At 64.8% G+C, this 55,329-nt stretch carries 54 protein-coding genes (2 of these 54 cut by a window edge); 35 read left to right on the top strand and 19 right to left on the bottom strand.

The window, feature by feature from the left end; genetic code table 11:
- The 3 genes from ACVIHF_RS18585 to ACVIHF_RS18575 all read right to left on the bottom strand — a co-directional run.
- Positions 1-546 carry the start of a hypothetical protein gene (locus ACVIHF_RS18585; RefSeq protein ID WP_253608219.1) on the bottom strand. Its footprint begins 582 nt before the window's first position, so the window shows 546 of its 1,128 coding nt (coding positions 1-546); the start codon lies at positions 544-546; the stop codon falls past the left edge of the window.
- Between the two features lie 17 nt (positions 547-563).
- Positions 564-1,643 carry an ecdysteroid 22-kinase family protein gene (locus ACVIHF_RS18580; RefSeq protein ID WP_253608220.1) on the bottom strand — a complete coding sequence of 360 codons (1,080 nt, stop codon included), beginning with the start codon at positions 1,641-1,643 and terminating at the stop codon, positions 564-566.
- 188 nt (positions 1,644-1,831) lie between these two features.
- On the bottom strand, positions 1,832-2,845 hold the full coding sequence (locus ACVIHF_RS18575; protein WP_253608221.1) for a zinc-binding alcohol dehydrogenase family protein: 1,014 nt from the start codon (positions 2,843-2,845) through the stop codon (positions 1,832-1,834).
- 118 nt (positions 2,846-2,963) lie between these two features.
- Here ACVIHF_RS18575 and ACVIHF_RS18570 point away from each other — a divergent pair, with 118 nt between their 5' ends.
- Entirely contained in the window at positions 2,964-3,344 is a 381-nt protein-coding gene (locus tag ACVIHF_RS18570) for a winged helix-turn-helix transcriptional regulator (protein ID WP_166205903.1), read from the top strand.
- A gap of 351 nt (positions 3,345-3,695) precedes the next feature.
- On the opposite strand, the gene ACVIHF_RS18565 is transcribed toward ACVIHF_RS18570, so the two are convergent.
- Entirely contained in the window at positions 3,696-5,294 is a 1,599-nt protein-coding gene (locus ACVIHF_RS18565; protein WP_057015490.1) for an OprO/OprP family phosphate-selective porin, read from the bottom strand.
- Between the two features lie 345 nt (positions 5,295-5,639).
- On the opposite strand from ACVIHF_RS18565, the gene ACVIHF_RS18560 reads away from it, so the two are divergent.
- Together ACVIHF_RS18560 and ACVIHF_RS18555 are read left to right on the top strand one after the other, a co-directional pair.
- Positions 5,640-6,998: a DegQ family serine endoprotease gene (locus tag ACVIHF_RS18560; RefSeq protein WP_092090135.1), complete on the top strand. Its 1,359-nt coding sequence runs from the start codon at positions 5,640-5,642 to the stop codon at positions 6,996-6,998.
- Positions 6,995-8,329 carry a replication-associated recombination protein A gene (locus ACVIHF_RS18555; RefSeq protein ID WP_141343263.1) on the top strand — a complete coding sequence of 445 codons (1,335 nt, stop codon included), beginning with the start codon at positions 6,995-6,997 and terminating at the stop codon, positions 8,327-8,329. Before ACVIHF_RS18560 ends, ACVIHF_RS18555 begins: the two co-directional genes overlap by 4 nt.
- Before the next feature lie 282 nt (positions 8,330-8,611).
- Here ACVIHF_RS18555 and ACVIHF_RS18550 read toward each other — a convergent pair whose 3' ends face one another.
- Positions 8,612-9,529 carry an alpha/beta hydrolase gene (locus ACVIHF_RS18550; protein WP_253608222.1) on the bottom strand — a complete coding sequence of 306 codons (918 nt, stop codon included), beginning with the start codon at positions 9,527-9,529 and terminating at the stop codon, positions 8,612-8,614.
- 167 nt (positions 9,530-9,696) lie between these two features.
- Here ACVIHF_RS18550 and ACVIHF_RS18545 point away from each other — a divergent pair, with 167 nt between their 5' ends.
- The 3 genes from ACVIHF_RS18545 to ACVIHF_RS18535 all read left to right on the top strand — a co-directional run bounded on the left by ACVIHF_RS18545 (position 9,697) and on the right by ACVIHF_RS18535 (position 12,691).
- Entirely contained in the window at positions 9,697-10,977 is a 1,281-nt protein-coding gene (locus ACVIHF_RS18545) for an RluA family pseudouridine synthase (RefSeq protein ID WP_456792414.1), read from the top strand.
- 108 nt (positions 10,978-11,085) lie between these two features.
- Positions 11,086-12,300: an amidohydrolase family protein gene (locus ACVIHF_RS18540; RefSeq protein ID WP_253608224.1), complete on the top strand. Its 1,215-nt coding sequence runs from the start codon at positions 11,086-11,088 to the stop codon at positions 12,298-12,300.
- A gap of 88 nt (positions 12,301-12,388) precedes the next feature.
- Positions 12,389-12,691 carry a hypothetical protein gene (locus tag ACVIHF_RS18535; protein WP_225160323.1) on the top strand — a complete coding sequence of 101 codons (303 nt, stop codon included), beginning with the start codon at positions 12,389-12,391 and terminating at the stop codon, positions 12,689-12,691.
- A gap of 142 nt (positions 12,692-12,833) precedes the next feature.
- Here ACVIHF_RS18535 and ACVIHF_RS18530 read toward each other — a convergent pair whose 3' ends face one another.
- The 3 genes from ACVIHF_RS18530 to ACVIHF_RS18520 form a co-directional block, all read right to left on the bottom strand.
- Positions 12,834-15,008 carry an alkaline phosphatase family protein gene (locus ACVIHF_RS18530; protein WP_456792413.1) on the bottom strand — a complete coding sequence of 725 codons (2,175 nt, stop codon included), beginning with the start codon at positions 15,006-15,008 and terminating at the stop codon, positions 12,834-12,836.
- On the bottom strand, positions 15,008-16,816 hold the full coding sequence (locus tag ACVIHF_RS18525) for a multicopper oxidase family protein (RefSeq protein ID WP_456792411.1): 1,809 nt from the start codon (positions 16,814-16,816) through the stop codon (positions 15,008-15,010). Before ACVIHF_RS18525 ends, ACVIHF_RS18530 begins: the two co-directional genes overlap by 1 nt.
- Positions 16,817-17,430: 614 nt before the next feature.
- On the bottom strand, positions 17,431-17,640 hold the full coding sequence (locus tag ACVIHF_RS18520; RefSeq protein ID WP_038375549.1) for a hypothetical protein: 210 nt from the start codon (positions 17,638-17,640) through the stop codon (positions 17,431-17,433).
- Positions 17,641-18,067: 427 nt separating this feature from the next.
- Between ACVIHF_RS18520 and glsA the strand changes: the two genes are divergently transcribed.
- The 4 genes from glsA (at position 18,068) to ACVIHF_RS18500 (ending at position 23,248) form a co-directional block, all read left to right on the top strand.
- On the top strand, positions 18,068-19,066 hold the full coding sequence (glsA, locus tag ACVIHF_RS18515; protein WP_168857031.1) for a glutaminase A: 999 nt from the start codon (positions 18,068-18,070) through the stop codon (positions 19,064-19,066).
- Positions 19,067-19,136: 70 nt separating this feature from the next.
- On the top strand, positions 19,137-20,789 hold the full coding sequence (locus tag ACVIHF_RS18510; RefSeq protein ID WP_229161319.1) for an MFS transporter: 1,653 nt from the start codon (positions 19,137-19,139) through the stop codon (positions 20,787-20,789).
- A gap of 421 nt (positions 20,790-21,210) precedes the next feature.
- The gene (locus ACVIHF_RS18505) at positions 21,211-21,774 is read left to right on the top strand and encodes an HdeD family acid-resistance protein (protein WP_253608227.1); all 564 of its coding nucleotides are present in this window, start codon (positions 21,211-21,213) and stop codon (positions 21,772-21,774) included.
- Positions 21,775-21,940: 166 nt separating this feature from the next.
- Positions 21,941-23,248, top strand: coding sequence for a metal-dependent hydrolase family protein (locus ACVIHF_RS18500; protein ID WP_309145050.1), 1,308 nt, complete (start codon positions 21,941-21,943; stop codon positions 23,246-23,248).
- Between the two features lie 117 nt (positions 23,249-23,365).
- Here ACVIHF_RS18500 and ACVIHF_RS18495 read toward each other — a convergent pair whose 3' ends face one another.
- Positions 23,366-23,821, bottom strand: a complete 456-nt coding sequence (locus tag ACVIHF_RS18495; protein ID WP_092090144.1) for a hypothetical protein — start codon at positions 23,819-23,821, stop codon at positions 23,366-23,368.
- A 70-nt stretch (positions 23,822-23,891) separates the two neighbouring features.
- On the opposite strand from ACVIHF_RS18495, the gene ACVIHF_RS18490 reads away from it, so the two are divergent.
- The 5 genes from ACVIHF_RS18490 (at position 23,892) to ACVIHF_RS18470 (ending at position 28,274) form a co-directional block, all read left to right on the top strand.
- Complete coding sequence (locus tag ACVIHF_RS18490; protein WP_253608229.1) at positions 23,892-24,677, top strand: ATP12 family chaperone protein; 786 nt, start codon at positions 23,892-23,894, stop codon at positions 24,675-24,677.
- Positions 24,678-24,741: 64 nt separating this feature from the next.
- The gene (gene fliK / locus ACVIHF_RS18485; RefSeq protein ID WP_253608230.1) at positions 24,742-26,325 is read left to right on the top strand and encodes a flagellar hook-length control protein FliK; all 1,584 of its coding nucleotides are present in this window, start codon (positions 24,742-24,744) and stop codon (positions 26,323-26,325) included.
- Positions 26,322-26,585: an EscU/YscU/HrcU family type III secretion system export apparatus switch protein gene (locus ACVIHF_RS18480; RefSeq protein ID WP_253608231.1), complete on the top strand. Its 264-nt coding sequence runs from the start codon at positions 26,322-26,324 to the stop codon at positions 26,583-26,585. The genes fliK and ACVIHF_RS18480 overlap by 4 nt, the downstream gene beginning before the upstream one ends.
- 133 nt (positions 26,586-26,718) lie before the next feature.
- On the top strand, positions 26,719-27,531 hold the full coding sequence (gene blaOXA / locus ACVIHF_RS18475) for a class D beta-lactamase (protein WP_253608232.1): 813 nt from the start codon (positions 26,719-26,721) through the stop codon (positions 27,529-27,531).
- A gap of 86 nt (positions 27,532-27,617) precedes the next feature.
- Entirely contained in the window at positions 27,618-28,274 is a 657-nt protein-coding gene (locus ACVIHF_RS18470; protein WP_225646182.1) for a carboxymuconolactone decarboxylase family protein, read from the top strand.
- 57 nt (positions 28,275-28,331) lie between these two features.
- Here ACVIHF_RS18470 and ACVIHF_RS18465 read toward each other — a convergent pair whose 3' ends face one another.
- Positions 28,332-29,495, bottom strand: coding sequence for an IS4 family transposase (locus ACVIHF_RS18465; RefSeq protein WP_253605569.1), 1,164 nt, complete (start codon positions 29,493-29,495; stop codon positions 28,332-28,334).
- A gap of 247 nt (positions 29,496-29,742) precedes the next feature.
- Positions 29,743-31,101 (bottom strand): aminotransferase-like domain-containing protein, encoded by a 1,359-nt coding sequence (locus ACVIHF_RS18460; protein ID WP_253609990.1) that lies wholly within the window; start codon positions 31,099-31,101, stop codon positions 29,743-29,745.
- Between the two features lie 352 nt (positions 31,102-31,453).
- On the opposite strand from ACVIHF_RS18460, the gene ACVIHF_RS18455 reads away from it, so the two are divergent.
- Complete coding sequence (locus ACVIHF_RS18455; RefSeq protein ID WP_253608233.1) at positions 31,454-32,317, top strand: DMT family transporter; 864 nt, start codon at positions 31,454-31,456, stop codon at positions 32,315-32,317.
- A 144-nt stretch (positions 32,318-32,461) separates the two neighbouring features.
- On the opposite strand, the gene ACVIHF_RS18450 is transcribed toward ACVIHF_RS18455, so the two are convergent.
- Positions 32,462-32,878, bottom strand: a complete 417-nt coding sequence (locus tag ACVIHF_RS18450) for a DUF4260 domain-containing protein (RefSeq protein WP_028335494.1) — start codon at positions 32,876-32,878, stop codon at positions 32,462-32,464.
- 160 nt (positions 32,879-33,038) lie between these two features.
- On the opposite strand from ACVIHF_RS18450, the gene ACVIHF_RS18445 reads away from it, so the two are divergent.
- The 3 genes from ACVIHF_RS18445 (at position 33,039) to ACVIHF_RS18435 (ending at position 36,006) form a co-directional block, all read left to right on the top strand.
- Positions 33,039-34,571 carry an acyl-CoA carboxylase subunit beta gene (locus ACVIHF_RS18445; RefSeq protein ID WP_253608234.1) on the top strand — a complete coding sequence of 511 codons (1,533 nt, stop codon included), beginning with the start codon at positions 33,039-33,041 and terminating at the stop codon, positions 34,569-34,571.
- A 94-nt stretch (positions 34,572-34,665) separates the two neighbouring features.
- Entirely contained in the window at positions 34,666-35,013 is a 348-nt protein-coding gene (locus tag ACVIHF_RS18440) for a hypothetical protein (protein ID WP_092090159.1), read from the top strand.
- A 213-nt stretch (positions 35,014-35,226) separates the two neighbouring features.
- Positions 35,227-36,006: a hypothetical protein gene (locus ACVIHF_RS18435; RefSeq protein ID WP_253608235.1), complete on the top strand. Its 780-nt coding sequence runs from the start codon at positions 35,227-35,229 to the stop codon at positions 36,004-36,006.
- A 387-nt stretch (positions 36,007-36,393) separates the two neighbouring features.
- Here ACVIHF_RS18435 and ACVIHF_RS18430 read toward each other — a convergent pair whose 3' ends face one another.
- Positions 36,394-36,744, bottom strand: a complete 351-nt coding sequence (locus tag ACVIHF_RS18430) for a cupin domain-containing protein (protein WP_253608236.1) — start codon at positions 36,742-36,744, stop codon at positions 36,394-36,396.
- 146 nt (positions 36,745-36,890) lie between these two features.
- Positions 36,891-38,138: a glycerophosphodiester phosphodiesterase family protein gene (locus ACVIHF_RS18425; protein ID WP_253608237.1), complete on the bottom strand. Its 1,248-nt coding sequence runs from the start codon at positions 38,136-38,138 to the stop codon at positions 36,891-36,893.
- A 96-nt stretch (positions 38,139-38,234) separates the two neighbouring features.
- Between ACVIHF_RS18425 and ACVIHF_RS18420 the strand changes: the two genes are divergently transcribed.
- Positions 38,235-38,492: a hypothetical protein gene (locus ACVIHF_RS18420; protein WP_456792410.1), complete on the top strand. Its 258-nt coding sequence runs from the start codon at positions 38,235-38,237 to the stop codon at positions 38,490-38,492.
- Positions 38,493-38,686: 194 nt separating this feature from the next.
- Positions 38,687-38,983 carry a twin-arginine translocation signal domain-containing protein gene (locus tag ACVIHF_RS18415; RefSeq protein WP_253608239.1) on the top strand — a complete coding sequence of 99 codons (297 nt, stop codon included), beginning with the start codon at positions 38,687-38,689 and terminating at the stop codon, positions 38,981-38,983.
- A gap of 69 nt (positions 38,984-39,052) precedes the next feature.
- On the opposite strand, the gene ACVIHF_RS18410 is transcribed toward ACVIHF_RS18415, so the two are convergent.
- A complete protein-coding gene (locus ACVIHF_RS18410; RefSeq protein ID WP_028338226.1) occupies positions 39,053-39,316 on the bottom strand; it encodes a GCG_CRPN prefix-to-repeats domain-containing protein in 264 nt (87 codons plus the stop codon).
- On the opposite strand from ACVIHF_RS18410, the gene ACVIHF_RS18405 reads away from it, so the two are divergent.
- The gene (locus ACVIHF_RS18405; protein ID WP_256520351.1) at positions 39,315-39,440 is read left to right on the top strand and encodes a hypothetical protein; all 126 of its coding nucleotides are present in this window, start codon (positions 39,315-39,317) and stop codon (positions 39,438-39,440) included. The genes ACVIHF_RS18410 and ACVIHF_RS18405 overlap by 2 nt on opposite strands.
- Before the next feature lie 179 nt (positions 39,441-39,619).
- On the opposite strand, the gene ACVIHF_RS18400 is transcribed toward ACVIHF_RS18405, so the two are convergent.
- The gene (locus ACVIHF_RS18400) at positions 39,620-40,315 is read right to left on the bottom strand and encodes an ArsR/SmtB family transcription factor (protein ID WP_253608240.1); all 696 of its coding nucleotides are present in this window, start codon (positions 40,313-40,315) and stop codon (positions 39,620-39,622) included.
- 117 nt (positions 40,316-40,432) lie between these two features.
- Between ACVIHF_RS18400 and ACVIHF_RS18395 the strand changes: the two genes are divergently transcribed.
- Genes ACVIHF_RS18395 through ACVIHF_RS18385 form a run of 3 tightly spaced genes read left to right on the top strand, consistent with a single transcriptional unit; the run spans position 40,433 to position 42,000 of the window.
- Positions 40,433-40,741, top strand: coding sequence for an NIPSNAP family protein (locus ACVIHF_RS18395; RefSeq protein WP_050384507.1), 309 nt, complete (start codon positions 40,433-40,435; stop codon positions 40,739-40,741).
- Between the two features lie 33 nt (positions 40,742-40,774).
- On the top strand, positions 40,775-41,125 hold the full coding sequence (locus tag ACVIHF_RS18390) for an antibiotic biosynthesis monooxygenase family protein (RefSeq protein ID WP_253608241.1): 351 nt from the start codon (positions 40,775-40,777) through the stop codon (positions 41,123-41,125).
- Between the two features lie 56 nt (positions 41,126-41,181).
- Complete coding sequence (locus ACVIHF_RS18385) at positions 41,182-42,000, top strand: isocitrate lyase/PEP mutase family protein (RefSeq protein ID WP_253608242.1); 819 nt, start codon at positions 41,182-41,184, stop codon at positions 41,998-42,000.
- A 66-nt stretch (positions 42,001-42,066) separates the two neighbouring features.
- On the opposite strand, the gene ACVIHF_RS18380 is transcribed toward ACVIHF_RS18385, so the two are convergent.
- The gene (locus ACVIHF_RS18380) at positions 42,067-42,507 is read right to left on the bottom strand and encodes a hypothetical protein (RefSeq protein WP_229158975.1); all 441 of its coding nucleotides are present in this window, start codon (positions 42,505-42,507) and stop codon (positions 42,067-42,069) included.
- Positions 42,508-42,651: 144 nt separating this feature from the next.
- On the opposite strand from ACVIHF_RS18380, the gene ACVIHF_RS18375 reads away from it, so the two are divergent.
- Entirely contained in the window at positions 42,652-43,293 is a 642-nt protein-coding gene (locus ACVIHF_RS18375; protein ID WP_225646193.1) for a trimeric intracellular cation channel family protein, read from the top strand.
- Between the two features lie 4 nt (positions 43,294-43,297).
- On the opposite strand, the gene ACVIHF_RS18370 is transcribed toward ACVIHF_RS18375, so the two are convergent.
- A complete protein-coding gene (locus tag ACVIHF_RS18370) occupies positions 43,298-44,524 on the bottom strand; it encodes a cytochrome c (protein ID WP_229158977.1) in 1,227 nt (408 codons plus the stop codon).
- Between the two features lie 233 nt (positions 44,525-44,757).
- Between ACVIHF_RS18370 and ACVIHF_RS18365 the strand changes: the two genes are divergently transcribed.
- From ACVIHF_RS18365 to ACVIHF_RS18345, 5 genes are all read left to right on the top strand, one after another.
- On the top strand, positions 44,758-48,252 hold the full coding sequence (locus tag ACVIHF_RS18365) for an indolepyruvate ferredoxin oxidoreductase family protein (protein WP_253608243.1): 3,495 nt from the start codon (positions 44,758-44,760) through the stop codon (positions 48,250-48,252).
- Between the two features lie 3 nt (positions 48,253-48,255).
- Positions 48,256-48,759 (top strand): DUF4262 domain-containing protein, encoded by a 504-nt coding sequence (locus tag ACVIHF_RS18360; RefSeq protein WP_253608244.1) that lies wholly within the window; start codon positions 48,256-48,258, stop codon positions 48,757-48,759.
- Between the two features lie 268 nt (positions 48,760-49,027).
- A complete protein-coding gene (locus tag ACVIHF_RS18355; RefSeq protein ID WP_225646197.1) occupies positions 49,028-50,185 on the top strand; it encodes a thiolase domain-containing protein in 1,158 nt (385 codons plus the stop codon).
- Positions 50,185-50,574 (top strand): Zn-ribbon domain-containing OB-fold protein, encoded by a 390-nt coding sequence (locus tag ACVIHF_RS18350; RefSeq protein WP_076831312.1) that lies wholly within the window; start codon positions 50,185-50,187, stop codon positions 50,572-50,574. Before ACVIHF_RS18355 ends, ACVIHF_RS18350 begins: the two co-directional genes overlap by 1 nt.
- Positions 50,575-50,782: 208 nt before the next feature.
- Entirely contained in the window at positions 50,783-51,643 is an 861-nt protein-coding gene (locus tag ACVIHF_RS18345; protein ID WP_229158984.1) for a MaoC family dehydratase, read from the top strand.
- Between the two features lie 7 nt (positions 51,644-51,650).
- Here ACVIHF_RS18345 and ACVIHF_RS18340 read toward each other — a convergent pair whose 3' ends face one another.
- Positions 51,651-51,773: a hypothetical protein gene (locus ACVIHF_RS18340; RefSeq protein ID WP_256558704.1), complete on the bottom strand. Its 123-nt coding sequence runs from the start codon at positions 51,771-51,773 to the stop codon at positions 51,651-51,653.
- On the opposite strand from ACVIHF_RS18340, the gene ACVIHF_RS18335 reads away from it, so the two are divergent.
- From ACVIHF_RS18335 to ACVIHF_RS18320, 4 genes are all read left to right on the top strand, one after another.
- Positions 51,772-52,653, top strand: coding sequence for an SDR family oxidoreductase (locus tag ACVIHF_RS18335; protein WP_076831307.1), 882 nt, complete (start codon positions 51,772-51,774; stop codon positions 52,651-52,653). The genes ACVIHF_RS18340 and ACVIHF_RS18335 overlap by 2 nt on opposite strands.
- A 95-nt stretch (positions 52,654-52,748) precedes the next feature.
- The gene (locus tag ACVIHF_RS18330) at positions 52,749-53,705 is read left to right on the top strand and encodes a dihydrodipicolinate synthase family protein (RefSeq protein ID WP_018272087.1); all 957 of its coding nucleotides are present in this window, start codon (positions 52,749-52,751) and stop codon (positions 53,703-53,705) included.
- A gap of 2 nt (positions 53,706-53,707) precedes the next feature.
- Positions 53,708-54,508, top strand: coding sequence for an NUDIX hydrolase (locus tag ACVIHF_RS18325; RefSeq protein ID WP_253608245.1), 801 nt, complete (start codon positions 53,708-53,710; stop codon positions 54,506-54,508).
- A 273-nt stretch (positions 54,509-54,781) separates the two neighbouring features.
- Positions 54,782-55,329, top strand: the 5' portion of a protein-coding gene (locus ACVIHF_RS18320) for a DMT family transporter (RefSeq protein ID WP_229158986.1). It continues 361 nt past the right edge of the window; 548 of the gene's 909 nt are visible here — the first part of the coding sequence; its start codon is at positions 54,782-54,784; its stop codon lies beyond the right edge, outside the window.

Below are 55,329 nucleotides of genomic sequence, written 5' to 3'. Positions count from 1 at the left end.
ATTGCGCACGCCCCAGGAGCGATCCTTGGTGCCGTAGCAGGTGCGATCGTCGACCTTGATCCCGCCGTCGGGGTGGCTGATGACACCGCTCCAGCGGCCGAACTGGTCGAACCGGGTCGAATCCATCGCGCGGCGGCCGCCCGACCAAAGCGTCTGGCGCGCTTCCTGGATCGCGGCGGTGCGCGCGGAGAAGGTCAGGTCGCAGGCGAGGCCCGTCGCATTGTCGTCGAGCACGACCCGGGTCCGCAGCATCGGCTCGAGCACTTCGAGCCTGAACGGACCGACCTGCATCTCGGTGCGCTCGAGCGGGGCGCGCCGCGAGCCGTAAAAGCAGTGCTGCCGTCCGCCGCGTTCCACGACGCTGAAGGCGCAATCGAGGATCTTGCGGTGCGGGTAGATCGCAATGCCGATCCCGAAATAATACGCGCCGTCGGCGGTGTAGCCGTTGAACCAGGTCCGGTCATAGACATTGCGGTCGCTGGTCGAGGGAACCGCGATCGGCTCCGGCGTCTGGTGGATGGGGAAATCGTCCAGTTTGTTGAGCACGCCGATCCCTTTCGCTGTCAGTCCTTCCAGTATGAAAAGCTGTCGTGGTCCAGGGCTTGCGCGCAGGCGCCGCGGGTCATTTTCAGGAACAGCGCGTCGCCGCGCTCGGAGCGCTGGACGCTGAGCGCGGAGACCACGCCCATCATGATGCCGTGCAGCGTGTAGCGCCGGTAATCCTGCCAGCAACGATCCCAGTCGTAGTCCCGCACGCCGCGCCGGATCAGTTCCGAATGATAGAACCGCACCAGGTCGGCTTCATGAAGCCGCCGTTCGATCGGGTCGATGCCGGCCGAGAGGAAATAGGCGACGTCGACGATTCCTGGGCCCACTGTCAGCGTCTGCCAGTCCAGCGTCGCCATCGGATGGGTATTGCCGCGGACGTCGAACAGCATGTTGTCGAGCCGGAAATCCGCATGCTGGAGGGTTCGCGGCGCCGATCGATCGGACTGGTAGCGCAATAGCGCGTCCGGAAGCCGGTCGATCAGATCAAGGAATTCAGGCTCGATCACGCCGCGATATCGCTCCTTGTAGTGACCGATGATGCCGGGCAGCACCGAGCGAAGGTCTCTGCGCCGGCTTGCGGCCATCACGAAGCATTGCACCGCATCGAGGCTCGGGTCATTCCATCGCGGCGCATGCAACGCCGCGGCCTCGGTCATGGCGATCTGGCAGTCGGCGATCGAGCATCCGGCGAGCTGATCGCCCGGACGTGCGGGCGCGAGGTCCTCCAGGATCAGGGTGAAGTCGTCGGTCGCCGGATCAATCTCGGCAAGAATCGGCCGGGGGGTGTGAATGGCGACGGTGGCGGCCAGCTCGCGATAGAATGCGACCTCGCGGACGTAAAGCGTGTGCGCGGAACCGGAGCGGCGGCTGTCGGGATCTGCGGCCGGGAATTTGCCGACGACGCTCAAAGGAGCGTTCGGCTCGTCACCGTCATAGGTCACACGAAATCGATAGCTGTCGCCGACGAGGCCATTGCCGACCGGCTTGCAGGCGAGATCGACGACCCTGACCTGGTCGATCACACCGGCTTCGCGCAGCGCCCGCGTCATCCACTCCGGATCGATCCGCGACGGATCGGCCGTGAGCAAACTCATCGGTTTCCTCCCATCCCCGTGGGCGTCACCACCGCTCCGGCCGCGTCCTGCGCGGCCGGATTGAGGACGGGGTGATCGTTGCGCAAATCATACAGGCGCTGGCGGCTTTGGCAAAAGCCACCCGCCGGCCTGTGGGGATATCATGCCCGGGATGTTGCCTGGGCATGAGGAAGCGGACGTTAGGAGCCTTACCAGCCCTCGAGCACGATCTTGCCGCGTGACTTGCCGCTTTCCAGCAGAGCGTGGGCGCGCTTGAGGTTGGCGGCGTTGATGGTACCGAAGGTCTGGTCGAGCGTGGTGCGCAGCACGCCCTTGTCGATCAGGTCGGCGACATCGTTGAGCAGATGATGCTGCGCGATCATGTCGGGTGTCTGGAACGAGGAGCGCGTGAACATCGATTCCCAGTGCACCGAGACCGCCTTGCCCTTGAACGCGGCGACGTTGAATTCCGGCGGATCGTCGATCAGGCCGAACTTGCCCTGCGGCGCGATGAAGTCGGCGATCGACTTGTAGTGCTGGTCGGTGAAGGTGAGGCTGGCGACGAGGCCGACCGGCGGCAGCCTCAAGCTCTCGATCTGCTCCTTCATCGGCTGCGAGTGGTCGATCACCGCATGGGCGCCGAGATCGCGGCACCACTTTTGCGACTCCGGCCGCGTTGCTGTCGCAACCACGGTCAGTCCGGTCAGGCGGCGCGCAAGCTGGATCAGGATCGAGCCGACACCGCCGGCGCCGCCGATGATCAGAAGCGTGCGCGGATCGAGGCTCTTGCCCGGCACCGCGCCGAGCCGGTCGAACAGCAGCTCCCACGCGGTGATCGAGGTCAGGGGCAGGGCGGCGGCCTGCGCGAATGACAGCGACGCCGGCTTGTTGCCGACGATGCGTTCATCGACCAGATGAAATTCCGAATTGGTGCCCTGGCGCAGGATCGAGCCCGCGTAAAACACCTCGTCGCCGGGCTTGAAGAGCGAGACGTCGGGCCCGACCGCGTCGACCACGCCGGCCGCATCGAAGCCGAGGATCTTGTATCCGCCGTCGGTCGGCGCCGCGCGCTTGCGCACCTTGTAGTCGACCGGATTGGCCGAGATGGCCTTTACCGCGACGCGGATGTCGCGCCCCTTCGGCTCGGGCTTGGCGATCTCGAAATCGACGAGCGAATCCGCCGCCTCGATCGGCAGCGATTTTTGGTATCCGACGGCCTTCATGCCTGGTCTCCGTGGTGGGCGATTGCCTGCCGATTAACTGTCGCGCTGGCTTCCATTTGGCAAGTACTGTAAAAACAGGGAACTAGTCCCTGTTTGTATACTATTGGGAAAATACTGGATGAAACGGAAGAATTTCGCGCGCCGGCCGGGCTGCGCGGTCGAGGCGGCGCTCGACCTGATCGACGGCAAGTGGAAGGGCGTGATCCTGTACCACTTGCAGGCCGGCACCCAGCGCTTCGGCGAGTTGCGGCGGCGGATGCCCGGCATCACCCAGCGCATGCTGACCAAGCAGCTGCGCGCGCTCGAGGACGACGGCCTCGTGATCCGCAAGGTCTATGCCGAGGTGCCGCCACGGGTCGAGTACACGCTTTCCGAACTCGGCGAGAGCCTGCGCCCGGTGATCGATATTCTGAAAGCCTGGGGCGAGGGCCATCAGGAGCGGCTGTCCTGCGCGCCGGCGCCGGAGGTTGTTGTGAAGAAGTCGAAGCGCGCGGCCTGAAAGCATGTTCGCGCGACGCGCTCCGCTTCACCTCGCCCCGCGTGCGGGGAGAGGCATAGGCCGCCTACGGCGGCCGTTCTCAAGAACGCCGAAGCGGTGCTTCGGCTATGACGCATCGTCAGATGCGTTCCGGGTGAGGGGGAGCCTCAGCAAGCGCAGCTGCTGCCGAATACGCGGAGAGGGCCCCTCACCCCAACCCTCTCCCCGTAAGAACGGGGAGAGGGAGCGCGGCGCCGTCCTGTCAATATTCGACCGATCTCATTCAGCTAGAAACGCGTGAACCAAACGCTCGATGAAAACGGCCGGAGCGATGCCCCGGCCGTCTATGAGTTGGTCTCAGCTCCGATCAGCTCAGAACGCAACCTGCGTACGCAGCGCGACCGCGTCGAACTTCGAGCCGACGTCCGCAGCCGAGGTCGCCGAGGCCTGCTTGGCGATATCGCCGTGCAGGTAGTTCAGCATGAAGCGGACGTTGTTGTTGACGTACCAGTTCAGCGCGGCGGTGTAGACGGTCTGCCGTCCGCCCGCGATGCCGACCGCCTGCGCGATCTGATCGTTGAGGTCCATCGTGCTGACGCGGCCGGCGATTTCCCAGGCGCCCCAGCCGCCGCCGGCGAGCGAGAATGGATCGTGCGGCTTGATCCCGCTATAGGAGGCCGTCGCCGGATTGTAGGCGTGATTCTCGCCGGTCAGCACGTAGCCGACCTGCGCGTAACCGCCGTCGAACTTCAGGCTCGGCGCGCCGAACGGCGGCAGTCCGGTGTTCGCGGAGCGATCGACATTGAACCAGTAATATTCGCCCTGCGCGATGAACGGGCCATAGGTCGCTGCCGCCTCGACGCCGTACACCTGCGCGCCGGAGACGTTGGCGATCGCACCGGTCGAGATCAGTGTTGTCGGATCGATGCGCAGCTCGGGCCGGTCGCTGAGCGTGAGCGTCTGCGCCTGCGTGAGCTGGTTGCGCGGCGGCTGCACCAGCCATTCCGCATCGGCGCCGATGTGCACCGAATAGTTCTTGCCGCTGATCGGATTGCCGGCGACGCGGATGACGCCGCCATACTGCTCGGACGTGCCGGCCGGCGAGGCGGAGGACGCGGAGTGGATGGCGCCCGACGTCGGTCCGGTGACATAGCCGCCGATCCAGAACTGGTCGTTCCACCAGCGGGTGCCGGCGGCCGAACGGAAGTCACCGGCGGCGATGTTCTGGGCGATGATGCCGACCGAGGCGCGCTCCATGAACAGGATGTCGTTGGAGCTGGTCGCTTCGTCGAGCGTCCACGGCACGTCCATGATGCCGCCTTCGATCGCCATCTTGCCGCCGAACGGCTTGAAGCCGGTGTAGCTCAGATACGCATTCTCGATGCCCGAGGTGCCGCCGCCGGGCAGTGATCCCGGAGCCGCGCCGCCGAAGCCGTCGGACGAGCCGCCGAAATCGTAGATCAGCGAGTAATTCCAGTCGCCGAAGAATTTGCCGACGATGCCGATGCGTGCGCGGCGGACGTTCTCGCCGCTGTCGAGCTTTTGCGGCGAGGTGCCTGCGGTGTTCGGACGATAGTCATAGCCGCCGACATCCCAGTGCACGCGACTCGTGATCGCAACGCAGTTCTGTTCGTCCGCGGTGCAGATCGTCGGCCGGTTGTTCGGCATCGTCACCACGACGCCGGACGGCGCGACCGGGCCCTTCACCGGGATCGCGGCGTTGGCGGTCGCCACCCGCGCGGCCTTGGCATCCGCCGCCTTCGCATTGGCGTTTGCGCTGGCTGCGCTTGCGGTATTGGCGTTGGTCTGCTTCTGCAGTTTGTCGAGCTTCTGCTCGAGCATCTTCAGCTGCTGCTTCAGCAGCGCGATCTCCGCATCGCTGCCGCCTCCGGCCGATTGCGAATAGGCCGGCGAGGCGGCAAGCGCCCCTGCCAGGCCTATGGCGATTGCACTGACTTTTGTTGCACCCATTGTGCACCCCTGTTGTGTTTGAATTCCCCACTCACTCACTGAACGGTCCTAGGAGCGTATCGTGACTGACGCACGACAGTGCTTCCGGGCATCGCAGTTCCGCTTGTGGTCCGCAGGCAACAAGCGGAGCGGCGCAGTGAGATGACAGCCATCATAGAAGCTTGGCGGCGCGCTTCAACGCGGCCGCTGCGGGTTGTGCACCGGTACGGCGGGGGGCCAGTTATCCGGCCGGGCGCCCTTCAATTGCCCGGCGAACACGCCTATATTCCGGCGTTTCCACGAGAGGTGAGAATGCTCCGACCTGTCCGCTTTGCTGCCGTATCCGCTCTGTGCACGTTGGCCTTCATGGGGAATCTTTCCGCAGCCGCGGCCCAGGACCGCCGCGTGCCGTCCTCGCAGGCCGAGCTGCAATTGTCCTATGCGCCGATCGTGCAGCGGGTGCAGCCGGCGGTGGTCAATGTTTACGCCGCCAAGACCGTGCAAAACCGCAATCCATTTCTGGATGACCCGATTTTTCGCCGCTTCTTCGGCGTGCCGGGACAGCAGCCCGAGCAGATGCAGCGCTCGCTCGGCTCCGGCGTGATGGTCGACGGCTCCGGCCTCGTAGTCACAAACAATCACGTGATCGAGGGCGCCGATCAGGTGAAGGTCTCGCTCGCCGACAAGCGCGAATACGAGGCCGAGATCGTGCTGAAGGACAGCCGTACCGACCTCGCGGTGCTGCGCCTGAAGGACACCAACAAGGAGAAGTTCGCGACCCTCGACTTCGCCAATTCCGACCAACTGCAGGTCGGTGACGTCGTGCTCGCGATCGGCAATCCGTTCGGCGTCGGCCAGACCGTGACGCACGGCATCATCTCGGCCCTGGCGCGCACTCAAGTCGGGATCACGGATTATCAATTCTTCATTCAGACCGACGCCGCGATCAATCCCGGCAATTCCGGCGGCGCGCTGGTCGACATGACGGGCCGGCTCGCCGGCATCAACACTGCGATCTTCTCGCGCTCCGGCGGCTCGCAGGGCATCGGCTTTGCGATCCCCGCCAACATGGTGCGCGTCGTGGTGGCCTCCGCCAAGAGCGGCGGCAAGAATGTGAAGCGGCCATGGCTCGGCGCGCGGCTGCAGGCGGTGACGCCGGAGATTGCCGAGACGCTCGGGCTGAAGCTGCCGTCTGGCGCGCTGGTCGCCAACGTCGCGCCGAACAGCCCGGCGGCGAAGGCGGGCCTGAAGCTCTCCGACCTGATCGTCGGGATCGACGGCACGCCGATCGACGATCCCAACGCGTTCGACTACCGCTTCGCGACCCGTCCGCTCGGCGGCAACGCGGAGATCGAGGTGCAGCGCGCCGGCAAGCCGGTGAAGCTCACCATACCGCTGGAGACCGCGCCCGACACCAACCGCGACGAGATCGTGCTGACCGCGCGCTCGCCGTTCCAGGGCGCGAGGGTCGCCAACATCTCGCCGGCGCTGGCCGACGAACTGCATCTCGACGCCGGTGCCGAGGGCGTGGTGGTGACTGATCTCGCCGGTGACGGCACCGCGGCCAATGTCGGCTTCCAGAAGGGCGACATCATCCTCGCGGTCAACAACGAGAAGATCGTGCGGACCAGCGACCTCGAGAAGGCATCGAAGACGGGGACGCGGGTCTGGCGCATCACGCTGGTGCGCGGCGGCCAGCAGATCAACGTGACGCTCGGCGGATGAGCCCCAAGCAACCGCGAGAGGCCGGCAACCTCTTTGCTGCGGCGGGGATGGAGCAGGACGCGCCGCACCCGCTGCCGGACCGGCTGCGTCCGCGCACGCTGGCCGATGTCGTCGGCCAGGATCACATCCTCGGCCCTGACGGCGCGCTGACGCGGATGCTGGAGACGCGCACGCTGGGCTCGCTGGTGTTCTGGGGACCGCCCGGCACCGGCAAGACCACGGTGGCGCGGCTTCTGGCCGACGCCACCGAGCTGCATTTCGAGCAGATCTCCGCGGTGTTCTCCGGCGTCGCCGATCTCAAGAAGGCGTTCGATGCCGCGCGTGCCCGCCGCGAGACCGGCAAGGGCACGCTGCTGTTCGTCGACGAGGTGCATCGTTTCAATCGCGCGCAGCAGGATTCCTTCCTGCCCGTGATGGAGGACGGCACGGTGGTGCTGGTCGGCGCCACCACGGAGAACCCGTCCTTCGAGCTCAACGCGGCGCTTCTGTCGCGCGCCCGCGTGCTGGTGTTTCACTCGCTCGATACGGCGGCGATCGAGAAACTGTTCGCCAATGCCGAGAAGATCGAGGGCAAGCCGCTGCCGCTCGATGCCGAAGCCCGCGCCGTGCTGGTGCGGATGGCCGATGGCGATGGCCGCGCCTCGCTGACATTGGCCGAAGAGGTCTGGCGCGCCGCCCGCAAGGGCGAGGTGTTCAACGCCGAGCAGTTGCAGGCCATCCTGCAACGCCGGGCGCCGATCTACGACAAATCGGCCGACGGCCATTACAATCTGATCTCGGCGCTGCACAAGTCAGTGCGCGGCTCCGATCCGGATGCGGCGCTGTATTATCTCGCGCGCATGTTCGATGCCGGCGAGGATCCGCTGTTCCTGGCGCGGCGCGTGGTGCGCATGGCGGTCGAAGATATCGGCCTTGCCGATCCGCAGGCACTGGCGGTGTGCAACGCCGCCAAGGATGCTTACGATTTCCTCGGCTCGCCGGAGGGTGAACTCGCGATCGCGCAGGCCGTGGTCTATCTCGCCACCGCGCCGAAATCGAACGCGGTCTACACCGCGTTTGGTGCTGCGATGCAGACCGCAAAGCAGGGCGGCTCGCTGCTGCCGCCGAAGCACATTTTGAATTCGCCGACCAAGCTGATGAAGTCGGAGGGCTACGGCTCCGGCTATCAATATGATCACGACATGCCGGACGCATTCTCCGGCCAGGACTATTTCCCGGAAGCGCTGGGCCGCCAGACCTTCTACGATCCGCCCGACCGCGGCTTCGAACGCGAGATCCGCAAGCGGCTGGATTACTGGCAGCGGCTGCGCAAGGAACGGGGCGGGAGCTAGGGCAAGACGAGATTGGGCCGTGGCCGCGAATAACGCACGTTCCCGTTTCCACCTGCGGCGTGAAAGCGTCAGTTGCGGAGGCTCGCCAATGCCATATGCAACACCTTCAGGCGAGGAATACTTACGTAAGTTCGGAATATTAGAAATATATTCCTGATTTGCCCGACGTGTCAAGTTGCTTGGTGCCACGCCGATCGCCGCCGGCTCCTTTGCATGGGGTTGTTCTCGATATTTTGCCAGCGCCCGCTGCAACGGCCCATAACCTCATATTGCGCTGGCGCGTCACTTGACGCTCTTCACGAACTCCAAAATCTCGTCCGTCAGCCGCGTGTCCGGCGTGTTGATCGCATAGACCTCCGACATGTGGCTGTGCTGCGGCAGCATGAAGCTGCGGGCGCAGCCGCTCGGCCGCTTGCAGCTGGCCTGCTTCATGAGCTCGAACTGCTCGACGAAGCGCGGCGGATCGAGCTCGGCCGCGGTGATTAGGAACGGGATCGGGCTCGCGACCAGCCCTTGCAGCGAGGAGCGTTCGGCATAGCGCGAGGGATCGGAGCCGTAATAGGCGAGCTCTGCGTCACCGGCCGGCGAGGCCGTCAGATCATAGATGCCCGACACCATGATCGCGCCGGCAAGCCCGCCGCCCTTCACCTTGTGGAATTCGCCATGGGAGACATAGCTCGCGACATGGATCGCGCCGGCCGATTGGCCCATCAGGAAGATGCGCCTGGGCTCGCCGCCGCGGGAGGCGATGTTTTCCGCAACCCACTGCACGATCGCACCGATGTCCTCCGGGCCTGCCGGCCACGGAAAGGCCGGCGCCAGGCGATAGGTGGCATTGACGCCGACGAAGCCGTTCTTCACCGCCCACAGCATGATGTTGTCGTAGAACGGGCTGCCGGGCGCGCGCTTGTTGCCGGCAATGAGTCCGCCGCCATGGATGTAGATCAGCACGGGCCGTGCCGGCGCCGCCGTCTCCGGCGTGAACACGTCGAGCAGATGGCGGTCGGCGGAGCCGTATTTGAGGTCGCGCTCGACCTTGACGCCCTGATAGGGCTCCTTCTGTTGCAGCGGCGCGTAGAGTGCAGCGGTCTTGGGTGGGTCGATGACGCGGCCGAGTTCCAGGAGCTTCCAGGCCAGATCTTCCGGCATCGCGGCTTCGGGCATCGGGCTTTGCTGGGCGAGCGCAGGGTCCGTGAGCATCAGGGCCGCCGCCAAAGCCGATATCGCCAGTCTCATTCCAGGGCCCCCGTCGATTGCCGTATGCGGCCGAACATGGCCGATGTTGCACCGGATTCACACCGATTTCGCCGTGACGATTCGCGGCATTTGCGCTAGGCACAATGCAGGTCTGGAGCCGAAAAATCACCATGAGCCGCCGCATCAAGAGAACTACATCGCCGGGCGACCGCGCCAAAGGGCGCGACAAGGGCCGCGACCGGGACCGCGCCGGCGATCGTGGTAAGGATCGTGGCAAGAGCGGATCGGCGGAGCGCACCCGCAAGCCGGACGATCGCAAGTTCGGTGAGCGCAAGTCTGGAGAGCGTCCGTTCGCGCATCGTGCGGCCGGAAAGCCGCCGCGCTTTGCCGAGTCGCGTCGCGACCGGCAGGAGCGGGCTGAGCCCGCCGCTACGAAGCCCGCGGCCGAGCAGCCGCTGCCGACCAAGGTGCAGACCGTCGTCGTCACCGCCGACGAGAACGGCATGCGCGTCGACCGTTTCCTCGAGGCACGCTTTCCCGGCCTGTCGTTCTCCCACATCCAGCGCATCGTCCGGAAGGGCGAACTCAGGGTCAACGGCAAGCGCGCCGATTCCAAGGACCGGCTGGAGGAGGGCCAGAGCGTGCGCATCCCGCCGCTGCGGCTCGATACGCCGAAGACATCAGGCACGCTCTCCGAGGCCGAGGCGAAGACGCTGCAGGCGCTGAAGGACATGACGCTGTACGAGGACGACGACGTGCTGGTGCTGAACAAGCCGGCCGGTCTCGCCGTGCAGGGCGGCTCCGGCATGACGCGCCATGTCGACCAGATGCTCGAGGTGATGCGCGACGCCAAGGGGCAGAAGCCGCGGCTGGTGCATCGGCTCGACCGGGAGACCTCGGGCTGCCTTCTGGTCGCCAAGACGCGTTTCGCCGCCACGCATCTCACCGGCGCATTCCGCCATCGCTCCGCGCGCAAGATCTACTGGGCGCTGGTCGCCGGCGTGCCGAAGCCGAAGCAGGGCCGCATCTCGACCTATCTCGCCAAGGAGGAGAGCGAGGAGGACAGCATCATGCGGATCGCGGAGCATGGTGACGAGGGCGCGAGCCACGCCGTGACCTATTATGCCGTGGTCGAGACCTCGGCGACCAAGCTCGCCTGGGTCTCGCTCAAGCCGGTGACCGGCCGCACCCATCAATTGCGCGCCCACATGGCGCATATCGATCACGCGATCGTCGGTGATCCCAAATATTTCAACAAGGAGAACTGGCAGCTGCCCGGTGGCCTGCAGAACCGGTTGCATCTGCTTGCCCGCCGCATCGTGATTCCGCACCCGAGGGGCGGCGTGATCGATGCCACCGCGCCGCTGCCGCCGCACATGCTGCAATCCTGGAATCTGCTCGGGCTCGAGGCCGACCGCTTCGACCCGATCGAGAACGCGCCCGAGGAGTGACGGACGGGCGCCGATATCCGGCGCGGACAGCAACAACGATCAAACGGCTCCGCGCTTTGCGGCTATCTTCGCGCGCCGGCCTTTGCCGGCCTGCAACGGAGACTCTCCATGATCGGCACCTGGCTGCGCGTCACGCTTTTCCTGATCGGCTCGGCTGTCGCCTCGATGACGGCGCAGGCCGAGACCATCGTGCTCCGCGGCGGCACGCTCTACGCATCGGCCGATGCGCAGGCGCTGCCGGATGCGGTGATCGTGATGAGCGACGGCGTCATCAGCGCGGTCGGCAAGTCCGGCGACATCCAGGCGCCGCCGGATGCCCGCGTGATCGATTGCAGCGGCAAGACCATCGTCGCCGGCTTCTGGAACAGCCATGTCCATTTCACGCAAAAAGTCTGGCGCAATTCCGGCGCAGCGCCGGCCGCGGCGCTGACGCAGCACATGCAGGAGATGCTGACGCGCTGGGGTTTTACCACGGTCTGGGATCTCGGCTCCGATCCGAGCGACACGTTGCCGCTGCGCAAGCGCATCGTCGCGGGCGAAGTCGCCGGCCCCAACATCCTGCTCGCCGGCAACATCTTCCCGAAGGGCGGGCACCCCGTCTACATCCCGCGCGAAGTGCAGCTTCCCGAAGTTGCAACGCCGGAGGAGGCAACGAAATGGGCGCGCGACTGGCTCGGCATGGGTGAGGACGGTATCAAACTGTTCACCGGCGCGTTCATGGGGGACAAGCCCGTCGTCAACATGGACCCTGCAATCGCCAAGGCGGCTGTCGACGTCGCGCATGCGCAGGGCAGGCCGGTGTTCGCACATCCGCAGAACAAGGTCGGCGTCGAGACGGTGATCGAGTCCGGCGTCGACGTGCTCGCGCACACCACGCCCGGCGAACCCAGCTACACCGCGGATCAGCTGGCGCGGTTCAAGGCACAGGGGACTGCGCTCGTTCCCACACTGTCGCTGTTCACCACGGTGGTGCTCGATCAGAATGTCACCAACCGTCTGGTGGCTTCGACCGTCAACCAGCTCAAGCAATTTTCGGAGAATGGCGGCACGGTGCTGTTCGGCACCGATGTCGGTTTCACCACGCTGTACGACACCACGCAGGAATTTCAGCTGATGCACCGCGTGTTGTCGGAGCGGCAGGTGCTGGCCTCGCTGACGACCAATCCGGCGCGGTTCTTCAAGGCCGCGAAGAAGGGACGGGTCGAGCAGGGCTTCGACGCCGATCTCGTGGTGCTCGACGGCGATCCGCTCGGCGACGTCGGCAATCTTGCGAAAGTGAGCAGCACGATCCGTGCCGGTCACGTGATCTACCAGAAGCCGTAACGATGGCGGGGAACTCGCATTTCGGGGGCAGCATTGACGCTTGGTGCGTTCACTTGAACCGTTGCTGCCGCGTCACGACATATAGGCTATGAAGCGATCCCTGATTGTTGCCGGCATTCTGCTCTGGGCCATCGGCGCGGCAAGCGCGCAAATTCTTGCGCCCGGCCGCTCGACGTGGGATCCGCCGGTCCCTCAGCCTCCGCCTCCGCCGCGGATCGAGGTGCCGGCGATCCCCAGGATGGACGCGCCGACGCAGCCGAGCCTGCGTTCGCGGCCGCGCAGCTCGTTCGGCGACCGCGTCAGCCGGTGCCTCGACGAGGCCGCCGCCGCCGGCCTGAACCAGGCCGAGCGTGCAGCCTATTCGCGATCCTGCGCCAACCACCGCGATTAGAACCTCGACAGCGGAATAGGGCGGCACCCGATGCCGCTTGGACCGATATCGGTCCTGATCCGAACATCTGACATCCTGCTTGGCGCAAAATGAAATCCGCCGGCCTTTGGGCCGGCGGATTGTTGTGTGGCGAGGTACGTCTTCAGTGGTTCCAGTTGCCGCCCTGATCGTTGCCGTCACCATGATGATGGCCGCCACCGTCGAAGTCGAAGAAGTCGAACAGGTCGCTGATCGCCGGGCTGTTGACCGGAACATAGGGATTGCCGGGTGTCGCAACCGGGTTCGGGAAGTTGTCGCGGCTGCGATGCGTGATCGGCTGCAGGTCCCAGTTCCGCTCGATGAATTTGATGATCGAGACGTGATCGGAATATTCATGCGAGATATGGCCCTGCCGCGCGAACGGCGACACCACGATCAGCGGAATACGCGTGCCGTCGCCGAAGTAATCGAGCGGCTGCACATAGCCTGAGTCGAAGTAGCCGCCGCCTTCGTCGAAGGTGATGAAGATCGCGGTGTCCTTGGCGTAGTCGGAGCCCTCGACCTGGTCGACGATCTTCTTCACGAAGCCCTCAAACAGGTTGAGCTTGGACGACGCCGGGTGGCCGTCGGTGAAGCCGCTCGGCTTGACGATGGAGACCGCCGGCAGCGCGTGCTTGGAGAGGTCGGAGTACAGATCAACCGAGTCCTTGATATGGGCTGCGACCTGCTCCGGGTGCGTCATGATCGAGGTGTCGTACTGGAACGGATTGCAGATGTTGCAGTACTCGTCGGCGTTCGGTCCGGCTACGCCCCAGTTGAGCTGGTAGGGGTCGTTGACGTAGTTGTTCCACTGGTCGCCGTAATACTTCCAGGAGATGTTGCGCTCGTTCAGGCTGTCGCCGATGCTCTTGCGGGTCGACGGCGGGATCGTGAACGGCGTGTTGGAGGGATTGGTGTCGGTGTAGGCGTTCTTGCCGTTGCCGAAATAGCCCGGGTTGTAGTTGTTCAAGAGATAATAGTGGCCAGGTTCGCAATTCGGATTGATCCGGAGTCCCTTCAGATAGTCGAGGATCGGCTTGACGCCGGGCTGGCCCGGATCCGAGCAGTCGCTGTAGGAGCCGCCGCCGGACACCGGATTGGTCTGGTAGGGCGGCGCGAAGCCGCCATTGCCGCCAGCGCCGTAACCGTCCTCGGTGTACCAGTTGTTGGTACCCATGGCCGGATTCGGGTTCTCGATCTGATGCACGATGCCGGCGTCGGGCGTGCCGCCGAACACCTGCACGCCGTTCGGCGGCACGGCGGCGTTGCCGTAGGTGTCGCCGAAGTAAAGCATGTCGGCATGGCCGAACATGATGTGATTGGCACCGGTGCCGCCGTTGACGGACTGGTGGAAGTTGTCGCTCATCGCATATTTCTGCGCGAGCGAGGTGAAGTAGGGCGCGTCACCCTTCTGCACATTGTAGAAGCCGAGCGCGGTCGAACCCTCGCCCGTGGTCGTTGCCGTCGGCGAATAGTCGGTGGAGAAGTTGGAGGGCTGTGCCGCGCCGTTGGCGCCGGCGCCGACGGTGACTTCAACCCAGGCGAACAGATTGTTGCCGCAGCCCGACGGATTGTCGCGGCTGGCCGCCGAGTGGTTGCAGTTCAGCTGCTGCCACATCTGGTAGAAGCGATGCACCGGGCTCGCCGCATAGGCGTCGTAGGGCATGGCATCGTTGTTGGTGAGCTGGAACGGACCGGCCGGCAGCGCGCTGACATTGGTGATGCGCTGGTCGGGGGTCTGCGAGGTTTGGCCGGTGCCGCCGGTCAGCAGATACTGGTAGTATTCGGACGGCAGGCCGGATTCCGACTGCTGCGCCAGCGCCAGCGATGCCTCGCACGTGGTGATCGGCGAGCTGCCGCATTGGTTCGGGATGTAGGAGACCTTGGGGCCGCCGACCAGCGGAGCCGGCAATTGATCCCTGGGGAAGTCCTGCTTCGGCGGGCTCAGCAGGAACGCATCGTTCAGGCCGGTATCGGTCGCGGCCTGCTGATGCGCCTTTTCGAAGTTGGGCCCGGGGATCGCGTTCTTGTTGGCATCGAGCTTGACGATGCCCTGCGACAGCAGGTTGAACACGCTTTCGCCGCGCCGTTCAGGCACGTAGGTCGCGAACACGTGGTCGAAGCTGCGGTTCTCGCCGATGATGACGATCACGTGCTTGATCGGCGACCGCGCCTCGTGTCCACCGTGATGATTCCAATCCTCCGCAAGCACCGGGCCGGCGGTGAACTGGCCTAGCGCAAGCGCGCTGAGGGTAAGGCGGCAACCTTGCAGCCAACGTGACTTGTGCCTGTCGCGCATTAGAGCTCTCCTTTTTGCTGATTGGGCGGCTTGATGGAACTTGCGGCGTCTCGCGGCACGACCTTGATCCGTCCCATCATGCCGCCGTCCTCATGCTCGAGGACGTGGCAGTGGTAGACGAAGGTGCCGACGATGTTGGGATCGCGGAAATCCATGCGCAGGCGCACGCTCGGATATTTCAGCATCCGGCTGTTGTAGTAGGGCACATTGACGGTATCGCGCAGGAACGGCTCGTTGACGGCGACGCCGGACCAGTCGAGCAGCTGGAAGTGAAGCTGATGGATATGGAAATCGTGCAGCTCCATCGAGCGGTTCTCGATGATCCAATCCTCGACGTCGCCCTGCTGCACGGTGATGTCGGGCACGTCAGAATGCGGATCGAACGGCTTCGGCGTCTCGCCGTCGAGGGTCATGAAGAACCTGGTCGGGCTGTTCGGATCGTTCGGGTTCTCCGGCTGCTCGGAGAAGAACAGTTTCCTGACGCGCACCGGGGCGACGTTTCCGAGCCACGGCCGCTCGGAGCGGGGCAGCGGCTCAGCGTGCGCGGCCAGTGCGGCCTGCCGTTCGCTTGCATCGGCTGATGCCGTGATCGCCACCAGCGCGCGGTTGGGGTCGTTTTCGCCGGCGGGCCCGGTGTCGACCGCGCGCGTCACCAGCAAGGCCTGTGCGCCGGCCGGCGGTCCTTCGACGATGAACTCGGCGCGCGAGCCCGGCGGCAGGCCGATATGGTTGACCCATTGCACCGACGGCGATGGGCTGCCGTCGAACTGCAACGGCACGCCATCGAGCCCGACGATGCCGATTTGCTGCGGCGCGCGGCCGACCAGCAGCACGAGGTTGAGATAGGTGATCGCGGACGCGTTCAGCACGCGCCAGAGCTGCCGCTCGCCGGGCTTCATCGTGAGCCTGGCCGGCGGATAGTTCGGATAGGGCACCGGCACGAAATTGACGGAGAGATCCTTCGACGGCTTGCCGAAGCCGGTGCCGGAATTGGCGACGTCGCCATCATTGTCGAGCTGGCTCTTGGTCATAACCGGCTCGAATTTTGACGGCGGCGCGTCGGGACTGACCAGATCCTGGTCGCGGATCACGAGCACGCGCTCGGGCAGGCCGGCGAGCTGTGGATCGGCGCGCTCGATGCCTTCGACGATGATGGCGCCGGAAGCGCCGCCGAGCACCTGCGTCTTGCTGTGGCCGTGCAGATGCGGGTGATACCAATAGAGGCCGGGCGGCGCGTCGCCCGGAATGCGCAGGCGATAGTCGAACGGCGCATCATCAGGCTGGATCGAGGTGTTCAGCACCTCATCCTGGTGGCAGACCGGCGGCACGGTCAGCCCGTGGAAGTGCAGATTGGTCGAGACTGGCGTCATCGCGCCGCTCTCGCAAATGTCTGCCGGCTTTTTCGCCGTGCAGATCGGCGCGCCGGCGAGCGGGCGGTCGATCGCAGGCGTTGCCGTGTCGAGGTCGACGAGGTCGTTCTTGAGATGAATGACCAGCTGATCGCCGGGCCTCACGCGCAGCGTCGGCGACGGTTTGCCGTCCGGCGTCAAATAGCAGTAGCGGCTCGTGCCATCCGGCAGTTTCTGATCGTGGATCGTGAGGCCGGTTTCGAGAACGCCGTCGCGGCTGCGCAATTCCGCCGGCTCCGCGATCGCGCTTCCGGGTTCGGGCCGCGCACACACGTCCTGCTGCATGCGCGGCGCATCCTGCAAGCCCGTCGCGCCGAGCCATGCCGTCATGCCGCTCGCGGCGAGCCCGAGGCAGGCCGCGACGATGACACAACAAACGGTCGAAAGTCGTCGTGCCACGCCGCCCCGCCAATACGCCGCCACAGGCGCGCAAGCGCGCTACCGGCGCCACGCGTGACGTCGGTCCACGTCTCGCGACCGCAAGGGTCGGCAAATGCTTCTGTTTGGTGCCGTGAGGCTAGCGGTGCGTTGTTGCCGGAATCTGGCAGGTTTTTAACACGCAGATGACAGAAACTTGCGGCACTTCGACGCAGAAATGGGCGCGACGTTCAAACCTGCTGAGCGATCAATCGGATGGGCATTCACCGACTGAATTGCGGAGATACGGCGACGCGCAGGCAATCGACGAAAATTTTTTCGGTGTGCCGATCCTGCCACCTGTTCGCGGTCCTGCGCCAACCGTCGGACGACGGCGGGGCATGGTCTGATCGACGCACCGTGTCGATGCACGAGACGTGCGGGCCACGGCAACCGGCGGAACTCGCGTCGTCATTCACGACGGCAGGGCCTCACGTAGTGACGGTCCTGCATTCCCCTCACGAAGGCGAGCAGTCCTCCGAACAAAACGGAGGAAATTGTTATCGCGCCGGTGCGAGTTCGAACGGGCAAGCGGCATCGGCCGGCGAAGGCGCGGCGATCCGGTTCAGGGCTGTCGAAATTGCGAATCTGTCTGGCTATCCAAACGGACCGCTTTGATTTCGTCTCATGATCTTGAGCGTGAGCAGGGCCGCTCCGAGCACAAGAAGCAGGACACCGACGACAATTGTGCTTGTCGATTCGAATGTCACACCGACTGCTGTCAGCAAGCAGCCAACAAGGATAGCAATAAGCCCACCAAGCTTCTTTACCAACAGAAGCTGTCCGTCGCTTGCGCGCGCCACCATGATCAACCTCACTCTGCAAGTGATGCGGTCATTCCACCGTCGCCGCGGGCCGGTGTTGCTTGGACAAGCGGCGGGCTCACATCCGCACACGATGATCGTACTCTCGCGTGCCAATGATGGAAATCGCTCGTTGCTGCCATGATGACTTCTCTTTTGATTCAATTGCGCCGCGGGCGATTGGACAATCTTGCTTACCTAGCCGCGCCGAAACGTCGCATGACTGTATCGAATGTGCATCGCGCAACGGCGCTGCGATTCCGCGATACGCAATGCGTTCAGCGCATTTGTCGTAAAGTGTTCTGGACCAACGCAAGCATTGCAAAGGCTGCGGGAGCGGATCGTTGACTCCGTGGATTTTTGGGCGCCTACTTCTGGTTGCCGACTAGAAGACCTGAAGCAATAAGGTCGAAATCCGGAAGGACAGCCAATGCGGCCGCCTTCGATCGCGGAACAAGCGGAGCGGCCCTACATCTCGACCGGGCACTTGCCCGAACCCGAGATGGTGCAGGAGCTCGTGTCTCAAGCGCATCAGCGCTTCAAGTCGAACAGCGAAGGGACCAATTCGCAGGTTTATCCGGCCCTGGCCAGGGTGCCGAGTGAACTGTTCGGCGTCTGCGTGGCCGGTACCAGCGGACGTGTCTACGGCGCGGGCGATACCGAATACGAATTCTCGATCATGAGTGTATCGAAGCCATTCGTATTCGCATTGGTGTGCGAGGCCATCGGCCCTGAAGAGGCTCGTGCAAAACTGGGCGCGAACGCGACCGGGCTGCCGTTCAATTCACTGGCGGCGATCGAGCATGGAGCCGGGCGCACCAACCCCATGGTGAACGCAGGCGCGATCGCGACCACAAGCCTTGTGCCGGGCTCGAGCGCTGACGAGCAATGGCGGTTCATCCATGACGGTCTCTCGCGCTTCGCGGGCCGCAAGCTTTCGCTCAACGAGGAAGTCTACGCATCGGCATCCAAGACCAATTTTCGCAATCGAAGCATCGCGCGGTTGCTGGAGAGCTACGACCGGATCTACTGCGACGCCAGGCAGGCGACCGATCTCTACACCCGGCAGTGTTCGCTGAATGTGAGCGCCAGGGATCTCGCCGTGATGGGTGCGACGCTGGCCGATGGTGGCGTGAATCCGGTGACCCGGCAGCGGGTGGTCGATGCGGCCGTGTGCCACTATGCATTGGCGGTCATGGTCACTGCCGGACTGTACGAGACGTCGGGCGACTGGCTGTACGACATCGGTCTGCCCGGCAAAAGCGGCATTGGTGGAGGCATCGTCGCGGTGTCTCCGGGAAAGGGTGGTTTCGGCACTTTCGGGCCGCCACTGGATGCGGCCGGCAACAGCGTGCGAGGGCAGCTCGCCGCGAAGTTCCTGTCGCAAAGACTGGGCATGGATCTGTTCGTGTCCCAACCGGACGAGTGAACAAGAGGCACTGAAGATCGGTCGAGCCGTGGCCCGATCGATCGCAACGTCGGGCAGGTTGGAGGACGCGATGGCAACGCAAGCAATCTCGATCGGCGACATTCATCAGGAAGAGCGCGCATCATGGGTGCCCATGGTCGCGATTGCGTTCGGCCAGATGATCATGTCGTTCAACGTCGCGTCGTTGCCGGTTGCGATGGGGGGAATGGTGGCCAGCTTCGGCGTGCCGCCGACCACCGTCGCGACTGGAATCGTGGCTTACTCGATGCTTGTCGCCGGGTTCGTGATGCTTGGCGCCAAGCTCGCCCAAAGGTTCGGGGCGGTGCAGGTATTTCGTGCCGCCGTCGTGCTTTTCCTGATAGCGCAGATTGCGATGACGTTCAGCCCCACGGCCTCCGTCATGATTTCCGCTCAGGCGCTTTGCGGCGCTGCGGGCGCGGTGATCGTGCCCTCGCTCGTCGCGCTGATTGCCGAGAATTATGCCGGACGCCAGCAGGCGACGGCCCTTGGCGCGCTTGGCTCGGCGCGGGCTGCCGCCGGCGTGCTGGCATTTGTCGTCGGCGGGTTGCTCGGCACCTATATCGGCTGGCGCCCCGCGTTTGGAGTTCTCATCGTTGCCTCGGCGATCGCTTTCGCTCTGAGTTTCCGCCTGCGGCCGGACCGCGGTCGCGCGGATGTCCAGATCGACCTGATCGGGGTCGCTCTTGCCGCGAGCGCGATCATCTTCATCAGCTTCGGATTCAATAATCTGAACAGTTGGGGCGTGATCCTGGCGACCGCTAACGCGCCATTCGAATTGCTGGGCGTCTCGCCGGCGCCGGTCCTGATCGTGCTTGGCATTGTGCTCGGGCAGGCATTCCTGATGTGGACCCATCGCCAGCAGGCCGCGGGGAGGACGCCTTTGCTGGCGTTGGAGGTGATCGATTCACCGGAGGAGAGGAGCGCCGTCTACGCGCTATTCGCGGTCGTGGCGCTCGAGGCCGCGCTGAACTTCACGGTGCCGCTCTACATCCAGATCGTGCAGGGACGTTCACCAATCGCGACGGCGATCGCGATGATGCCCTTCAATCTGACCGTTTTCCTCTCGGCGATGATGATCGTCAATCTCTACGACAAGCTGACGCCTCGCCAGATCGGACGCTTCGGCTTTGGCCTCTGTACCGTCGCGTTGCTGTGGCTCGCGTTCGTCGTGCGCAACGACTGGAGCGAGATTCCCGTTCTGCTCGGACTGGTGCTGTTCGGCATCGGCCAGGGCTCGCTGGTGACATTGCTGTTCAACGTTCTGGTCACGGCCTCACCCAAGGCATTGGCCGGGGACGTCGGGTCGTTGCGCGGAACCACACAGAATCTGGCGGCCGCAGTCGGCACCGCGGTCGCCGGAGCTCTTCTGGTCGGTCTTTTGAGCACGATCGCGCTCGGCAGGATTGCGGCCAGTCCGGTGCTGACCAAGGAGCTTCAGAGCCAGGTTGATCTCGGCAACATCACTTTCGTCAGCAATGACCGGCTGCGCAGCGTACTCGAAGGCACGAGCGGTACGCCACAGCAGGTCGAGGAAGCCGTCCGGGTCAACACCGAAGCGCGCCTGCGCGCTTTGAAGATCGGGTTGCTGATCATGGCCGGCCTCGCACTGCTTGCGGTCATTCCCGCGGGACGGCTGCCGAATTATCGGCCAGGCGAAATACCGGACGACGGAGCGACCGGCGAGCGCGAGCGATCGACCTGATCGGATGTCGGGCGCCGCGGGGCAAGAAGGTCTCTGCAAGAACGAGGTGCCAGATATGGATGAACTCGATCGTCGCATCGTGCTCAGGAAAATGCTCGGCGGCGTCGCAGCCGTTGGTCTCGGAACCGGCTTGCTGACGCAGGCGGCCAAGGCGCTGCCACTCGTCCCTGAAGATGCCCTCGTCGCGAAGACGGGTGGTCCCGTGCGGCCGCTTCATATGGTCGTCGCCCGACCACCACCGCGCCCGCGTCCTCCGCCACCGCGCCGCCGCTGGCATCGCCGGCGCCGCTGGGTCTGTTGGTGGCACAGAGGTCGCCGCCGCTGTGGATGGCGCTGGTGAGGGCAGGCACAAGCTCCGGCAGCTCGAGTGGCCCGGTTGCGCGCGACCGGGCCATGGCTGCCTGGGATCAAGGAGGACGACATGGCTACCTATGAGAACAGTTCCACGATGCTCCGCGGCCTGCCTGGCCCGCCCTTATGGGTCTGCGTGCTGCTGGGCCTCGTTATGATCGCCGCGGGCCTTCTGGTCCTGGGAGATGTCGTGCTTTTCACCGTGATCAGCGCCATCTTTATCGGCTGGACGGCCATTGTTGCCGGCGGGTTCGAAATCCTGCACGCCTTCTGGACCAAGGGCTGGGGTGGATTCGTGTGGCAGCTTGTGCTGGGGGTGCTCTACCTTGCCTGCGGAATCGTTCTGCTCAGTCAACCGGTGGCGAGCGCGCTGCTCCTGACCTATGCCCTCGGTCTCATGCTTTTAGTCTCCGGGATTGTGCGCATGCTGGTCGGCATCGGCCATTGGCAGCAGTCCGGCTGGATCATGCTCGCATCCGGGCTGTTTGGCGTTCTGGCCGGCCTCGTCATTCTGACGGGATTTCCGGCGACCGGGCTGTGGGTGCTCGGGCTGCTGCTGGGGATCGATCTGCTGTCTCATGGCATCGGATGGCTGACTTACGCTTTACAGCCTGCCGCCAGAGCGGCTCAATAGGCCGTCGATCCTCCAGGGAGCAGCAGAACTCTCATTAATCGTCTGAAATCAAGTCGGCTCCTCGCGAGATCAATGACGGTCTCGCGCGATGAGCCATCGGCGGAGAGTGGACATGTCAGGTTTGAGGAAGGGCGTGAGAGTTTCGGCGCTGGTTGCGTCGATTGTGATGAGCCTCATCGCCTTGCTGCCAGCGCAAGCTCAGCAGGATGGTGGCGTACTGTTTCAGAACGTGCGCATTTTCGACGGCAGGAATGGCGCGCTGTCCGGGCCGTCCAATGTGCTGATCCGGAACAACAAGATCGAGAAAATTTCGACTGGGCCGATTGCGGCCGACGCTCAGGTGATTGCCGGCGACGGACGGGTGCTGATGCCCGGGCTGATCGACGCGCACTGGCATGCATTGCTGGTACGCCCGACGCCGGCGGCCGTGATGGCCAGCGACATCGGTTACATCAATCTTCTTGCGGCCGCCGAGGCAACGGCCACCCTCATGCGTGGCTTCACCACCATTCGCGACATGGGCGGGCCGGCCTTTTCCCTCAAGCGGGCGATCGACGAAGGTCTCGTCGTCGGTCCCCGCATCTACCCATCCGGTGCCATGATCACCATCACCGGCGGCCATGGCGACTTCCGGCCGCTGTCCGATCTGCCCAGAACAATCGGCGGCATGCTCAGCCGCATGGAGAGGATAGGCGGCGCCATGGTCGCGGACAGCCCGGATGAAGTTCGCGTGCGCGCGCGCGAGCAGCTCATGCAAGGGGCTACGCAGGTCAAGCTCACGGCGGGCGGTGGGGTGGCGTCGCCGTTCAGCCCGCTCGATGTGTCCACGTTCACTGAACCGGAGTTGCGCGCCGCGGTCGAGGCTGCGGAGAACTGGGGTACTTATGCCGTCGTACACGCCTACACGCCGGTCGCGATCCAGCGATCGATCGCAGCGGGGGTCAAGTGTATCGAGCATGGTCATTTGATGGACGACGCGTCGGCCCGCCTGATGGCCGAGAAGGGAATTTGGCTGAGCACCCAGCCCTTCCTCGATATGTCGGGCGCCAGCGCCCTTGGACCTGCGGAGCAGGACAAGATGCGGCAGGTTGTTGCCGGCACCGACCGGGTCTACGGCTTTGCCAAGAAGTACAAGTTGAAGACGGCCTTCGGTACCGACGTTTTGTTCTCGAAGGCACTCGCCGACCGGCAAGGCGCCATGCTGTCAGCCCTCACGCGATGGTACACGCCGGCTGAGGCGCTCATCATGGCGACATCGACGAATGCAGAATTGCTCGGTCTGTCCGGGCTTCGAAATCCATATCCAGGCAAGCTGGGCGTGGTGGAGGAAGGCGCGTTCGCCGACCTTCTGCTGGTCGATGGCAATCCAATCGACAACATCAAGCTGATCGAGGATCCGGCGAAGAACTTCTTGGTCATCATGAAAGATGGGAAGGTCTACAAGAATCTTCTTGGTGGTGACCGGAACAGGTAGGCGGACATGATCACGAGGCGGGCCAAGCGGCAGCGTCCAAGCATAAGCTTGTAGCCGATATGGCTGCCGACTTTTGGCCGGTGGAGCAGCGATCGCCGGAAGGGCAAGGGCAGTCTCCTACCGCCGAAACTGCGTCAGAAACGTCCGCAAGGAATCGTGCGGGCTCTCGACATCCGAAATCACCCAGCCGTCGGGACCGTTGACGACGATGAAGTTGAGCGTGACGGCGCGGCCTTCATTGTCGAATGTCACCGTCACGTCGGTCTTGTCGAACTGCCGGCGCGGGATTGCGATCGAGATCGGGCCGAGCCGCCAGGTCGGGCTCTGCACCAGAAAATCGTAGGGCGCATCGTGCAGCGCGGTCCAGGCACCGCGCAGGGTGGGATCGAAGAATCGGCGAGCCGTTTCCTCGTCGCGCGGCAGGCCGTTGGAATATTCGGCGCTGCCTCGCCCATAATGGGCGTAGACGTTGCGGATCAGGGATTCCGGCGAACGGAACCCGGCACAGGCTGTGGCGGCGGCGAAAACCGCCGCAACCAGCGAAAAACCCGCAAGGAATTTGCCGCGTCCCATCAGCTTTATTTGCCGTTGCCCCTGACATATCTTGCAGGGAAATCCCTTTGAACGAAAGCTACCCGGCGCGATGCGCGAACTTTTCGACGATGTCCCAGAACAATCTCCGTTCGATCCGCAGGAGGCGGTGCGGCGCCACATCCGCACGCCCCAGCGCAAGCGGTTCTACACCAGCGCCGGCGTCGCCGAGGCCGATGGCGGATTTTCGATCACCCTCGACGGCAAGCCGATCCGCACGCCGTCCGGCAAGCCGATCGCGGTGCCGACGCGGGCCATTGCGGACGCGGTTGCGGCGGAATGGAATGCGCAGGGCGAGACCATCGATCCCATGACCATGCCGCTGACGCGGCTTGCCAACAGCGTGATCGAGGGGGTGATCGATCGCGTCGACGAGGTCGCCGACGATGCGGCCAAGTTCCTCGGCAGCGACCTCTTGTTCTATCGCGCCGGCCATCCCGAGACGCTGGTGGCGCGCGAGGCCCAACACTGGGATCCGATCCTGTTCTGGGCCGCCGACGCGCTCGGCGCCCATTTCGTGATGGCCGAGGGGGTGATGCATGTCGGCCAGCCCGAGCCTGCGATCAAGGCGGCGCGGGCGGCGTTCCCGACCGACCCATGGTCGGTCGCGGCGCTCCATGTGGTGACGACGCTGACCGGCTCGGCGCTGCTGGCGCTGGCGCTGGCGCATGGCGTCCGCGACGAGGACCAGGTCTGGGCCGCCGCCCATGTCGACGAGGACTGGAACATCGAGAAATGGGGCGTCGACGAGGAGGTCGCCGCCCGCCGCGCCGCCCGCCAGCTCGATTTCAAGGCCGCCGCCGGCGTGCTCAGGGAGCTCAAGCCGGCCGCCGGTTAACGAGGGGTTTACGGCGCCGGGCTAGCCTGCGGCACGTTCCTCGCGCAGGGCCGAGACCTCCGACATGGCACTCGCCATCAATCCCGTGCTGCCGGTGCTCGCCTCGAAGGAGGCGGACAGCGTTGCGCCGGACCTCACGCTTGAGGCCGGCAGCGTCGTCAATGCGCGGGTGCTGAAGGTGCTGTCCGCCGATCTGGTGCGGATCGCGATCGCGAGCCTGTCGATCGACGTCCAGACCGAAGTGCCGCTGCAGCAGGGCCAGAACCTGCAGCTCGCGGTGTCGCAGACCAATGACGGCATCCGCCTGCAGCTGGTCGGGCAGGGCCCTGACACCGGCGATGCCGTACGGCTGTCGCCGGCAGCGGCCAACACCATCGATGCCGCCCAGCCGATCGCCACGGCACCGAAGGCTGTATTGACGCCGCTGGAGCGCGTCACCATCACCGCGACGGCCCAGACCGCGGCTGCGGCGCAGGGCAGCCAGGCGCCGCTGTTTGCCAATCTCGCCGCGGTCGCCTCCGCCAATCTGCCGCCGAAGCTGCAAGCTGCGATCGCGCAGGTACTGGCGCAGCAGACCGGCCTCGACGACGGTCTGAGCGGTGATGCCGTGAAAGCCGGCTTCCAGAAATCCGGCCTGATGTTCGAGGCGACGCTCGCGGCGGGCATTGCACCCGCGAGCGGCAGCGCGCCCGATCTGAAGGCCGCGCTGATCGTGCTGCGCCAGGCGCTGACCTCGCTTGGCGCCGGTGATGCCGGCAGACCGGCGTCCACCACATCGCTCCAGCAACCGGCGCAGGCCAGCGCCGCCACGGCGCCGAGCCTCGTGCCATCCGGCACGCCAGACCTCGACGTTCAGGAGATCCTGCTGCCGCAGGCTCGCCTGCCGGTCGCCGAGGATGTCGGCCGCGGCACCACAGGGCTCGCAGGGGCGCTCGCCGATGCGCTCGATGCCGGCCCGTCCTCCGGCGGCGCGCTCAATCTCATTCAGGAAGCGCTGCACGAGCTCGGCAACCCCGCACGGCAGGGCGCTGTGCCGAGGGAGCTGCTGCCGGGCGAGGTGTCCGTACGCGGCAACACACCGCCACCGCCGTTTCACGGCGCGTTGCCGTCGGCGCAGGCCGTCGCCGGGCCGTCGATCGCGCCAAACACGCCGCTCGCGACCGCCGCGCATCGCCTGCTGGAAAACACCGACGCCGCGCTGGCGCGGCAGACGCTGCTGCAGGTCGCCTCGCTGCCGGACCGCGGCGACGGGTCGCGCCCGCAGCTCGACGCCATGCTGCCGCGCTGGAATTTCGAGATCCCGTTCCTGACCCCGCAGGGCACGGCGATGGCGCAGTTCGAGATTTCCCGCGATGGCGGCGGCAATGAGGTCGAAGCCGCCAAGCGGGTGTGGCGCGCGCGCTTCACGCTCGATGTCGAGCCGGCCGGCCCGGTGCACGCGTTGGTCTCGCTGAACGGCGAGCGCACCTCGGTGCGGATGTGGGCCGAGCGTCCCTCGACCGCCGCGCAACTGCGCGCCGGCGTCTCCGAGCTGAGCCAGGCGCTGACCAGGGCCGAGCTCGCGCCCGGCGATATCGAGATCCGCGACGGCACTCCGCCGCAACCTGCGCCCGCGCGCGCCGGCCATTTCCTGGACCGCGCATCGTGAGCGACGCCAACAACCAGCTCGCGGTCGCGCTGCATTACGACCACGCCGGCGCGCCCCGCGTGGTGGCAAAAGGCAAGGGCGCGATCGGCGCCAAGATCATCGAGGTTGCCAAGGCCAACGACATCCCGATCGAGGAGAACGAGGTGCTCGCCGGCGCGCTCTCCAATGTCGAGCTCGGCGACGAGATTCCGGCCGAGCTCTACAAGGCCGTCGCCGAGGTGCTGGTGTTCGTGCTGCGGATGTCGGGCCGGGCGCGCTAGCGGGCGCGTTTTCGAGCGAAGCGGGCACCGGTTCGCGTGAAGAAAACGCGACAGACAAGTGAGTCTTCTTGCCATCCTTTCACCACGATGGCATCCACCATCGTCGTCAACGCGAACCTGCCCAGGACTTGTCGTGATCCATCGCCGTCATGCGCTCGGTCTGCTTGCTGCCGCCACGATCCTGCCGTCGCGCAGCTTCGCCAACGTGTCCTATCAGCGCAGCGAGTTTCGCGAGGAGCTGCAAAAGCGCTTCTTCGAGCTCGGAACCGAGGGCACCTTCGTCGGCTACAAGGTCGAGGACTATCTGATCATCGCCAGCGACAAGGTCCGCTCGGGCGAGGGCAAATTGCCGGCCTCGACCTTCAAGATCGCGAACGCGCTGATTGCGCTCGATACCGGCGTGGTGCAGGACCCCGACAAGGACGTCTTCAAGTGGGACGGCACAACCCGCAGCATCGAGGCCTGGAACAAGGACCACACGCTGCGCTCCGCGCTCGCGGTGTCGGCGTTTCCGGTGTTCCAGGAGATCGCCCGCCGCATCGGCGAGGAGCGGATGAAGAAATATCTCGAGATCATCGACTACGGCAACCGCGACATCGGCGGCGGCATCGACCAGTTCTGGGTGACCGGCAATTTGCGGATCGATCCGGTGCAGCAGATCGATTTCCTCGACCGGCTGCGCCGCGGCGTGCTGCCGGTCGGCAAGCGCAGCCAGCAGCTGGTGTGCGACATTCTCCCGGTGACGAAAGTCGGCGAGACCGTCATCCGCGCCAAGACCGGCCTCACCGACAAGGAGCACGGCTCGCTCGGCTGGCTGGTCGGCTGGGCCGAGAAGGGCACCGACATCACCGTGTTCGCGATGAACATGGACTGCAAGACGCAGGCGCAGACCGACGCGCGGATGAGCGTCACGCAGCAATGCCTCACCGATATCGTCGCGCTGTGACGGGCTGACCTCCGCGCAAACGCTTTGCGTTTGTCGCGCGCGACGCCATGCTCTAGCATCCTCCGATAAATCAAAGCGGAGGAATCATGCATTCAGCAACAGTCTGGCTCTCGTCGCTCACGCTGGCCGCGGCCGGCGGCTGGCTTGCGGCAACGGTGTTTTCAGCGCCGGCCACCAGCAAGGAGCCGCGCTTCCCGCAGCTCACGATGGAGCAGCTCAGCGACCTGCAAAAACCGCTCGGCGAGCAGATCATGAAGGTGTCGAGCGTCGGCATCGGTGGTCCCTACAATCCGATGATCCGGAGCCCGGTGCTCGGCCAGCGCCTCTACGATCTGTTCTATTATCTGCGCTGGCAGACCTCGGTACCGACCAGGCTGAACGAGTTCGCGATCCTGATCATCGGCCGGCAGTGGCGCTCGCAGGTCGAGTGGTTCGCGCACGCGCCGCTCGCTGCCAAGGCCGGCCTGCCGCCCGACGTCATCGCCGAGCTCAAGGCCGGCAACCGGCCGTCGAAGATGGCCGACGACGAGGCGGTCGTGTACGACTTCGTCACCGAGCTCACCACGACCAAGAAGGTCTCCGACGAGACCTATGCGCGGGCCAGGAAGATTTTCAACGATCAGCAGATCGTCGACCTCACCGCGGTCGCCGGCAATTACGTGATGGTGGCGATGATCCTGGCGATGGCCGAAGAGACGGTGCCGCCGGGCAAGGAGGAGCCGTTCAAGGTGGGAGAGAAGTAGGGGCGGCGCGGACTCCGTTCACCTCGCCCCGCGTGCGGCAGGGGTGTCCGGGGAAATTCAGGCATAGCGGAGCTCCATCTGGTCAGGTGAGATGGTTGATTTCCGACGGCTGGGGTTGATGGGCGGAGGTTTGTCGATGGCAGCGAGGGATCGACGCGTGAGCAGGAGCTGGCCGACGAGTTCGGCGAACCTGAGCGGGAGCATTTTGATGCAGTTGGTGTGAGCGGCGATGCGCAGCAGCAGGTAGGCAATCATCGCAGCGAGCACCTGAAGGCGGATCGCGTTGTCGTTGGCGCCGAGGAACTTGCGAATATCGAGATGCTGCTTGATCCAGCGGAACAGCAGCTCGATTTGCCATCGGCTCTTGTAGAGGGCGGCGATCTCGACGGCGCTACGGACAAGGTCGTTGGTCAGGAGTGTGATCTTGCCGCCTTTCTCGCGTCTGATCTTGATGCGGCGGAGCGGGATTGGAAGGCGCGAATCGCCCTTGCTGGTGAGCTTCACCTCGTCATCGGCAAGGATTTCGAAGCCATCCCCGTTACGCTTGCGGATGGCGCGATGCCTGAGCGAGCGAAGACGGATGCTCGTCTTCGCCCGGGTAACGAAGAAAGCCTTGCTATCATTGATCTTCTGCCACCAGTCGAAACGGCAATAGCCCTTGTCAAACACATAGGTGGTGGCGGGCTGGATTGGGGTCTGTCGGCCGATCTCGATGTCATTGACGTTCGCGGCCGTCATCTCGACGCAGGTCGGGACATCGCTCCTTGGGTCGTAGACGACATGCAGCTTCATGCCGCGGATGCGGCCGTTCCACGTCGCCCAACTGCAGACCTTGCCGAGCGGGATCGGACTGGCGTCGATCAGACGCACCATCTCCATGCCTTCACTCCGCAGCTGGCGACGCGCCATCGCCGACAGCGCCGCAAAGGTTTGCGCGAAAATGCCGATCGGACGGCGGGCATTGGCATCGGACAACGTCGAGCGCGACAGCTTGCCGGTTCCCAAGTGATAGTGATGCTGCGAATTGGCGTTGAAGCCAGTCACCACCCCGCGCAGACTGCTGTTGCCGCTAAGCTGGGCATAGATCAGCGCCACCAGATGATCCCAGCTCCTGAACGACTTGTCGTAGGCATCCCCGTCCAGACGATCCACAACCGTCTGAAACTGCCGTCGATTGATCGGTTCAAGCAGCCTTCCAAAAATGCTACCGCGATATCGCATGCTCGGCCCTCTGTGTCTCGACAACCAGAAAAGACCGATTTGCCTCGGTCCTGCCGAGCATGCACCGCGACACAGTGAATCATTCCCCGGACACCCCTGCGCGTGCGGGGAGAGGTCGGAACGCATCGCAGATGCGTTCCGGGTGAGGGGACTCTCCTCAGGCACAGCTATCACCGTGCAAGAGGAAGCAGCCCCTCACCCCAACCCTCTCCCCGTAAGAACGGGGAGAGGGAGTAGGGCGCCGTCGCTATTGGCGCCCGATCGCCCGCTGCAAGGTCGACATCAGTTTCGGGTCGCGGCATTGCGCGACGTTGAAGCGCATGAAGGCGGCGGCCGTCTGCGAGGCGCTGAACACGTTGCCCGGCGCCAGCACGACATTGTCCGCGAGCGCCAGCCGCGCCACATCGGCGGAGTCGCACCCGTCGGGCAGATGGCACCACAGATAGAAGCCGCCGCGCGGCATCAGCCAGGGTGTAACGCCGATGCGCTGCAGTTTGTCGCCGACGTCGCGGCGGGCGCGGGCAAGGCGCCGGCGCAACTCCTCGACATGCTTGCGATAGAAACCGCTCGACAGCACGCCGGCGATGATCTCGGTGGCGACCGCGCTGGGGCCGCCGAAACCGGTCGCGACCTGGAGATCGACGAGATCCTCGATCCAGTCCGCTCGCGCCGCGATGAAGCCGGAGCGCACCGATGCCGACAGCGTCTTGGAGAAGCTGCCGATCCGGATCACGCGGCTCAGGCCATCGAGCGCGGCGAGCCGCGCCGAAGGCCCCGGCTCGAAGTCCGCAAAGATGTCGTCCTCGACGATGGTGAGATCGTAGGCTGTCGCAGCATTCAGCACGCGGTGCGCGGTCTGCGGCGACAGCGTCGCACCGGTCGGATTATGCAGCGCCGAGTTGGTGACATAGAGCCGCGGCCGCTCGGCGGCGAGTGTCGCCTCGAAGCTGGCGACATCGGGGCCCGATGCCGTGTAGGGCACGCTGACGATGCGAACCTGATGCGCGCGCAGCAGCGCCCGGAAATTGAAATAGCAGGGATCGTCGACCAGCACAGTGTCGCCCGGCCGCAGCAGGAAGCGGCAGACGAGATCAATCGCCTGCGTGCCGGACGCGGTCAGCAAGAGTTGCTCGGGCGGCACCTCGAGGCCCTCGTCGGCAAACCGCGCCATCAGGATCCGGCGCAGCGTGAGCGAGCCGCGCGTCGCGCCATAGTCGGAGAGCACGGCGTCGTCGGCCCGCGCGAGGCCGCGCAGCGCGCGCCGCAGCGCCTCGGTCGGCATCCACTCGGCGGGCAGCCAGCCGCAGCCGGGTTTGAGCGCGCCGGTCTCGGCATCGAGCGATTGCCGCGACACCCAGAACGGATCCACCGCGCGGTCGCGCTGCGGCTGGTCCTTTGCGAGCGCGAGCGGCGGCAGCGCCGCGGACGAGACATAGAAGCCGGAGCCGGGCCGGGCCCGGATCAGGCCCTCGGCGACGAGGCGGTCATAGGCCTCGACGACGGTGGAGGGCGAGACGCCCATGGTCGCGGCGAGGCCGCGGATCGAGGGCAGGCGGTCGTCGGCGACCAGCGCGCGGCTCGCCACCTTGGCGCGGATCGCGTTCATCACCTCGGTGGTCCGCATCGCCTTTGGCGCATCGGATTGCTGTTGCAAGTGTATGCCTACCTTTGCCCATACAGTTTTACGATATTGTACCGATCTGTAGCTGCCTTGGCGAGCCTCCGCCGGCTATGGTCGGTGCGAGGTCGGACTCGGCTTCACCTCGCCCCGCCTGCGGGGAGAGGTCGGAACGCATCGCCAGATGCGTTCCGGGTGAGGGGGAGTCTCCACGAGTTCGGCCGTTACCGAGTATGCGGAGCCGCCCCTCACCCTAACCCTCTAAGAGCGAGCTTCGCTCGTCTCGGCCCCGCAAGAGCGGGGTGAGGGGGCGCAGTTACGTTTTGGGAAGCAAAGTACGATGGACAAGGCTTCGATCGACGGCTGGGGCAGTGGCCTGCTCGGCGTGATTATCTTCAGCGGCTCGCTGCCGGCGACCCGCGTGGCCGTGGCAGGGTTCTCGCCGCTGTTCTTGACTTCGGCGCGGGCGGCGATCGCGGCGCTGCTCGGCGCCGCGCTGCTGGCGGTGCTGCGCCAGCCCTGGCCGCAGCGCAAGGATCTGGTGTCGCTGACCATCGTCGCACTCGGCGTCGTGATCGGCTTTCCGCTGCTCACCGCGCTCGCGCTCCAGCACATCACCTCGGCGCATTCGATCGTGTTCATCGGGCTGCTGCCGCTGTCGACCGCCGTGTTCGGCGTGCTGCGCGGCGGCGAGCGGCCGCAGCCGCTGTTCTGGCTGTTCTCCTGCATCGGCAGCGCGACGGTCGGCGCGTTCGCCTTGTCGAGCGACGGATCGGCGTCGCTGACCGGCGACCTCCTGATGGTCGCCGCCATCATCGTCTGCGGCCTCGGCTATGCCGAAGGCGCGGCGCTGTCGCGGCGGCTTGGCGGCTGGCAGGTGATCTCCTGGGCACTGGTGCTGTCGGCGCCGGTGGTGCTCTTGATGACGATCATGACGCTGCCGCCGAGCTGGCAGGGCATCGGTGCGCCGGCCTGGCTCGGGCTCGCTTATGTCTCGATCTTCAGCATGCTGGTCGGCTTCGTGTTCTGGTATCGCGGCCTTGCGATCGGCGGCATCGCCAGCGTCGGCCAATTGCAGCTGCTGCAACCGTTCTTCGGCCTCGCGCTGGCCGGCCTGTTGCTGCACGAGCAGGTGCCGTGGTCGATGATCGTGGCGACCATGCTCGTCGTCGTCTGCGTGGTGTTCGCGCGCCGCTTTGCTTGACGTCTGTCTCTCCTCACGGAGAGGAGCGCGGAACGCGCGTCTCGAACCATGAGGCCACAGGCGGGCCTGCATCCTTCGAGACGCCAGCAATCGACGCGCACGCTGTCAATTTGACCGGCCGTGCGTGACGTCAGGAAGCGGGTGCTAGGCGGGCTCCTGCGCTTTCCCGATCCGCCCGAGATGGGTGAAGCCAAAGCCTTTCGAATACTTCAGCCCGTAGCCGAGCGCGCGGTCGATCCCGATATGGGCGAGCCAGATCATCGCGATCGACAGCACCAGCGGCGCCGCGGCGGCAAAGCCCAGCGTCATCAGCGCGACCGGCGCCAGATAGCTGTGGGCGGCGTTGTAGACGATGGCGCCGACCCGCGGGCCGGCGAGATAGGCCGCGAAACTCAAATCCGGCACCAGGAACAGCAGGACATAGACCAGCCACGAGCCCTCCCATTGGGCATAGAGCACGGTCATGCCGAGGAACAGCACGAGGCCCTCCAGCCGGAGCAGGGTGCGCACCCCGCCGGTCGGTGCGCCGGTCTCGACCGTGGCCGTGCTCGTGTCGGTCATCGCCATCTCCCCAGATATCGGAAAATCCTACCGTTTTTGCGCCCGAACCCGTCCACAACCGCCTTTCCGGTTCCGAAATGGCCGTGCTAAGCCATTTCCGAACGAAGCGGACCTCGGCTCGCGCCGGGACGCGGACTGTAGCTAACACGGGCGGAAACAAATGAAAGATATCCTCGATACCCTCGAAGAGCGGCGCGCCGGCGCCAAGCTGGGCGGCGGCGAAAAGCGCATCGAGGCGCAGCACGCCCGCGGCAAGCTGACCGCCCGCGAGCGGATCGAGCTCCTGCTGGACAAGGGCTCGTTCGAGGAGTTCGACATGTTCGTCGAGCACCGCTCGATCGAATTCGGCATGGAGAAGACCAGGATCCCCGGCGACGGTGTCGTCACCGGTTGGGGCACGGTCAACGGCCGCAAGACGTTCGTCTTTGCCAAGGATTTTACGGTGTTCGGCGGCTCGCTTTCCGAAACCCACGCGCTGAAAATCACGAAACTTCAGGACATGGCGATGAAGGCGAGGGCGCCGATCATCGGTCTCTATGACGCCGGCGGCGCGCGTATCCAGGAGGGCGTCGCTGCTCTGGCGGGCTATTCCTACGTGTTCCGCCGCAACGTGCAGGCCTCGGGCGTGATCCCGCAGATCTCTGTCATCATGGGCCCCTGTGCCGGCGGCGACGTCTATTCGCCCGCGATGACCGACTTCATCTTCATGGTGAAGAACACCAGCTACATGTTCGTCACCGGCCCCGACGTGGTGAAGACCGTCACCAACGAGGTGGTGACCGCGGAAGAACTCGGCGGCGCCTCGGTGCACGCCACGCGCTCCTCGATCGCCGACGGCGCGTTCGAGAACGACGTCGACGCGCTGCTGCAGATGCGCCGCCTGATCGACTTCCTGCCCTCGAACAACACCGACGGCGTGCCGGAATGGCCGAGCTTCGACGATATCGGCCGGGTCGACATGTCGCTCGACACGCTGATCCCCGACAATCCGAACAAGCCCTACGACATGAAGGAATTGATCCTGAAGGTCGTCGACGAGGGCGACTTCTTCGAGATCTCGGAGACCTTTGCGAAAAACATCGTCACCGGCTTCGGCCGCATCGCCGGCCGCACCGTCGGCTTCGTCGCCAACCAGCCGATGGTGCTGGCGGGCGTGCTCGACAGCGACGCCTCACGCAAGGCCGCGCGCTTCGTCCGGTTCTGCGATGCCTTCAACATCCCGATCGTCACCTTCGTCGACGTGCCGGGCTTCCTGCCGGGCACCGCGCAGGAATATGGCGGCCTGATCAAGCACGGCGCAAAGCTGCTGTTCGCCTATTCGCAGTGCACGGTGCCGCTCGTCACCATCATCACCCGCAAGGCCTATGGCGGCGCCTTCGACGTCATGGCCTCGAAGGAAATCGGCGCCGACATGAACTACGCTTGGCCGACCGCCCAGATCGCCGTGATGGGCGCCAAGGGCGCGGTGGAGATCATCTTCCGCTCTGACATCGGCGACCCCGACAAGATCGCCGCGCGCACCAAGGAATACGAAGACCGCTTCCTGTCCCCCTTCATCGCCGCCGAACGCGGCTACATTGACGACGTCATCATGCCGCATTCGACCAGGCGGCGGATCGCGCGGGCACTGGCGATGCTGAAGGACAAGAAGGTCGAGATCCCCGCGAAGAAGCACGACAATCTGCCGTTGTGAGGAGAGCGTAGGGTGGGTTAGCGCAAGCGTGACCCGCCGCGTTCGCTCCGCACGATCCGTGGCGGGCCTGACCCGCCCGACAGGTCCGAACCTGATGACCGAAGACGAGCCGACCGACGAGATCTCCGAGATCGAGGCGCAGATCGAGGAGCTTGCCGAGAGCGCCGAGCGATCGCGGCGGATCATTCTCGGCTCGAAGATCGCGATCGCAGGCGGGTTCGGATTGTTACTCATTGCGCTGCTCGGCCTGTTCGGGGCCGGTCAGACCGCGGCACTCGGATCGATCGCGCTGGTGCTCGGCGGTATCGTGTCGCTCGGATCGAATGTCAGCACGTTGCGGCAGACCGAGGCTGCGATCAGCACCGCCGAGGCGCGGCGCGCGCGTTTGATCGGCAATATCGACCTGCGGCTGGTTCACGACGCGCCGCTGAAGCTGATGTGACGGAGTATCGATCTCTCCTAATTGTCGACGGGATCGCGCGCCCGTTTAGATGCCCTGCGAGCCTGGGCAGCGACGCCGGCCCTGCTTGTTCGATACAACGGGCCAATTGTTGCAGTTGTGCAACGGCTCGCTGAATAACCGGCTTCCCGTTCATGCCATATCTTTACTTAGGCTGCGTGGTTTGATCTGCTCAACCTGGGGTGGATATAATCAATGAATTTTCATCGTGGTTTGCTGATTTTGTCAGCCTGCATTTTCGCGTCGGCGTGCGCGTATCCGACCATCAATCGGGAGCGTGTCGTCGAAGTTAGGCACTTTGTAGAGATAGTCGAATGCGAATTGCGAGCAGTTCGCCGTTTCCTTCCAGCGGAGGTGAACCCGAAAATTCCGGACGTGTGGGACATTGGCTCGACGCTCGACTTGACGTTAGTCAGTCGGGTCGATGCTGACGGCAAGGTCTCCTGGGCTATTCCAGTCGACTATTCGCTGACGCCGAGCGTTGGCGGGCATGCTCAGGATACGATCACGGCGCACCTTGCGTTCTCGACGGACCTCGCAGCGGTCTTGTCGACGCCGCCGCCCGCTTGGTGCCAGCCCAAGGATATCGATCCATCGGGTACTGGGCTTGGTCTGGCCGCTTGGATTGAAACGGTGTTTACGGCGATTCCCAGAGACAGCAATGGCGGTCTTACTTATACAAAAATTCTGGAATTGCAGGCGAACGCAGGAGCGCGATTTGGCTGGGTGTTCGCTCCGATCAATTTGGATGTCGGCGCCTCTGTTCAAGGCACGAAAACCAACCAGCTCGTAGTAGGGCTGTCTCCTCATGTGGGTCCTCAAAAAGTAATCATTGTTGGTGACACAACGCACAAGGTCGGAGCCGCATCTCGAATAAGTTCATCGGCGACGCGTACTTTCAGTAATCCCAACTTGAACACTCTGCTGCAACGCCAAGCACCGGTCAGGTTACTTCCTGGCCAGACGCTGCGATAGGAATTAGATCGCGCGGCGCCCGAGACTTGATCCGCGCGACACAACTCGGTATCGCGACGTCTATCATCGGGGCGCACATTTATTGAACGATCCGCTGGCGCGGACCATGTTTTGATTTGGCCGGGGCGCAAATCAAATCCGGACGAATGCAAACTCGGACAAATCATGTCGCGAGAAGGCGGGCGCGCATATCCTCATGCTGTTTGATATGTGAATCGGCTTCTATCCTTGGGTCGTCCCGGCCAAGCGCAGCGCGACCCGGGACCCATAACCACAGCTCGATCTTGTTGCACGACGTTGGGGCCACAGCTTGCTTCAACAACGCAACGCGGTGGTTATGGGTCCCTGCTTCCGCAGGGACGACGGCGGAGCAAGCGACGCGTGTCCTCAGCCTGCCGCCAGCGGCACGTAGTCGTATTCGCCGACGCCTTGCAGGATCAAAAAGGTCAGCGACGTCGTGCCGGCATTGGTGACGAGGTGAGGGCGGGTCGGGCGGACGGCGTAGACTTCGCCGACCTTCAGGTTCACTTCCTCCTTGGGCTCCTGCAGGAACAGCCGCATCTGGCCCTCCAGCACATAGAAGGTGTCGGAGATGTTGCTGTGGGTGTGCCACGGCACCTTCTGGGTCGGCGAGAGTTGCAGCTCCATGATGCGGAAGCCGGGTCGGGCGGCGTGCTGGGCGCGGCGCTCGACTTCGTAGAGATGGCTGGCGTCCTTGACCGGTTGTCCTGGCTTCATGGCGGCCTCCCTGTGGTGTTGTCCCGTCGGGCGGGAAGGCGATGATGCTAGTCCTGTTCTGCCGCGCGCGGAACGGCCGGAATGGTTATGGCGGGCGCGCACGGTGCGTAGGGCGGGACAGCCGTAACGCGCCGCCCGGCAAGACCTCACTTCATCCCCATGCAGTTCGCATAGAATGTGGTCGTCGCCGGCCAGTCGGAGAACATCGCGCGGACGCCGACCTGTCTTGCCAGCACGTCGAGCACGGTCAGCGTGTCGCCGTCGCGGTCGATCGCAGCCTTCACCGACTTGTGGTAGAACGCACCGCCTCGGTTGAGCGGCCCGTCGCGCTCCAGCGACCAGCCGATCAGATCGAGGCCGGCGGCCTTTGCCGCCCTGGCGTAAGCCGACGGGACGATCTCGCCCTTGTCGTTCAGCGCCAGCATCGCGAAGATCGGCGGCCCCAGGATCGCGACGCCGGAGGCCTTCAATTCCTGCATCGACGGCTTCCAGGTCTCCGGCCGGTTCGGATCGAGGCCTGCTTTCTCGTAGCGGTCCTCGAGATAGAGCGCCTGGCCGGCAAAGTCGGGTTCGGTCTTCACCCAATAGAGGATGTCCTTGAGGCTGAAGCTCTGCGGGAACACGTCGCTCGGCGGAATGCCGGCGGCCTTGTAGGCGGCGAGCATCTGGCTCGCATATGTTTCCTGGGTGTAGTCGCCGTCGAACGGCATCGCCACCTCCGGCGCCTTCAGCTCGGGCGTGAATTTTGCGCCGAGACTTTTGATCAAGGCGATGCTCTCGTCATGGCTCATCAGCGTGCCGGAATTGGCGTAGAGGTCGGTGCGCCAGCGCGGCGTGCCGTTCTGGTACCCCTCGGGCGTCCTCGCATCCGGATTGAAGCCGTCCATTTTCGCGGTGAGCCGCTTGAATTCGGCGAGCGTGATGTCGCTGGTGCAGCATTTCGCCGAGGCCTTCCTGCCGGCGGCCGGATCGGCCGGGCTGAAGGGTTGCGTGCATTTTGCGGCGAGATCCGGCACCGTCAGGATGTTGGTCGTGGTGTGCAGGTCGCATTGCGAGTGCCGGCACACCAGCTGGCGATCCCGCGTGAAGGTGACGTCGCATTCGATCACGCCGGCGCCCATCCGCGCGGCGGCGAGATAGGATTCCCGGCTATGCTCGGGGAATTGCAGCGCGGCGCCGCGGTGGCCGATCGAAAAGTCGGTCTTGTGGAACGGCCCGGTGCATTGGCTGAGCTGCTGCTTCAGGGGCCCGTCCTTCATCCTGTCGACCAGATAGAACGGGCGCGGCCCGAGCTGTGCGTCGCGCGGTAGCGCGATCTCCCCGGCGGCAGCCGGCAGCGCGGCGCCGAGGGCGAGCAGGAACGAGAGCAGCGCGGTGCGGTGACGGGCAAGCATGGGTGATCCCGCTGATTGGGCATTGTCAGCAGGCCGACATATCACGGAGCATGTGCCGGCCGCCTGTGCGAAATGAAACCATGGAGAGGAAAACCAATGCCGGCAGCCTATTTCGTCGTCCGCGCCACCGTCACGGACGCCGCCCGGCGTGCCGCCTTCGACGCCTGGTATTCGCGCGCGCATCTGCCGGACGCGATGAAATCGTTCGGCGCCGAGCGCGCCTGGCGATGCTGGAGCCTGAGCGATCCCTCGCTGCACCAGGCGACCAGTCAGTTCGCCGACGAGAAGGCGCTCGAGCGCGCGGTGAGCAGTGAGGACATGAAGCGGCTGGTCGCCGACTTCAACCGTGACTAGCCGGAGGTGACGCGCACGCGCGATCTCCTGGTGCTGGCGGAGGAGGCGACGGCGGCATGATGGTTGCGTGACGTCACGACGTCGACAACCCTCGAGTTCCATGAAACGTGAACGCGCGGTTCAGCGAGCGTTCAGCTCGCGAGGCAAAAACTCGCTGCTGCAGTTGGTCCAACTCAGCAACAAAGGGAACGCTCATGGAACGCCGGGATTTTCTGAAGATGGCCTTCGGTGTCGCCGCCGGAGCCGTCACCTTCGCAGCGCCGGCGCAGGCGGCGCCGCTCGCGCCGCTTCCTCTCAACCAGGATGCACGCGCGCCGGCGGCTGGCGACGCGCATCCGGCCGTCACCACGGGTGACGAGGTCGGCCGCATGAAGCCCGAGGAGGTACGCTGGCATCATCGCCATTGGGGTTGGCGTCACCGGCACTGGCACCGCAGGCATTGGGGCTGGCGTCGCCACCATTGGCGCCGTCATCACTGGCGCCGCTGGTGATGTCGACTCCATGACGAAAAGAAAAACCCCGCGCCAGGCGGGGTTTTGTTAGTTCGGAATCTGCCGCGATCAGATCGGGCGGCAACGGCCGTAGCGCCAGACAAAGCCGTACGGGCAGGCGCGGACACGCGGCGCCACCACGACGGGGCGCTCGACCACGACCGGCGGGCGCACGACAACGGCCCCCGGCGCGACGACGACGCCGCGATTCCTGACGCAGCCGCCATAGGGGCCACGGTGCCAGCCGGGGCCGCAGCCACCGGCCGCATCAGCGGCGCTGATGCCGGCGAATGCGGTCGTCACCAGAACTGCTGCAGCAAAAAGATACTTCATGTCTTCTCCTTTTTTATTTTGGGCCGCGCTGCGGCACCGCAACAAACTTTCGTCTACCGATTCGCCCGGCCGGATCATTGCAGAAGGCGTGCCCGATGTCGCCGACCATAATGTTGCGGCCTGAATGCGACATGAATGTTGCAGCTCACAGCTGCGTCAGCACGCCGCAAGCCGGCTCAGCATCACTTCGAAATATTTCGCGGACGCGGGCAGCCGCGCGCTCATGGCGAGCGTACGAAAATACATCGGAAGGCGAGGCAAGCGAGACCGGCGGTTCATCGACGCTTGCCCGAAGGCGCGCCGCTATTGGTCCGGGCCGAACAGCGCAGCGAATCGCTTCTCGCCGTTGCGCGAAAAATTGACCACGCGGCTGCCCGGCGCAGGGTCGCGTGCGGCCCATTTCAGTTCGGTGAAGCGGTCCATCATGGCAGCACCGAGCGTGCCGGCGAGATGATGCCGTCGCTCGCTCCAGTCGAGGCAGGCCTTGCACACCGGCCGGCGCGGATGCGTCAGCGCATCGGCGTCGATCTGCAGCTCCTCGGCCATGAAGCGCTTGCCTTCGCCGGTGAGCTCGATCGCTTGCTTGCTCTGGCGGACCAGCTTCTGCCGCTTCATGCTGTCGAGCATCTGCACGCCGAGATCGCCGGCGAGATGGTCGTAGCAGATGCGGGCGCGGCGCAGCGCCGGATCCTTCGGCCCGGTGCGCACCCGCATATGGCCGGCGCGAGCGGCAATGCCCTGCAGGCCTTCCAGCACGTCGGCGACGTCGGGGTCGGAGAGGCGGTAGTAGCGGTGGCGGCCCTGCTTCTCGGGCTCGATCAGCCCGCCGACCTCGAGCTTGGAGAGATGCGAGCTCGCCGTCTGCGGCGTGATGCCGGCCTCCTGCGCCAGCTCGCTCGCGGTCAGCGCGCGGCCGGTCATCAGCGCGGTCAGCATGTTGCAGCGTGCGGGATCGCCGACCAGAGCGGCGATCCGGGAGATATCGGGTCCTGCTTTCATAGTTCGATGATAGACGAAGCATCGAGGTCGGACAAGCCGCTATTGTTCACCGTGCCGTCATTGCGAGGATTGCTTCGCTGACGCTCGCAACAACGGAAACATGACCGGAGGCCATCAATGACCGTCACCGTTTTCATCCGCTACCAGCTCGATCCATTCAAGCGCGCGATGTTCGAGGAGTATTCGAGAAACTGGCTCTCGATCATCCCGCGCTGCGGCGGCGACCTCATCGGCTACTGGATGCCGCATGAGGGAACCAACAACATCGCCTTCGCGCTGATCTCGTTCGACAGCCTTGCCGCCTATGAGGCCTATCGCGCACGGCTGCGCCAGGACAAGGAGGGCGTGGCGAACTTCAACTTCGCGGAAGAAAACCGCTTCATCCTCGCCGAGGAACGGACATTTCTCCGCAAGGTCGAGGTATAGTAGGGCCACAACAGCAATGTGCGGGAGGCGCCCATGATCGCAGTGATCTTCGAAGTCTGGCCCAAGCCTGAGCAACGGGATCTCTATTTCGACCTCGCCGCCGAGCTGAAGCCGATCCTGCAGGAGATCGACGGCTTCATCTCGGTCGAGCGGTTCGAGAGCATTACCGAGAAGGGCAAGTTCGTGTCGCTGTCATTCTTTCGCGACGAGGCTGCGGTGGACGCCTGGCGCAACACGATCGAACATCGCCGGACCCAGGCCAAGGGCCGCGCGCGGATTTTCGAGAACTACCGGCTGCGGGTGGCAAGCGTGATCCGTGATTACGGCCTGAACGAACGCGATCAGGCGCCGAAGGACAGCCGCGCGGCGCATGAGCCGCACTAGCGAGCGGATGCGTGGGTGCCTATCTGTGCGCGGCCAATGACTCTAGGGAGCGACCAATGCCACTGCCAACTGCTGACAAACGCGCCGCCTTCAGGAAGCTGCATGAGAGCGGCTGCTTCATCATTCCGAATCCGTTCGATGTCGGCAGCGCCCGCGCCTTGCAGCATCTCGGCTTCAAGGCGCTGGCGTCGACCAGCGCGGGCTTTGCATGGACCATCGCCAAGGCCGACAACCGCGTCACCGTCGATGACGTCTGCGACCACCTGACCGCACTGTGCGCGGCGGTCGATATTCCCGTCAATGCGGATTTCGAGGGCGGCTTCGCGGTCGAGCCCGACAGGGTTGCCGCCAATGTCGCGCGCGGCGTCAAGACCGGCGTCGCCGGGCTTTCCATTGAGGATTCCACCGGAGACGCCGCCAACCCGCTGTTCGAGCACAAGCTTGCGGTGGAGCGCATCAAGGCGGCGCGCAAGGCCATCGATGCCGACAACAGCGGTGTGTTGCTCACCGGCCGCTGTGAGGCATTCCTGTGGGGCAAGAAGGACCTCAATCTGGTGATCGAACGGCTGCAGGCCTATTCGGAAGCAGGAGCGGACGTCCTTTATTCGCCGGGCATCGCGACCAAGGAGGAGATTTCCGCGGTTGTGAAGGCGGTGGCGCCAAAGCCGGTCAATCTGTTGATCGGCGGCGCGTCGGAGCTGACGCTGCAATCGGTCGCCGATCTCGGCGTGCGCCGGATCAGCGTCGGCGGAGCGCTTGCTCGGATGGCCTGGACCGGCGTGATGAAGGCGGCCAAGGAGATGGCCGAGAAGGGCACCTTCACGGAATTCGCCAACGGCTATCCCGGCGGCGAGCTCAACAAGATGTTCAAGTAGACTCACACGCAAAAAAGCAGCGGGCCGCCGGGGCCCGCTGCTTCGTCGCTCACGATAGCGAGCGGATTACTTGTTCTTGTCGCCGGTCGAGTCGGACGGCGCCGCCGAGCGGTCGATGTCCTGTCCGGTCGGCTTGTTGGCCGACGGAGAGGCCGGCTGCGCAGGTGCCGCGCCCGTGGTCGTGCCGGGCTGGCTGTTCGGCTTCGGCGTCACGTCGCGCATGCCCGGAGGCGGCGCGGCCGGATTGGCCGGCTGCTGCTGCGCGGTCTGCGCTGACGGCGTGGTACCCGCCTCATGCACCGAGGTATTGTTCAAGCCGTAGAACAACGCACCGAGCACCACGGCCACCGCGACTGCGAACATCGCGATCTTGGTGGTGCTGGCCGGTCCCTCCTGGAGTTCCGGGTCCGGCTGCAGCTCGTTGTCCAGGCTGTTGAAGCGCGCCTGACGGCGCATTTCGTCCTCGGTCAGGTTGGCGCGATACGGATCGTCAGGTTGATGGGTCATTGCAAAGTTCCTCCGTTAGCACCTGAAAGCTAAACGCAGAGGACAATGGCTGGCGCGCGAGGATGTTCCGCGCCAATGTTGCAACCTGTTCATGCAGGAACCGCCGATTCCTCGGGTTCCAACCTGTTTCATGAGGCCTTTTCAATGTGGACCATGCCGCCCACCGATTCGGTGCTGCACTTGCTCTCGTTCATTGCGGTTGCGGCGCAGTCGATGACGGCGGCGCTGGCGGCAGGCAGGCGCAGCATGGACTGGGCCGGCGTCTGCATGCTCGGCGCGATCACCGCGCTCGGCGGCGGCACCATCCGCGACGTGCTGCTCGGACATTATCCGCTGCTCTGGGTCGCGCACCCGATCTACCTTGCGGTCGCCGCGGCGGGCGCCTTCGCCACCATCCTCCTGGCGCGGCTGGTGCACCGGCTCAACCTCGCATTCCTGGTGCTCGATGCGATCGGACTTGTGGTGTTCACCATGGCCGGTTGCGACGTGGCCTCGCAAATCGACGTCCCGCTGCCGATCGTGATCGTCGCCGGCATGATCACCGGCTGCGCCGGCGGCGTGCTGCGCGACATCCTCTGCAACGAGGTGCCGCTGTTGTTTCGCAGCGAGCTCTACGCCAGCGTCTCCGTGGTGACCGGACTGTTTTATGTGACCGGCTCCGGGCTGCAGGTGAACGCCCAGCTCTGGACCGCGCTGACCTTCGCACTCGGGCTGACGTTCCGCATGCTCGCGATCCGCTACCGATGGGAGATGCCGAAATTCGTGTTCAGCGACGAGGAGCGCTGAACGGCTATTTCGCCGTCCGCGCCTTGGCGACCTCGTCCGCGGTGACGGCCGGCGCCGCGTTGCCCCAGGCATTGCGGATGTAGGTCGCAACGTCCGCGACCTCCTGGTCGGTGAGCTTGGGATAGGCCGGCATCGAGCCGCCGTTCGGGGCGCGCAGCGTGGTCACGGTCTGTGCGCCGTCGAGGATGATGCGCAGCGTGCTTGCCGGATTGGCCGATTGCAGATTGGCGTTGCCGGGCAGCGGCGGATAGATCCGCGGCGCGCCGGAGCCGTCGAGCTCATGGCAGGCGATGCAGGCCCCGCGGTAGATGCGTTCGCCATTGCTCATCTGCGCCGGCGAGGGCGGGGTGACCTCCGGCTCCGGCGCGCCGGCGGGCAGGTCCTTCAGATAGACCGCAATGGCGCGCACGTCGGCGTCGCTCATCTTCGAGGTCGAATTGAGCACCACCTCGGACATCAGGGGGCCGGCATGGCTGTGCACGTTGCGGCCGCTCTGCAGATATTCGGCGATGTCAGCGACGCTCCATGATTTCAGCCCGCTGCGCGCTGCGCCATCGAGCCTTGGCGCGAACATGCCTTGCACCGTGCTGCCACTGAGCGCCTGGTCACGCCTGTCGGCGCCGAAGGCGTTCTTGGGCGTGTGGCAGGCGCCGCAATGGGCGAGGGCCTCGACGAGATAGCGTCCGCGATTCCATTCCGTACCCTTGCCCTGGTCCGGCTGGATGATGCCCGGCGTGAAGAACAGTGCGTTCCACGCCCGCATCAGCACGCGGTAGTTCAATGGCCAGCACAGCTCCGGCGGCGGCGCCTTGTTGCTGACCGGCGCCAGCGTCGCGAGATAGGCACGGATCGCCAGGATGTCGTCGCGGATCAGCTTCGTGAAATAGGGGTAGGGGAAGGCGGGATAATAATGCGCGCCGCTCGGCGCGACGCCGATCCGCAGCGCGCGCAGGAAATCGTCGTCGCTCCAGCCGCCGATGCCGGTATCGCGGTCGGGGGTGAGGTTCGGCGAGAACACCGCACCGAACGGCGTGTCGATCCGCTTCCCCCCGGCAAAAGGCTTTGCCGGATCGGCCGTGTGGCAGCTGGCGCAGTCGCCGGCGATCGTGAGCGCCTTGCCGCGGGCGATGACGTCGTCGGTCGGCGCGGCGGCACATTCGCGGGTCGCGAGCGCGCCGCACAACAGCGCTGCAACCAGAATCGCACCCGTCGTTCGAAATCGTCGCCGCATCCGATCACCTTCCGGTCCACAAGACGCGTCACGCCATTTCGCCACGGGCCTGTCCTGCGACAGAAACCGAAACGGCCCTGCAATATTCCCGGCACGAAATTGCGATTTTTGAGCGATGGGCCTGGTCGCCCAGAATTGTGCTGCGCGGGCCGGAAAATCCGACATAGACTGGTTCTAACAAGCTCGGATGACTAGCTAAAAGCAGTCGTCGCGACCAGCGAAAAGAGGGCTAAATGGGAATCAACCAAGGGCCTATCAGCCTCGACCAGAAATACACCCAGGACACCGGCCACGTTTTCATGACCGGCATCCAGGCGCTGGTCCGCCTGCCGATGGCGCAGATCAGGCGCGACCGCGCCGCGGGCCTCAACACGGCAGGCTTCATCTCCGGCTATCGCGGTTCCCCCCTCGGCGGCTACGACCAGCAGCTGTTCGCCGCCCGCAAGCATCTCGAGCAGTACAACATTAAATTCCAGCCCGGCGTGAACGAGGACCTCGCGGCCACCGCGATCTGGGGCTCGCAGCAGCTCGCCCTGTCGCCGGGCGCCAAATATGATGGCGCGGTCGGCATTTGGTACGGCAAGGGCCCCGGCGTCGACCGCTGCGGCGACGTGTTCCGCCACGGCAATGCGGCCGGCTCCGCCAAGCATGGCGGCGTGCTCTGCCTTGCCGGCGATGACCATGGCGCGAAATCCTCCACCGTCCCGCATCAGTCCGACCACGCCTTCATCTCCGCGCTGATGCCCTACCTCTACCCCTCCAGCATCCATGAAATGATCGAGATGGGCCTCCTGGGTATCGCGATGTCGCGCTACTCCGGCTGCTGGGTCGGCATGAAGGTGATCACCGAGACGGTCGAGACGACCGCCGAGATCGACCTCACCGACGAGATGACGCCGTTCATCATTCCGACCGATTTCGAATTGCCGCCGGGCGGCCTCAACATCCGCTGGCCCGACGACCGCTTCGAGCAGGACCGGCGGTTGCAGGACTACAAGGGCTTTGCCGCGATCGCCTTCGCCCGCGCCAACAAGGTCAACCGCGTCACGATGGATTCGCCGAACGCGCGCTACGGCATCATGGCCTCGGGCAAGAGCTACGAGGACATCCGCCAGGCGTTGCGCGAGCTCGGCATCACGCCCGAGATCGCCGCCAAGATCGGCATCCGCCTCTACAAGATCGGCATGCCCTGGCCGCTGGAGCCGGAAGGCGTGCGCAACTTCGCGGTCGGCCTCGAGGAGATCTTCATTGTCGAGGAACGCCGCGAGATCGTCGAGAACCAGGTCAAGCAGGAGCTGTTCAACTGGCGCGACGACGTGCGTCCGCGCATCGTCGGCAAGATGGACGATCACGACAAGCGCTTCCTGACCTTCGCCGCCGAGCTCAGCGTGGCCTCGCTTGCGAGCTCGCTCACCGAACGGCTGCTTCGACTTAATCTCAATCCTGAAATCGCCGAGATGCTGCGCGCCAAGGCCGACTGGTTCAACGGCCGTCAGTCGACGCAGATGCAGGCGACCGCGCCTGTCAGCCGCACGCCGTATTTCTGCTCGGGCTGCCCGCACAACACCTCGACCAAGGTGCCGGAAGGCAGCCGCGCGCTGGCAGGCATCGGCTGCCACTTCATGGCACTGTGGATGAACCGGTCAACCGAGACCTTCACCCATATGGGCGGCGAGGGCGTGCCGTGGGTCGGCATCGCGCCGTTCACCAACGAGAACCACATCTTCGCCAATCTCGGCGACGGCACCTATTTCCACTCCGGCATTCTCGCGATCCGCCAGTCGATCGCTTCCAAGGCCAACATCACCTACAAGATCCTGTACAACGACGCGGTCGCCATGACCGGCGGCCAGCGCCACGACGGCGATCTCTCGCCGCAGCAGATCACCTTCCAGCTCCATGCCGAAGGCATCCGCGAGATCTATCTGGTCTCGGAGAATCCGGACGCCTATCCGGCCGATACGATCGCGCCCGGCGTCAAGCTGTATCACCGCGACGAGCTCGAGAACGTCCAGAAGATGTGCCGCGACACCAAGGGCACGTCGGCGATCGTGTTCGTGCAGACCTGCGCCGCCGAAAAGCGCCGTCGCCGCAAGCGCGGCCTGATGGAGGATCCGCGGCGCCGCGTGCTGATCAATCCCGCGGTCTGCGAAGGCTGCGGCGACTGCTCGGTGCAGTCGAACTGCATCTCGGTCGAGCCGCTGGAGACGGAGCTCGGGCGCAAGCGCACCATCAACCAGTCGACCTGCAACAAGGACTATTCCTGCCTGAAGGGTTTTTGCCCGTCCTTCGTCACGGTCGACGGCGGCAAGCTCAGGCGGCGCGCGCCGCCCGAGCTCGGCAGCATCGATAATCTGCCCGAGCCGGCCTCCAAGCCCGCGCTCGACCGGCCCTACAACATCGCGGTCGGCGGCGTCGGCGGCACCGGCGTGCTGACGATCGGCGCGCTGCTCGGCATGGCGGCCCATATCGAGGGCAAGGCCTCGATGATCCTCGACATGTCAGGTCTCGCGCAAAAGGGCGGCGCGGTGCTGAGCCACGTCCGGCTCTCCGAGCACACCGCCGACGTGACCTGCTCGCGCATCGTGACCGGAACGGCCGATCTGGTGCTTGCGGCCGACGAGGTCGTGGCGGCGTCGAAGGACACCATCACGCTGTGCGATGCGAGCCGCACCGTCGGCATCATCAACAGCCACGTGATCCCGACCGCGGACTTCATCCTGAACCGCGACTTCAACTTCCAGAGCCGCAAGGTCAACACCGTGCTGGAGACCGAGCTGCGCAAGGACTCCGCCTTCTTCGACTTCACCAAGCCGGCCGAGGCGCTGCTCGGTGACTCCATCGCCACCAACATCATGATGATGGGCTTTGCCTATCAGCGCGGGTTGCTGCCGCTGTCGGCGGAGGCGATTCTGCAGGCGATCGAGGTTAACGGCGTCTCGATCAAGATGAACACGCAGGCGTTCCAGCTCGGTCGCCTGGCCGCGGCCGATCCGGCGCGCCTCGCCGCGATGATGAAGGGGCAGGATGACGACGTAGCCCCGGTCAAGTCGCTGGATGCGATGTCGCTCGACGAGATCATTACTCACCGTATCGCGCTTCTGACGGACTATCAGAGCGCGCGTTTGGCAAAACGCTACCGCAAGCTGGTCGACCAGGTGCGCGATGCCGCCACCAAGGGCGGCTATGGCGAGGCGCTGCCGCGCGCGGTCGCGATCAACTACGCAAAGCTGCTCGCCTACAAGGACGAGTATGAGGTGGCGCGCCTGTTCACCGACGGCCGCTTCGAGAAGCAGCTGCGCGATCAGTTCGAGGGCGAGTTCAAGTTCAACTTCAATCTGGCGCCGCCGATCCTCGGCGGCGGCCTCGACGCGCAGGGCCGGCCGAAGAAGCGCGCCTTCGGTTCGTGGATGATGTCGGCCTTCAGGGTGCTGGCAAGATTCCGCTTCCTGCGCGGCACGCCGCTCGACATCTTCGGCTACAACGCCGACCGCAAGCTGGAGCGCGATCTGATCGCGGGCTACGAGAAGGATGTCGCGACCGTGCTGAACCTGCTGTCGCCACTCAACCACGATATTGCGGTCGAATTGCTGGCGCTGCCCGATCGCATCCGCGGCTACGGTCCGGTGAAGGACATGGCGATCAAGGAAGCGAAGGTTCGCTACGCGCAACTCGCCGCCGACCTCGCCAACCCGCCGCCCGCGCCGCGGCAGATGGCGGCGGAGTAGGGGGTGTTCACAGCGCTCGATGCTGCTCCGGAGCGGCTCGACAAACACGAGCAGAACTTCGTCGAGCGGATCCGACGACATGGTTGGTTCGGTACGCATGTCGCATCGGACGACGTAGGCCCGGGCTTCTCGTACACCACCGGATTTTGGCTGAAATTCAAGCTTCCGGAATTGATCCTGTTCTCAATGTCGATGGAGAACGCCCAGGATACATTCTGGCACATCTATCGCGAACTCGAGGCTGGACGACGGTTTCCCGTTGGCGAGCTAACGGAAGAGATATTCGAGAATGCCTCCGCGGTGCTGCTCCCGGTCGCTGTCGAGCATTATCGATCCCATCTCGGGTGGAGCAGATGGTTTTACGGAAACGACAACTTTGAATGCCACCAGATCATATTCCCGGATCGAGGCGGAGAGTTTCCGTGGGCGCCGGGGTCATCGGACGAGTTTAGGTCGGCGCAGCCGGACTTGACCGCTGGCAATCGGTCCGGGCTGCGCGATCGATAGCGTGCCACAAATTCGGTGTCGTCCCGGCGAAGGCCGGGACCCATAACCACCGTCGTTCGCTGTTGCGCGACGATGGGGCCACAGCGCACTCTCACCACACAATCCTGTGGTTATGGGTCCCGGCCTTCGCCGGGACGACAACTGTGTTTTTGGCGCGCGCACTGTGCACATGCTGCAGTCTCGCCTGACGGAATATTTCCGCGCTTGCCAAGGTCGCGTCGTCGGTTCAGAAAAACGCTCGAGCGAAGAAACGCCAGCGGAGAGCGATTTGACCATCAAGGGCAAGGCCTACATTGCCGGGATCTACGAACATCCCACCCGGCACGCACCCGATAAATCAACAGCACAGCTGCACGCCGAGGTCGCCAAGGGCGCGATCGAGGATGCCGGGCTCACCAAGGACGATATCGACGGCTATTTCTGCGCCGGCGACGCGCCGGGCGGGCTGTGGCCGATGGTCGATTATCTCGGCCTCAACACCAAGAAGCTGCGTCATGTCGACTCCACCGAGACCGGTGGCTGTTCCTATCTGATCCATCTCGGCCACGCCGCCGAGGCGATCGCCGCGGGCAAATGCTCGGTCGCGCTGGTCACGCTGGCGGGCAAACCGCGCACCGGCCCGATGCCGCCGCGCGCGTCGGGCGCCGAGGCCGATTTCGAATCCGCCTACGGGGCTACCACGCACAATGCCTATGGCATGTGTGCCATGCGCCATATGCACGACTACGGCACCACCTCCGAACAGCTCGCCTGGATCAAGGTCGCCGCCTCGCATCACGCGCAATACAATCCGCATGCGATGCTGAAGGAGGTCGTCACCGTCGAGGACGTGCTGAACTCGCCGATGATCTCCGATCCGCTGCATCGCATGGATTGCTGCGTCGTCACCGACGGCGGCGGCGCGATGATCGTCACGACGCCCGAGATCGCCAAGAGCCTGAAGAAGCCGCTGGTGCGCCTGATCGGCCATGGCGAGGCGATGAAGGGCCCGCGTGGCGGCAAGGATCTCGACCTGACTTATTCCGCCGGCGTGTGGTCCGGTCCGCGCGCCTTCGAGGAAGCGGGCGTGACGCCGAAGGACATCAAATACGCCTCGATCTATGACAGCTTCACCATCACGGTGCTGATGCAGCTCGAGGATCTCGGCTTCTGCAAGAAGGGCGAGGGCGGCAAGTTCGTCGCCGACGGCAATCTGATCTCGGGCGTCGGCAAGCTGCCGTTCAACACCGATGGCGGCGGCCTGTGCAGCAACCATCCCGTCAATCGCGGCGGCATGACGAAGATCCTCGAGGCTGTGCGCCAGTTGCGCGGCGAGGCGCATCCGAAGGTGCAGGTGAAGAACTGCGACCTCGCGATCGCCCACGGCACCGGCGGTCTGCTCGGCGTTCGCCACGCCGCCTCAACCTGCATTCTGGAGCGTGCGTGATGTCTGAAGCGAAGAAGTACAATGCCCCGGTGACCAATCCGGAGACCGCGCCGTTCTGGGAAGCGGCGAAGGCGGGCAAGTTCATGATCAAGCGCTGCAACACCTGCGGCGAGGCGCACTACTTCCCGCGCGCGATCTGCCCGTTCTGTTTCTCCGACAAGACGGTGTGGGAAGAGTCGAGCGGCGAGGCCACGGTCTACACCTACAGCCTGATGCGCAAATCGCCGACCGGTCCCTATGCGATCGCCTATGTGACGCTGAAGGAAGGTCCGTCGCTGCAGACCAACATCGTCGATTGCGATCTGGAGAAGGTGAAGATCGGCCAGAAGGTGAAGGTGGTGTGGAAGCCGACCGACGGCGCCCCGCTGCCGTTCTTCACGCCGGCCTGATTTTACCCTCTCCCTTGTGGGAGAGGGTGCCTTCGCTGAAAGCGAAGGCGGGTGAGGGGTCTCTCTCCGCGTAGAGAATCTCTCTGTGGCGCGAACCCCTCACCGAAACGAGTTTGAGACGACTGCCGGTGCTGCCCTCTCCCACAAGGGGAGAGGGCGCAGCAATGGGCACCGTGCCGTTAAGAATACATTCGGGGAGAAGACAACAATGCCGATCGTGTACGAACAGCTGATGACCCTGAAGAATCTCGGCCAGAAATACAGCTACAGCGACCGCGACGTGATGCTCTATGCCTATGGCATCGGCTTGGGGGCCGATCCGATGGACGAGAACGAGCTCGCCTTCGTCAATGAGGGCGTGCTGACGCCGCGCCCGCTCAAGGTGGTGCCGACGTTTGCCTCGGTCGCGGCCTGGGGCGCCGGTCCCGGCGAGATGAATCTCAACCGCGTCATGGTGGTCGACGGCGAGCGCGACATCACCTTCCACAAGCCGTTCGCGACCGCCGCGCACATCACGGCCGACTCGACCGTGCTCGACGTGTTCGACAAGGGCAAGGACAAGGGCGCGGTGATCCGCCACCAGACCGTGCTGAAGGACGAAAAGGGCGAGAAGCTCGCGACGCTGGTCGCCTCGCGCTTCGCCCGCGGCGATGGCGGCTTCGGCGGCCCGTCCGACGGCCAGCCCGAGCCGCACAAGGTGCCGGAGCGCGCGCCGGACAAGGTCGTCGACATCACGACGCGGCCCGACCAGGCGCTGGTCTATCGGTTGTGCGGCGACCGCAACCCGCTGCATTCCGATCCGGAGTTCGCCAAGAAGGCCGGCTTCCCGCGGCCGATCCTGCACGGCATGTGCACCTACGGCATCACCTGCCGCGGCGTGCTGCAGACCTATGCCGACTACGATCCGTCCGCCTTCAAGCAGCACGTGGCGCGGTTCTCCTCGCCGGTGTTCCCCGGTGAGACCGTGACCATGGAGCTGTGGAAGGACGGCAATGTGGTGTCGTTCGAGGCCAAGGTGAAGTCGCGCGGCGTCACCGTGATCAAGAGCGGCAAGACGGTGCTGGCGTAGTTTTCCGTCATTCCGGGGCGATGCGAAGCATCGAACCCGGAATCTCGCGCCACAACTTCTGGGTTCCGGGTTCGCGCTGCGCGCGCCCCGGAATGACGGCAATCAAGAACAAAACGGAGAAAACAACCATGGGATTACTCGACGGCAAGGTTGCGCTGATCACGGGCGCCGGCGGCGGGCTTGGTGAAGCCTATGCGAAGCTGTTTGCGCGCGAGGGCGCGGCCGTGGTGGTCAACGATCTCGGCGGCCCGCGCGACGGCTCGGGCTCCGACAAGTCGATGGCCGACAAGGTGGTCGACGCGATCAAGGCCGAGGGCGGCCGCGCCGTCGCCAACGGCGCCGACATCTCGACGCTCGCCGGCGGCCAGTCGGTGTTCGACGACGCCATCAAGCATTTCGGCCGCGCCGACATCTTGGTCAACAATGCCGGCATCCTGCTCGACGAGACCTTCCACAAGGCCAAGGAAGCGAACTGGGACAAGGTGATGAAGGTGCACCTCAAGGGCACCTTCTGCTGCACCCAGCCGGTGTTCAAATGGATGCGTGACAATGGCGGCGGCGTCATCGTCAACACGTCCTCGACCTCGGGCCTGATCGGCAATTTCGGCCAGACCAATTACGGCGCCGCCAAGGGCGGCATCTGGGGCCTCTCCAACGTGCTGGCGATCGAGGGCCGCAAGTACAACATCCGGATCTGGACCCTGGCGCCGGGCGCGCTGACCCGCATGACCGCGGACCTGCCGCGCTACAAGGAGAACCCGGGTGCGGCGCTCGGGCCCGATGGCATCGCGCCGGCCGTGCTCTACATGGTCAGCGATCTCTCGGGCGACCAGACCGGCAAGGTGCTTGGCGTCTCCGGCCCGCGCGGCGTCCGCGAGATGCGGATGATGGAAATGGAGGGCTGGACGCCGCCATTCACGGGATGGAAGGCGGAGGACATCGTCACCCACGCCAAGGAGATCTTCTTCTCCGAGGAAGAGATCAAGAAGTCGGCGCGGCGGTTCAAGTAAGGATTGGCACCCGCGACTGCGGGGACGGCTTCCCGATGCGCAATGGCGCATCGGGAAATGACGCTGTATAGAGGGCGGAAACAGACGAGGCACCCATGACCAAACTCACCGCCCAGGCCGCCGGAACCTTTGCGATCGCGCCGACCCCGTTCCACGACGACGGCCGCATCGACGAGGCATCGATCGACCGGCTGACCGATTTCTATACCGATGTCGGCTGCGACGGCGTCACCGTGCTCGGCATCCTGGGCGAGGCGCCGAAGCTCGACGCCGCGGAGGCCGAGCAGGTCGCGCTGCGCTTCGTCAAGCGCGCCAAGAAGCTCCAGGTCATCGTCGGTGTCTCGGCGCCGGGCTTTGCCACGATGCGCTCGCTGGCGAAGAAGTCGATGGATGCGGGCGCCGCCGGCGTCATGATCGCGCCGCCGCCGCATCTGCGTACCGACGACCAGATCATCGGCTATTTCAAGCAGGCGCAGGAAGCGATCGGCGACGATATTCCCTGGGTGCTGCAGGACTATCCGCTGACGCTGACCGTCGTGTTCACGCCGGCCGTGATCCGCAAGATCGTGATGGATTCGCCGTCCTGCGTGATGCTCAAGCACGAGGACTGGCCGGGCCTGGAGAAGATTTCGACCTTGCGCAACTTCCAGAAGGACGGCTCGCTGCGGCCGCTGTCGATCCTGGTCGGCAATGGCGGCCTTTTCCTCGATTTCGAGATGGAGCGCGGCGCCGATGGTGCGATGACCGGCTATGCCTTCCCCGAACTGCTGATCGACGTCGTCAACCTGTCCAAGGCGGGAAAACGCGATGCGGCGCATGATCTGTTCGACGCGCATCTGCCGCTGATCCGCTACGAGCAGCAGCCCGGCGTCGGTCTCACCGTGCGCAAATACGTGCTGCAGAAGCGCGGCATCATCTCCTCCAGCGCGCAGCGCAAGCCCGGAGCTGTCATCACGCCGCAGGCAAGGGCGGAGGTCGACTATCTCTTGTCCCGTGTGGCGCGCGTCGACCGCCGCGCCAATCTGCAACCGCAATCCAGTGCAGCAGGCTAATCATGACCGAGATCGTTGCCCCGCGCCTTGCGTCGACCGTGCTGCTGCTGCGTGACGGCAGCTCATCGGGCGAAATCGAAGTCTTCATGATGGTCCGCCATCACCAGATCGAGTTCAACTCGGGTGCGCTGGTGTTTCCGGGCGGCAGCGTCGACAAGAACGACAAGGAGATCGCCGCCGATCCCGCGCTCTATTCCGGCGGCGAAGGGCTCGACGGCGACGCGCTCGGCTTCCGCATCGCGGCGATCCGCGAGACCTTCGAGGAGAGCGGCATCCTGCTGGCGCGGCCGGTAGGCTCGAAAGACCTGGTCGATGCGAAGCGCGCGAACGAGATCGCGACCGCGCATCGCACGGCGCTGAACGAAGGCAAGATCAGCTTCCTCAAGGTGCTGACCGACAACGGCATGGTGCTCGCGCTCGATGAACTCGTGCCGTATGCGCACTGGATCACGCCGGAGGGCATGCCGAAGCGCTTCGACACCTGGTTCTTCCTGGCCGCCGCGCCGCCCGAGCAGCTCGGCGCCCATGACGGCAAGGAATCGACCGACTCGATCTGGGTGTCGACGCGCGAGGCGCTGGAGGGCGGCGAGAGCGGCCGCTTCAAGCTGCCGTTCCCGACCACGCGCAATTTGATCAGGCTCGGCAAGCAGCCGAACGTCAGCGCCGCGCTCGCCGACAGCAAGGGCAAGTCGATTGTCGCCGTAATGCCCATGATGACCAAGACCGCCACCGGCCGCCAGCTCCGCATCCCCAAGGAAGCGGGGTACGATGGCGAGGTGTTCGACGTCGGGACGCTGGGGTAGGTCCGTCGTCCTGAGAGACGGCGAGTGCGTGACTCACAGGCAGCGCTATGTCGTCCCGGCGAAGGCCGGGACCCATAACCACCGAACTGCATTGCTGCGCGACGCCGAGGCTGCAGCTTTTTCCAACAACACAACCCTGTGGTAATGGGTCCCGGCCTTCGCCGGGACGACGGGGGAAGGAGAGTCGCTTCTCCACATTTCGGCTTATATCGAAATATCATCACCTCGCAGCGATGTAGCTTCCGTCTCAACCATCGAGACGGAATCCCGCCAATGACCACCGCCCCACGACAGCCGAGCATGGCCTTCGAGCTCGCCTTGCTGCTCGCGCTCGCCACCCTGTGGGGCGGCTCCTATACCTTCATCAAGCTTGGCGTCGCGACCATCCCGCCGATCACGCTGATCGCGGCGCGCACCACGATCGCGGGGCTGCTGCTGCTCGTCATCATGCGGATGCGCGGCGTATCGATGCCGGCCGATCGCGCGACCTGGCGCCGCTTCATCTTTCAGGCCTGCCTCAACAGCGTGATCCCGTGGACGCTGATCGCCTGGGGCGAGCGCTTCGTCGATGCCGGGCTCGCCACCATCCTCAATTCGGCCTCGCCGATCTTCACCTTCCTGTTCACCGCCGCGATCACCCGCCATGAGGGGGCGAGCCCGCGCAAGCTGTTCGGGGTGATATCAGGCATGGCCGGCATCTGCCTGATCGTCGGCGTCGATGCGTTCCGCGATCTCGGGCAGGGGATCGTGGCCGAGGTCGCGATCGTCGCCGCCACCATCTGCTACGCCTGTGCCGCGATCTTCAGCCGCGGCTTCAAGGA

It is taken from the genome of Bradyrhizobium sp. USDA 4506 (assembly GCF_054058795.1).
The sequence above is the reverse complement of the archived record's forward strand: the minus strand, read 5'-3'. Positions and strand labels throughout refer to the sequence as shown.

Coding starts and splice junctions, on each gene's coding strand:
- ACVIHF_RS18580 (WP_253608220.1), bottom strand. CDS start 1,643: ATGAGTTTGCTCACGGCCGATCCGTCGCGGATCGATCCGGAGTGGATG.
- ACVIHF_RS18575 (WP_253608221.1), bottom strand. CDS start 2,845: ATGAAGGCCGTCGGATACCAAAAATCGCTGCCGATCGAGGCGGCGGAT.
- ACVIHF_RS18570 (WP_166205903.1), top strand. CDS start 2,964: ATGAAACGGAAGAATTTCGCGCGCCGGCCGGGCTGCGCGGTCGAGGCG.
- ACVIHF_RS18565 (WP_057015490.1), bottom strand. CDS start 5,294: ATGGGTGCAACAAAAGTCAGTGCAATCGCCATAGGCCTGGCAGGGGCG.
- ACVIHF_RS18560 (WP_092090135.1), top strand. CDS start 5,640: ATGGGGAATCTTTCCGCAGCCGCGGCCCAGGACCGCCGCGTGCCGTCC.
- ACVIHF_RS18555 (WP_141343263.1), top strand. CDS start 6,995: ATGAGCCCCAAGCAACCGCGAGAGGCCGGCAACCTCTTTGCTGCGGCG.
- ACVIHF_RS18550 (WP_253608222.1), bottom strand. CDS start 9,529: ATGCTCACGGACCCTGCGCTCGCCCAGCAAAGCCCGATGCCCGAAGCC.
- ACVIHF_RS18545 (WP_456792414.1), top strand. CDS start 9,697: ATGAGCCGCCGCATCAAGAGAACTACATCGCCGGGCGACCGCGCCAAA.
- ACVIHF_RS18540 (WP_253608224.1), top strand. CDS start 11,086: ATGATCGGCACCTGGCTGCGCGTCACGCTTTTCCTGATCGGCTCGGCT.
- ACVIHF_RS18535 (WP_225160323.1), top strand. CDS start 12,389: ATGAAGCGATCCCTGATTGTTGCCGGCATTCTGCTCTGGGCCATCGGC.
- ACVIHF_RS18530 (WP_456792413.1), bottom strand. CDS start 15,008: ATGCGCGACAGGCACAAGTCACGTTGGCTGCAAGGTTGCCGCCTTACC.
- ACVIHF_RS18520 (WP_038375549.1), bottom strand. CDS start 17,640: ATGGTGGCGCGCGCAAGCGACGGACAGCTTCTGTTGGTAAAGAAGCTT.
- glsA (WP_168857031.1), top strand. CDS start 18,068: ATGCGGCCGCCTTCGATCGCGGAACAAGCGGAGCGGCCCTACATCTCG.
- ACVIHF_RS18510 (WP_229161319.1), top strand. CDS start 19,137: ATGGCAACGCAAGCAATCTCGATCGGCGACATTCATCAGGAAGAGCGC.
- ACVIHF_RS18505 (WP_253608227.1), top strand. CDS start 21,211: ATGGCTACCTATGAGAACAGTTCCACGATGCTCCGCGGCCTGCCTGGC.
- ACVIHF_RS18500 (WP_309145050.1), top strand. CDS start 21,941: ATGAGCCTCATCGCCTTGCTGCCAGCGCAAGCTCAGCAGGATGGTGGC.
- ACVIHF_RS18495 (WP_092090144.1), bottom strand. CDS start 23,821: ATGGGACGCGGCAAATTCCTTGCGGGTTTTTCGCTGGTTGCGGCGGTT.
- ACVIHF_RS18490 (WP_253608229.1), top strand. CDS start 23,892: ATGCGCGAACTTTTCGACGATGTCCCAGAACAATCTCCGTTCGATCCG.
- fliK (WP_253608230.1), top strand. CDS start 24,742: ATGGCACTCGCCATCAATCCCGTGCTGCCGGTGCTCGCCTCGAAGGAG.
- ACVIHF_RS18470 (WP_225646182.1), top strand. CDS start 27,618: ATGCATTCAGCAACAGTCTGGCTCTCGTCGCTCACGCTGGCCGCGGCC.
- ACVIHF_RS18465 (WP_253605569.1), bottom strand. CDS start 29,495: ATGCGATATCGCGGTAGCATTTTTGGAAGGCTGCTTGAACCGATCAAT.
- ACVIHF_RS18460 (WP_253609990.1), bottom strand. CDS start 31,101: ATGAACGCGATCCGCGCCAAGGTGGCGAGCCGCGCGCTGGTCGCCGAC.
- ACVIHF_RS18455 (WP_253608233.1), top strand. CDS start 31,454: ATGGACAAGGCTTCGATCGACGGCTGGGGCAGTGGCCTGCTCGGCGTG.
- ACVIHF_RS18450 (WP_028335494.1), bottom strand. CDS start 32,878: ATGACCGACACGAGCACGGCCACGGTCGAGACCGGCGCACCGACCGGC.
- ACVIHF_RS18445 (WP_253608234.1), top strand. CDS start 33,039: ATGAAAGATATCCTCGATACCCTCGAAGAGCGGCGCGCCGGCGCCAAG.
- ACVIHF_RS18440 (WP_092090159.1), top strand. CDS start 34,666: ATGACCGAAGACGAGCCGACCGACGAGATCTCCGAGATCGAGGCGCAG.
- ACVIHF_RS18435 (WP_253608235.1), top strand. CDS start 35,227: ATGAATTTTCATCGTGGTTTGCTGATTTTGTCAGCCTGCATTTTCGCG.
- ACVIHF_RS18430 (WP_253608236.1), bottom strand. CDS start 36,744: ATGAAGCCAGGACAACCGGTCAAGGACGCCAGCCATCTCTACGAAGTC.
- ACVIHF_RS18425 (WP_253608237.1), bottom strand. CDS start 38,138: ATGCTTGCCCGTCACCGCACCGCGCTGCTCTCGTTCCTGCTCGCCCTC.
- ACVIHF_RS18420 (WP_456792410.1), top strand. CDS start 38,235: ATGCCGGCAGCCTATTTCGTCGTCCGCGCCACCGTCACGGACGCCGCC.
- ACVIHF_RS18415 (WP_253608239.1), top strand. CDS start 38,687: ATGGAACGCCGGGATTTTCTGAAGATGGCCTTCGGTGTCGCCGCCGGA.
- ACVIHF_RS18405 (WP_256520351.1), top strand. CDS start 39,315: ATGTCTTCTCCTTTTTTATTTTGGGCCGCGCTGCGGCACCGCAACAAA.
- ACVIHF_RS18410 (WP_028338226.1), bottom strand. CDS start 39,316: ATGAAGTATCTTTTTGCTGCAGCAGTTCTGGTGACGACCGCATTCGCC.
- ACVIHF_RS18400 (WP_253608240.1), bottom strand. CDS start 40,315: ATGAAAGCAGGACCCGATATCTCCCGGATCGCCGCTCTGGTCGGCGAT.
- ACVIHF_RS18395 (WP_050384507.1), top strand. CDS start 40,433: ATGACCGTCACCGTTTTCATCCGCTACCAGCTCGATCCATTCAAGCGC.
- ACVIHF_RS18390 (WP_253608241.1), top strand. CDS start 40,775: ATGATCGCAGTGATCTTCGAAGTCTGGCCCAAGCCTGAGCAACGGGAT.
- ACVIHF_RS18385 (WP_253608242.1), top strand. CDS start 41,182: ATGCCACTGCCAACTGCTGACAAACGCGCCGCCTTCAGGAAGCTGCAT.
- ACVIHF_RS18380 (WP_229158975.1), bottom strand. CDS start 42,507: ATGACCCATCAACCTGACGATCCGTATCGCGCCAACCTGACCGAGGAC.
- ACVIHF_RS18375 (WP_225646193.1), top strand. CDS start 42,652: ATGTGGACCATGCCGCCCACCGATTCGGTGCTGCACTTGCTCTCGTTC.
- ACVIHF_RS18370 (WP_229158977.1), bottom strand. CDS start 44,524: ATGCGGCGACGATTTCGAACGACGGGTGCGATTCTGGTTGCAGCGCTG.
- ACVIHF_RS18365 (WP_253608243.1), top strand. CDS start 44,758: ATGGGAATCAACCAAGGGCCTATCAGCCTCGACCAGAAATACACCCAG.
- ACVIHF_RS18350 (WP_076831312.1), top strand. CDS start 50,185: ATGTCTGAAGCGAAGAAGTACAATGCCCCGGTGACCAATCCGGAGACC.
- ACVIHF_RS18345 (WP_229158984.1), top strand. CDS start 50,783: ATGCCGATCGTGTACGAACAGCTGATGACCCTGAAGAATCTCGGCCAG.
- ACVIHF_RS18335 (WP_076831307.1), top strand. CDS start 51,772: ATGGGATTACTCGACGGCAAGGTTGCGCTGATCACGGGCGCCGGCGGC.
- ACVIHF_RS18340 (WP_256558704.1), bottom strand. CDS start 51,773: ATGGTTGTTTTCTCCGTTTTGTTCTTGATTGCCGTCATTCCGGGGCGC.
- ACVIHF_RS18330 (WP_018272087.1), top strand. CDS start 52,749: ATGACCAAACTCACCGCCCAGGCCGCCGGAACCTTTGCGATCGCGCCG.
- ACVIHF_RS18325 (WP_253608245.1), top strand. CDS start 53,708: ATGACCGAGATCGTTGCCCCGCGCCTTGCGTCGACCGTGCTGCTGCTG.